Genomic DNA, 57,671 nt, shown 5'->3' on the forward strand with positions numbered 1-57,671 from the left:
AAGACCAACGGCGAGGGCGGTCGCGGGTTGGCGATCGCCGGCATTGCCGTCGGCGCGGCGGGGGGTAGGCGGGAGGCGGCGAATACCCCGACGGCGGGTCGTATGCCGGCGGAGCCTGGTACGGCGAGCCGTACGCGGGCGGTTGGTCGGCCGACCGCTCGGATGACGAATCGTCGCTTGACGGCGGCGTGGTCGGGTCGGGCGGCCAAGTCTGCGACTGCTCGATCGACGGCGCCTCGTAACCGGCGGACGTCGGCTCGGAGGCACCTCCATCGGATTCGGATGGTGCGTTTCGTGCTGCGTCCTCCCCGGGATTTGTCATGCTTGTCAACCTAGCGCAATTCTCGGGCACGATTGCGGCCATCGCGGCGTTGTCCCTTACGAGACAGCAACTTAACGATTCGCGGCAAAGAGGAGATAGAGGACCGATGACCAGCCCGTTTCAACCTGGAGCAAATCCCGGCGCAACGCCGGGTGGCCCAAATATGGGCCGCGGCCCCGCTGGTCTGCCCACGCCGCCGAAGGGGTGGCCCATCGGTTCGTATCCGACGTACGCCGAGGCGCAGCGCGCCGTGGACTACCTCTCAGACCAAGAATTTCCCGTCCAGCAGGTGACGATCGTCGGTGTCGACCTGATGCAGGTGGAGCGGGTCACCGGCCGGCTGTCGTGGCCCAAGGTGCTCGGCGGTGGTGTTCTGACGGGTGCGTGGCTGGGCCTGTTCATCGGCTTGATTCTCGGGTTCTTCAGCCCCAACCCGTGGGCAGCACTGGCCACCGGCCTGATCGCCGGTGTGTTCTTCGGCCTCATCACGTCCGCGATCCCATATGCGATGGCACGCGGCACAAGAGATTTCAGTTCTACGCTGCAACTCGTGGCGGGACGCTACGACGTGCTGTGCGATCCGCAGAACGCCGAACGCGGACGGGATCTGCTGGCGCGCTTGACCATCTGACGCCCACCCCTTTTCGGCGAGTGTGCGGGTCTGCAGACGACACACCGCGCACAAAGCGGATGTTGCGCACGCTCGCGATTGCGTAACGGTGCGCGCCGCGCGCCGCCGAGGTGTTGCAAACCATACACTTGTGGCAATACGGTTTGCGCGCGGGAGATTCCCGACATTCGGCGCGGACGGAGGCGGGTGGTGCGCTTCGCCAGCATGCGCGGCCCACGGCGGATGGGCGCCGCGGCGATCGCTGCGCTGACGGCGGCGTCAACGCTGACGGCGTGTGGTTCCGACAGCGGCGGCATCGTCATCAACTACTACACGCCTGCCAACGAGGCGCAGACGTTCACGGCCGTCGCCGAGCGGTGTAACGAACAACTCGGCGGCCGCTTCACCATTCAGCAGATCAGCCTGCCGAAGAGCGCTGACGACCAACGGCTCCAGCTCGCGCGGCGGCTGACCGGAAACGACAGAAGCCTCGACGTCATGGCGCTCGACGTGGTGTGGACCGCCGAGTTCGCCGAAGCCGGTTGGGCGTTGCCGCTCTCCGACGATCCGGCGGGTCAGGCCGAGGCCGACGCGAGGGCCAACACGCTGCCGGGCCCACTGGAAACCGCTACGTGGCAGGACAAGCTCTACGCCGCGCCGATCACCACCAACACCCAATTGCTCTGGTACCGAGCCGATCTGATACCGGAGCCACCATCGACTTGGGATGACATGGTGGCCGAGGCGACCCGGCTGCACGCCGCCGGTGGGCCGAGCTGGATTGCGGTACAAGGAAAGCAGTACGAAGGCTTGGTCGTCTGGTTCAACACCCTGCTGGAAAGCGCGGGCGGTCAGGTGCTTTCCGACGACGGCCAAACCGTCACGCTGACCGACACACCCGAACATCGCGCCGCCACCGTCAAGGCGCTGCAGATCATCAAGAGCGTCGCCACCGCACCCGGTGCGGACCCGTCGGTGACTCAGACCGACGAGACCACCGCACGGCTGGCGCTCGAACAGGGCAAAGCGGCGCTCGAGGTGAACTGGCCCTACGTGCTGCCGTCGCTGCTCGAGAACGCGATCAAGGGCGGGGTGACGTTCCTGCCGCTGGACAAAGACCCGTCGCTGGCCGGCAGCATCAGCGACGTCGGAACGTTCTCGCCCAGCGATGAACAGTTCGAGACCGCCTTCGAGGCGAGCAGGAAGGTCCTGGGATTCGCCTCGTATCCGGGCGTTCGGCCGGGTGAGGCGGCGAGGGTCACCATCGGCGGCCTCAACCTCGCCGTGGCGAAGACGACGCAACACAAGGCCGAGGCGTTCGAAGCCATTCGATGCCTGCGCGACATGGAGAACCAGCGGTACACCTCCGTCGAAGGTGGACTGCCCGCGGTGCGCACCTCGCTGTACAGCGATCCGGCATTCCAGGCGAAATACCCCCAGCACGAGCTGATCCGCCAACAACTCACCAACGCCGCGGTGCGTCCCGCCACGCCGCAGTACCAAGCGGTTTCCACCCGCATCTCCACGACGCTGGCTCCGATCACCGACATCGACCCCGAGCGCACCGCAGACGAACTCACAGAGCAGGTGCAGAAGGCCATCGACGGGAAGGGGCTGATCCCGTGACGGCGCCACCCGCGGCCGCGACCGCGCCGGCACCGAGCGCGACCGGCAGCGACGACACCCGCTCGGAACGCAAGTTGGCCTTCCTGCTCATCGCGCCCGCGGTCGTATTGATGCTCGCGGTGACGGGCTACCCGATCGCCTACGCGGTGTGGCTGAGCCTGCAGCGCAACAACATGGCCGCCCCCGACGACACCGAGTTCATCGGGCTGGAGAACTACGTCACCATCCTCACCGACCAGTACTGGTGGACAGCCTTTTTCGTCACGCTCGGCATCACCGTCGTCTCGGTGGCCATCGAATTCGTCCTCGGCATGGCGCTGGCGCTGGTGATGCACCGCACCATCTTCGGCAAGGGCGTCGTACGAACGGCGATCCTCATCCCGTACGGAATCGTCACGGTCGCCGCGTCATACAGCTGGTACTACGCGTGGACGCCGGGCACGGGGTACCTGGCGAACCTGCTGCCCGAGGGCAGTGCCCCGCTGACCGAACAGCTTCCGTCTCTGGCGATCGTGGTGCTGGCCGAGGTGTGGAAGACGACGCCGTTCATGGCGCTGCTGCTGTTGGCCGGATTGGCGCTGGTGCCACAGGATCTGCTCAACGCCGCCCAGGTCGATGGTGCGGGCGCCTGGAAACGGCTGACCAGGGTGATCCTGCCGCTGATCAAGCCGGCGATCCTGGTGGCGTTGCTGTTCCGCACCCTCGACGCGTTCCGGATCTTCGACAACATCTACATCCTCACCGGCGGGGCCAACAACACCGGTTCGGTGTCGATCCTGGGATACGACAACCTGTTCAAGGCATTCAACGTGGGTCTCGGCTCGGCGATCAGCGTGCTGATCTTCCTGTGCGTGGCGATCATCGCGTTCATCTACATCAAGATCTTCGGTGCCGCGGCGCCGGGGTCCGCCGAGGAGAATCGCTGATGGCTGAGCGCGTCGGTGCGTCACGGGTCACCGGTTGGACGATCGTCAACGTGCTGGTCATCGTCTACGCGCTCTTCCCGGTGCTGTGGATCCTGTCCCTGTCGCTCAAGCCGACGTCAAGTGTCAAGGACGGCAGGCTGATTCCCGCCGAGATCACCTTCGACAACTACAAGGCGATATTCCAGGGCAACATCTTCACCTCGGCGCTGATCAACTCGATCGGTATCGGCCTGATCACGACTGCCATCGCGGTGGTGATCGGTGGGATGGCCGCGTACGCGGTCGCGCGGCTGGACTTCCCGGGCAAGCGGCTGCTGATCGGCGTCGCCCTGCTGATCGCGATGTTCCCCCACATCTCGCTCGTCACACCGCTTTTCAACATCGAGCGCGCGGTCGGGCTGTTCGACACCTGGCCCGGACTCATCATCCCGTACATCACCTTCGCGCTGCCGCTGGCGATCTACACGCTCTCGGCGTTCTTCCGCGAGATCCCCTGGGATCTGGAGAAGGCGGCCAAGATGGACGGTGCGACGCCGGCGCAGGCGTTCCGCAAGGTGATCGCCCCGCTCGCCGCGCCCGGCATCGTCACCGCCGCGATCCTGGTGTTCATCTTCGCGTGGAACGACCTGTTGTTGGCGTTGTCGCTGACCGCAACCGAACGCGCCATCACCGCGCCGGTGGCGATCGCGAACTTCACCGGCAGTTCACAGTTCGAGGAACCGACCGGATCGATCGCGGCGGGTGCAATGGTCATCACCATCCCGATCATCATCTTTGTCCTCATCTTCCAACGACGGATCGTCGCCGGACTGACATCCGGTGCGGTGAAGGGGTAGTTCCATGGCCGAAATTGTGTTGGACCGGGTGACCAAGAGTTACCCCAACGGCGCGACGGCCGTCCACGAGTTGTCGATGACGATCGCCGACGGCGAATTCATCATCCTCGTCGGCCCGTCGGGATGCGGAAAGTCGACCACGCTCAACATGATCGCGGGCCTGGAAGACATCACCTCGGGCGAACTGCGCATCGGTGGCGAGCGCGTCAACGAGAAGGCGCCCAAGGACCGCGACATCGCGATGGTCTTCCAGTCGTATGCGCTGTACCCGCACATGAGCGTTCGGCAGAACATCGCCTTCCCGCTCACGCTGGCCAAGCGGAAGAAGGACGAGATCGCCCGCAAGGTCGACGAAGCCGCGAGAATCCTTGATCTGAGCGAACTTCTGGACCGCAAACCGGGACAGTTGTCGGGCGGTCAGCGGCAACGCGTGGCGATGGGCCGCGCGATCGTGCGTGATCCCAAGGCCTTCCTGATGGACGAGCCGCTGTCGAACCTCGACGCCAAGCTGCGTGTACAGATGCGCGCGGAGATCGCCCGCCTGCAGGACAGGCTCGGCACGACCACCGTCTACGTCACCCACGACCAGACCGAGGCCATGACGCTGGGCGACCGTGTGGTGGTGCTGCGCGCGGGGGTGGCCCAGCAGATCGGAACTCCCGAGGACCTCTACAACCGCCCGGCGAACCTGTTCGTCGCCGGCTTCATCGGCTCGCCGGCCATGAACTTCTTCTCCGCGACCATCACCGACGTCGGCGTGCGGCTGCCGTTCGGCGAGGTGACCCTCACTCAGGAGAATTACGACCTGCTGGCCCGGCGCAACGCACCGAAGAACGTGATCGTCGGAATCCGGCCCGAGCATTTCGAGGACGCCGCCGTGCTCGACGGGTATGCGCGCATTCGCGCACTGACCTTCGATGTGAAGGTGGACATGGTCGAGTCGCTGGGCGCCGACAAGTACCTCCACTTCAAAACCGAAGGCGCCGGCGCGCATTCAGCGCAGCTTGCCGAGCTGGCCGCGGAGTCAGGCGTCGGCGAAAACGAGTTCGTCGCAAGGGTTTCGGTCGATTCGACCGCCAAACAAGGCGACACGGTTCAGTTGGCGTTCGACACGTCAAAACTGGTCGTGTTCGATCCCGAGACGGGCAACAACCTCAGCCTGCCCGACGCCGATTCATCCGCGCCACCCGCGCCACCGGCCGAGTGATCGACGTCCCCGCGAAGGTCCGCACCCACCTGCGCGAGCACTTCGCCGCGCAGGGCATCGATTCCGAGCCCGACGAGGCCAGCGTCACATTCCTGGGCACCGAGACCATCGACGTGCTGCGGTTCGGGCCCGACGCCGACGGGGTCATGCACCATGTGTCGCTGGGCTGTTCGCGTCATCCGATGTTCGATCCGACCGAGATGGTGACCGACGTCGTACACGGTCCGCGTGCGGAGGTGATCGTCGCCTTGCGTGGGCCATCGCCGCGGGGGTTGCACCGGTCCATCGCGATTGTGGCCGCCGCGCCAGCGGTGGAAGGGCTCGTCCTGGCGCCCGATGCGTTGATCGACTTGGAGACACCGCTGTGGGAGTCCACACCGTTCACCGCGTTCCTGTTGAGCGACAGCGCGATCGGCGATGTGCCGTTGGCCGGCCCGCTGGAACCGGTGAAGGTGTTGGCCGCCACACCGATCACCGCCACCGAAGCCGCGTGGGTGCGCCTCAAGGGTGCCGACGCGATGCGCGAGGCGTGGCAACAGGACGGCGTCGACGTGCTCGACCCGGCGCGCCCGGCGGCCAAACCGAGCTGAGCTCCGCGCGAAATTGCGTTCCGGCAGCGAAATGTCGAGAGGCGCCTGCGGGAATGCGATTCGGGAGTTCAGAGCCAGTGGTTGCGCCGGAAGGCGCGAAACAGCAGACCGCAGATGACCACCATGAACAGCAGCACCGCGGGATAGCCCCAGGTCGCCGACAGCTCGGGCATGTGCTCGAAGTTCATACCGTAGATGCCGGCGATCGCCGTGGGCACCGCGGCGATCGCCACATAGGCCGAGATCTTGCGCATGTCGGTGTTCTGCTGCATGGCCACCTTGCCGACGGCCGCCTGCACGAGCGAGCTGAGCACCTCGTCGAAGCTGGCGATGCGATCGGACGCCTTGATGGCGTGGTCGAGCACATCGCCCATGTACCGCAGGATCTCGACGGAGATCAGGTCGCTGTGCTCGGAACCGAGACGTTGCAGGTCGGTGGCCAACGGGCCGACCGCACGGCGGAGTTCGACGATCTCGCGCTTGAGCAGATAGATGCACTCGATGTCGGTCCGGTTGGTCGGGGAGAAGACGTCCTCCTCCATCGCGTCGATGTCGGTTTCGATCGACTCGGTGACCTCGAGGTAGCCGTCGACGACGTGGTCGGCGATCGCGTGCATCACCGCATAGGGGCCGAGCTCCAGCAGGTGCGGCGAGGCCTCGAGGTGTTTGCGCACCCCGGCCAGCCCGCCGTGTTCACCGTGCCGGACGGTCACCACGAAGTCGGGTCCGACGAAGATCATGATCTCGCCGGTCTCGACGATCTCGCGCGCCTTCGCGATCGACTCGTGTTCGACGTAGGTGACAGTCTTGAGGACGAGGAACAAGGTGTCGTCGTAGCGTTCCAGCTTCGGCCGCTGGTGTGCGTGCACGGCGTCCTCGACGGCGAGCGCGTGCAGACCGAAAACATTCGCGACCGTCTGCATCTGGCGTTCGTCGGGTCCATGGAAGCCGATCCAGACGAAGGCGTTCCGGCCTTCGCCGCGCAGCTCTTCGACCTTGTTCTGGGCCGCGTCGTGGGTGAAGCTTCCGGGCAGTCGAGTGCCGTCGCAATAGACGCCGCAATCCACCGTCGCGTGTGCCACGGGCACGCGGACCGGGTCGGCGGCCACGCCGTCGCGGCTGTTCTTCACGGTCGCACGTCCGGGTTGTCGGCCCGGACTGAACGACGGCATCGGCGCAGCCTTCCTGAACGACGCACGCCCGGTTTCGGGCCGTGGTCGATGCTACGCGGCTGGGCGCGTCGGCTGCCTGCTAGTTTCGTTCCCGACGCAATCCGCCCGCGGTGCGGGCCACGTACATCTGTCCAAGGAGCATCTGACGTGAGCACAACTCCCCTCAAGGTCGCAGTCACCGGTGCCGCCGGCCAGATCGGCTACAGCTTGCTGTTCCGCCTCGCGAGCGGATCACTGCTCGGCCCCGACCGGCCGGTCGAGCTGCGGCTCCTCGAGATCGAGCCGGCGCTCAAGGCGCTCGAGGGTGTGGTGATGGAGCTCGACGACTGCGCGTTCCCGCTTCTTGCCGGCGTGGAGATCGGCGCCGACGCGAACAAGATCTTCGACGGCGCCAACCTGGCGCTGCTCGTCGGCGCCCGCCCCCGCGGCCCGGGCATGGAGCGCAGCGACCTGCTCGAGGCCAACGGCGCGATCTTCACCGCCCAGGGCAAGGCGCTCAACGAGGTGGCCGCCGACGACGTGCGCATCGGGGTGACCGGCAACCCGGCCAACACCAACGCGCTGATCGCGATGTCCAACGCTCCCGACATTCCGCGCGAGCGGTTCTCGGCGCTGACCCGCCTCGACCACAACCGGGCGATCAGCCAGCTGGCCCGCAAGACCGGCGCCAAGGTCACCGACATCAAGAAGATGACGATCTGGGGCAACCACTCGGCCACCCAGTACCCGGACATCTTCCACGCCGAGGTCGGCGGCAAGAACGCCGCCGAGGTGGTCAACGACCAGAACTGGATCGAGAACGACTTCATCCCGACCGTCGCCAAGCGCGGCGCGGCCATCATCGACGCCCGCGGTGCCTCCTCGGCGGCGTCGGCCGCCTCGGCGACCGTCGACGCCGCCCGGGATTGGCTGCTGGGCACCCCGGCTAACGACTGGGTGTCGATGGCGGTGTACTCCGACGGTTCCTACGGTGTGCCGGAGGGCCTGATCTCGTCGTTCCCGGTGACGACGAAGGACGGCAACTGGTCGATCGTGCAGGGGCTGGACATCGACGACTTCTCCCGCAGCCGCATCGACAAGACGACGGCCGAGCTCGCCGACGAGCGCAAAGCGGTCACGGACCTCGGCCTGATTTGAGCCGGCGGGCGATTAGGTTACCTACCAGTTCGTCGTTAACCTGGGCGCCGTGTCGCAAGCGGTAAGAGACCTTCCATTGACCGGATCCAATATCGTCCTCAGCGATGAGGAGATCTTCGCGGCCCACGTGGGCGGCAAGCTCTCGGTAGCGCTGAACGCGGCCCTCGACACCGAGCGGGCGTTGTCCGTCGCCTACACCCCGGGCGTGGCCCAGGTCAGCCGTGCCATCGCCGCCGACCACACGTTGGCCGCCCGCTACACGTGGGCGAGCCGCATGGTCGCGGTCGTCAGCGACGGCAGCGCGGTGCTGGGGCTGGGAGACATCGGACCGGCGGCGTCGCTGCCGGTGATGGAGGGCAAGAGCGCGCTGTTCAAGGCGTTCGCCGACTTGGACTCGATCCCGATCGTGCTCGACACCAAGGACACCGACGAGATTGTCGAGACCCTGGTGCGGCTGCGCCCGACATTCGGGGCCGTCAACCTCGAGGACATCTCGGCACCGCGGTGCTTCGAGATCGAGCGGCGCCTGGTCGAGGCGCTGGACTGCCCGGTCATGCACGACGATCAGCACGGCACTGCGATCGTCGTGCTGGCCGCCCTGCTGGGCGCGGCCAAGGTCGTCGACCGCGAGATCGGATCGCTGCGGGTCGTCGTCTCCGGCTGCGGTGCGGCCGGCATCGCGTGCGCGAAGATCCTGATGGCAGCCGGTGTCAGCGACATCACGCTGCTCGACTCGCAGGGCATCGTGCACAAGGGCCGGGAGAACCTCAACTCCTACAAGGCCGATATGGCCGAGTCGACCAATCCGCGCGGGCTGACCGGCGGCATCGCCGAGGCGCTCGACGGTGCCGACGTGTTCCTCGGGTTGTCCGCGGGCGTCGTGCCCGCCGACCTGATCGCCTCGATGGCGCCCAACTCGATCGTGTTCGCGCTGTCGAACCCGGATCCGGAGATCCATCCCGACGACGCCAGCAGGTACGCGGCCGTCGTCGCCACCGGGCGCAGCGACTTCCCGAACCAGATCAACAACGTGCTCGCGTTCCCGGGCGTGTTCCGCGGCGCGCTCGACGCGGGCGCGCGCCGCATCACCGAGCGGATGAAGGTGGCGGCCGCCGAGGCGATCTTCTCGGTGGTCGGCGACGACCTGGCCGCCGACCGCATCGTGCCCAGCGTGCTGGACCCCCGCGTCGCACCAGCCGTCGCGCAGGCGGTCGCCAGTGCCTCCCGCGACACGTCGGGCGGCTAGTCACCAGTGAGCCGGCGGCTGGCGCTGGCGCTCGTCGCGGTGATCGTGGCGGGCAGCGCGGCGTGCGGCGGGGACACCGAACGGCCGTCGATAGCCGTCGGCGCCACAGCCGATCCCGAGTCGACGTTGATCGCCCACCTCTACGCCGCGGCGCTGCGCTCGTACGGCAGCCCCGCCCACGTCAAGATCGAGGACGACCCGCTGACCGGGCTGGACTCCGGTGTCGTCCGCGTCGTCCCGGGATTCACCGGACGGTTGCTGCACAGGTTCAATCCCGAGTCGGCGGCACGCGCGCCGACGCAGGTGTATCGGGAGATGGTCTCCGCGCTGCCCGAGGGTGTCGCGGCGGGGGACTACACCACGTCGGCAGAGGACAAGCCGGCGCTCGCGGTGACCGAGACGACCGCCGAGAAGTGGGGCGGGCGCGACGTCACCGCCGCGGTGCGCAACTGCGACCGGCTGGCCATCGCCGCGGTCACCGATGCACCGCGTCCGGCGACGATCGGCACATGTGAACCCAAGGTGACCGAATTCCCCGACAGCCAAGCGGCTTTCGACGCCGTGCGCGCCGGCCGGTTTCCCGCCGCATGGACGACGACCGCGGCCCCGGGCGTCCCGCCCGAACTGCTGACGCTGTCGGATCGCACGTCGCTGATCCGCGCCGAGAACGTGGTGCCGCTGTCTCGCCGCAACGAGCTCAACGAGTCACAGGTGCTCGCGCTCAACGAGGTCGCCGGTGTGCTGGACACCGCGGCGCTGGCCGAGATGCGCGCCAAGGTCGCCGATGGCGCTGATCCAGGTCACGTGGCCGACGCGTTCCTGGCCGAACACCCCCTCGGCGACTCCTAGCGTCATCGCCGAAACTGAAGGTATTCGTCACGAAATCGCGGAACTTCGCACAAAGCTTCAGGTTCGGCGCGGGCGATCAGTGCGCGTTGGGCACCAGGCGCTTCATCACCGTCAGGAACAGTCGCTGATAGCCCGATCCGGTGAGCCGCACGATCGCGTCGAGGATCTTCGCGTCGGCCCCGACGAGCACCCGCGCCCGGTTCTTGCGGACGCCGTCGAGGATGATCTTCGCGGCCTCCTCGGGCGTGGTCCGCGTCAGCCTGGTGTCGAACGTCTTGGTCAGGCCTTCGCGGTCGACGCCCTCGGCGGCGGTCGAATTTCGCATGATCGCCGTCTTGATCCCGCCGGGGTGGATGGTGGTGACCTTGACCGGGTGGCCGGCGGCCTGCATCTCCTGGCGCAGCGCCTCGGTGAACCCGCGGACCGCGAACTTGGCCGAGTTGTATGCCGACTGGCCGGGAACCGAGAAGATGCCGAACAGGCTCGACACGTTGACGACGTGCCCGTCGCCCGAGGCGATCAGGTGCGGCAGGAACGCTTTCGTGCCGTTGACGACGCCCCAGAAGTCGACGTCCATCACCCGCTCGATGTCCTTGTACGGGGTCACCTCGACGTCGCCGACATACGCGATGCCGGCGTTGTTGTAAATCTGGTTGACCTTGCCGAAGTGCTCGACGACCGCGTCGGCGTACAGCTCGAAGGCCTCGCGCTCGGTGACGTCGAGGCGGTCGGTCTTCACCGGCGCGCCGATCGCCTTCAGCCGCTCCTCGGTGGCCGCCAGGCCCTCGGCGTCGACGTCGCTGATCGCCACACTCGCACCCGACTTGGCCAGCTCGATCGCCAGCGCCTGTCCGATACCCGACCCGGCACCGGTCACCACGGCGACTTTCCCGGCGAAGCCCTGCATAACCACTCCCTCGTGTTGTAGCCGTCAAGAGGTTAGCCGGAACCGCCGGTCCGCCCACTAACGGGTTGATCCCACGCACCGGGTGCGCGCAATCAACCGGTTAAAGGCCCTTCTCCAGATTGAATTGCCCGACTCCTCCTCGGGGCTCGTCCCTCGCCCCGCATCGTCGCCGCGCGCTCTCAGGCGAACGCCTCGCGCCGGTTGTCGTCTCCTCGGCGTCCGCCTTCGTGCCTCAGGCGAACGCCTCGCGCCGGTTGTCGTCTCCTCGGCGTCCGCCTTCGTGCCTCAGGCGAACGCCTCGTCGATGATCTCCTGCTGCTCGACGGCGTGCACCTTCGACGAGCCCGACGACGGCGCCGACATGGCCCGCCGCGAGACCCGCGTGATCCCGGTCAGCTTCTCCGGCAGGACCTCGGGCAACGTCAGCCCGAACGTCGGCCACGGACCCTGGTTCGCCGGTTCCTCCTGCACCCAGAAGTACTGCTCGACGTTGGGATAGCGGTCCAGTGTCTCGGCCAGCCGGCGCCGCGGCAGCGGAGCGAGCTGCTCGACGCGCACGATCGCCACGTCGTCGCGCTGATCCTTGTTCTTGCGGGCGGCCAACTCGTAGTAGAGCTTGCCGCTGCACAACAGCATCCGCTTGGCCTGACTGCGATCCCCGTCGCCGTCGGTGTAGGTCGGCTCCTCGAGCACCGAACGGAACTTCTGCTCGGTGAAGTCGCGAATGTCGCTGACGGCGGCCTTGTTTCGCAGCATCGATTTCGGCGTGAACACGATGAGCGGCCGGTGAATGCCGTCCAGGGCGTGACGCCGCAGCAGGTGGAAGTAGTTCGCCGGCGTGGACGGCATCGCGATCGTCATCGAGCCCTCGGCCCACAACAGCAGGAACCGCTCGATGCGTCCGGACGTGTGGTCGGGGCCCTGGCCCTCATGCCCGTGCGGCAGCAGCAGCACGACGTCCGAGCGCTGGCCCCACTTGGCCTCACCGGAGCTGATGAACTCGTCGATGATCGACTGTGCACCGTTGATGAAGTCGCCGAACTGCGCCTCCCACAACACCAGCGCATCAGGGTTGCCGACGGAGTAGCCGTACTCGAAGCCGACGGCCGCGAACTCCGACAGCGGGGAGTCGTAGACCATGAACCTGCCGCCGGTCGGGTTGCCGTCCTTGTCGACGGTCAACAGATCCAGCGGGGTGAACTCCTGACCCGTCTTGCGGTCGATGATCACCGAATGGCGCTGGGTGAACGTGCCGCGGCGGGTGTCCTGCCCCGACAGCCGCACGGTCTTGCCCTCGGCGATCAGCGAGCCGAGCGCGAGCAGCTCGGCGAACGCCCAGTCCACCTTGCCCTCGTAGGCCATCTCGCGGCGCTTCTCCAGCACCGGCTTGACCCGCGGGTGCACGTTGAAGCCCTCGGGCACCGACAGATGCGCATCGCCGATCCGCGCCAGCAGCGACTTGTCGACCGCGGTGTTCGTGCCGGCGGGCACCATCTGATCGGCTTCCACCGAGGCGCTCGGTTCGATCTCGTGTTTCTCGAGTTCGCGCACCTCGTTGAAGACCCGTTCCAGCTGGCCCTGATAGTCACGCAGCGCGTCCTCGGCCTCTTTCATCGAGATGTCGCCGCGGCCGATCAGCGCTTCGGTGTAGCTCTTGCGCACACCGCGTTTGACATCGATCGCGTCGTACATGCTCGGCTGCGTCATCGACGGGTCGTCACCTTCGTTGTGTCCGCGGCGGCGATAGCACAGCATGTCGATGACGACGTCCTTGTGGAACTTCTGCCGGAAGTCGACCGCGAGCCGGGCCACCCAGGCCGCGGCCTCGGGGTCGTCGCCGTTGACGTGGAAGATCGGCGCACCGACCATCTTGGCGACATCGGTGCAGTACTCCGAGGACTTGGCATCCGAAGGCGATGTGGTGAAACCGATCTGGTTGTTGACGATGATGTGGATCGTCCCGCCGACGCGGTATCCCCGCAGCAGCGCCAGGTTCAGCGTCTCTGCAACCACGCCCTGGCCGGCGAACGCCGCGTCACCGTGCAGCATCAGCGGCACGACGCTGAACGCCCCGGCGCCCTCACCGTCGCCGTCACCCTTGTCGATGATGTCCTGCTTGGCGCGCACCAGGCCCTCCAGGACCGGGTCGACGGCCTCGAGGTGCGACGGGTTGGCCACCAGCGAGACGTCGATGTCGTTGTCGCCGAACATCTGGATGAACTTGCCCGACGCGCCCAGGTGGTACTTCACATCGCCGGAGCCGTGCGCCTGAGACGGATTCAGATTTCCCTCGAACTCGGAGAAGATCTGCGAGTAGGGCTTGCCGACGATGTTGGCCAGCACGTTGAGCCGGCCGCGGTGCGGCATGGCAATCACGACCTCGTCGAGGGCGTGCTCGGCACACTGGTCGATCACCGCATCCATGGTCGGGATGACCGTCTCCGCGCCCTCCAGCGAAAAACGTTTCTGGCCAACGTATTTCGTCTGCAGGAACGTCTCGAACGCCTCGGCCGCGTTGAGCTTGCTCAGGATGTACTTCTGTTCGGCGACCGTCGGCTTCTCGTGCTTCTTCTCGATGCGCTCCTGCAGCCACTGCTGCTGCTCGGGCTCGAGGATGTGGGTGTACTCGACGCCGATGTGGCGGCAGTAGGAGTCGCGCAGCAGTCCGAGCACGTCGCGCAGCTTCTTCTCGTCCGCGCCGGCGAACCCGTTGACCTTGAACTCGCGGTCGAGGTCCCACAGCGTCAGCCCGTGGGTGAGGATGTCCAGGTCGGGGTGGCTGCGGAAGCGGTTCTTGTCCAGCCGCAGCGGATCGATGTCGGCCATCAGGTGGCCGCGGTTGCGGTAGTCCGAGATCAGCTCGATGACGCGGGCGTTCTTGTCCTCGACCGAGTCCGGGTTGTCGGTGCGCCAGCGCACCGGCTCGTAAGGGATGTGCAGTTCGCGGAAGATCTCGTCGAAGAAGTCGTCGTCGAGCAGCAGTTCGTGAATGGTGCGCAAAAAGTCGCCGGATTCGGCGCCCTGGATGATGCGGTGGTCGTAGGTCGACGTCAGCGTGACCAGCTTCCCGATGCCCAGTTGCGCGATGCGTTCCTCGCTGGCGCCCTGGAACTCGGCGGGGTACTCCATCGCGCCGACACCGAGGATCGTGCCCTGGCCGCGCATCAACCGCGGCACCGAGTGCACGGTGCCGATGGTGCCCGGATTGGTCAGCGAGATCGTCACACCGGAGAAGTCGTCCATGGTCAGCTTGCCGTCGCGGGCCCGCCGCACGATGTCCTCGTAGGCGGCCACGAACTGGCCGAAGCCCATCGTGTCGGCCTTCTTGATCGCGGCCACCACCAGTTGCCGGTCGCCGTCCTTGCGTTGCAGGTCGATGGCCAGGCCCAGGTTGGTGTGCGGCGGGGTGACCACGTTGGGTTTGCCGTCGATCTCGTCGAAGTACCGGTTCATACCCGGGAACTTCTTGACCGCCTGCACGAGCGCATACCCGATGAGGTGGGTGAACGAGATCTTCCCGCCGCGGGTCCGTTTGAGGTGGTTGTTGATGACGATGCGGTTGTCGATCATCAACTTGGCCGGGACCGCGCGAACACTGGTCGCGGTCGGCACCTCCAGCGACGCCGCCATGTTCTTCACGACGGCCGCGGCCGCGCCGCGCAGCACCTGAGTCTCGTCGTCGCCGCCAGAGTCCTCGGCGTCCTTGTCCTTGGTCTTGGCCTTGGCGGACGCCTTGTTCTCCGATTTCTTGGCCGACTCCTTGGGCGCCGACTCCTTCGCGGGCTCCTTGGGCTTGGCGGGAGCCTTGGCCGGTGCCGACGACTTCGACGCCTTGCCCTCCTTGGCCGAGGTCTCCTTGGCGGGCCGGGCGGCCCCGTTGCTGTCGGACCGCTCGGGCGCGGGCGCGGGGGCCGGCTCCGGCGGGCTCACCGGCCCGGCGGTGCGCTGGCCGTTCCCGCTGCGGCCCTGACTCTCTGAGGTCGGCTCAGGGGAGTAGTCGACAAGGAATTCATGCCAACTGGAATCTACCGACGAGGGATCCTCGCGGAACTTGCGATACATCTCCTCGACCAACCACTCGTTCTGTCCGAATGGTGAAGGTGAGCTCACGGTAGCTACTCGCCTCGATTCTTCGCTTCACGCGAGCACATCTGAACGCTCGCCAGGTTCTGTACGGATTACCCGCATTCCGCCGACTAAAGGCTAGCGCCGAAGCATCGGCCAGACCACGACAACGACCTTCCTGGGCACGCGCCGTCAGTCCTTGGGCGCGGGCAGCACGTGCAGCACCGTCGGCCACCGCGGTGGTGGGGTGCCGAACGCGCTGCGCGCGTTGCTGATGATTCGCTTGCCCATCAGGCGGTTGCCGACACCGCCGACGACCGCGCCGACGCCGACCGGCAACGTCTTGCCGAACGCGAGCGCGCCCCGCTTGAGGGTGTAGCGCTTCACGAAATACCTCAGCAGCCGCGAATTCAGTTGCGACAGCGCGGGCAGCGGCAGGGTGGCCGCCCCGTCGGCGACCCAGGCGCCCCGAGTGCGGCCCCTGCCCATCAGGTCGGCGATCGCACGCTTACTGTCCTCGCCGACCAACACGGCCAGCACCAACGCGCGACGCCGCTCCTGATGCTCGGCCGGAATCCCGTGCACCTCGGCCACGGCCAACACGTACAACGCCGTCGCCTCCAAGAAGACGACCGTCTCACCGGCCACCGACGCCATCGCGGTCAGCGTCCCGATACCGGGAAACGCCGCGGCCGATCCGACGGCGGCGCCGCTGGCCATCACCGCGCTCAGGTAGCGCTTCTCGAGTTTGGTGATCACATCGGCCGGCGTCGCGTGCGGGTCCTGTTCGCGCAGCCGGTCGACGTAGGCCTTGACCGCGGGAGCCTGCACGCGCGACCCGCGCTCGATGATGCGGGAGAGCGCCTTGGCGGCGACGCTCGGATCCTCGGCGGAGCCTTCGCTGACCGCCGGTGACTGGCTCTTGGCCTTCGACCGGGCACTCATGGGGCCTCCTGTCCGAACGACTCGTTTCAGGCTATCGCTTCGGCCAACGAACGACGGCGGCGGTGAGTGCCCCGGCCGTGATCGCGCTCACCTTCGGCCGGACCGGGAAGAAAATAATCAGAAGCGACGCTAACCATTCCCATGGCACCATCAACCGCTGTGGATCTGACGACTGCCCCGACTCCGTTCCAGGAGGGCACGACTCCGAGCCGCATCCGGATGATCGTCGTACTGGGTGTCATGGTGGCCTTGGGCCCGCTGACCATCGACATGTACCTGCCCGCGTTGCCGAGGATCGCCGAGGAGCTCGGAGTGTCCTCGTCGATCGCGCAGCTGACGTTGACCGGGACACTGGCCGGGCTGGCGCTCGGTCAGCTGGTCGTCGGGCCGCTCTCCGATTCGCTGGGCCGCCGCCGGCCGCTGATCGCCGGAATCGTGCTGCACATGGTCGCCTCGCTGATGTGCATGTTCGCCTCCAACATCGAGGTGCTCGGGTTGGCTCGGGCGCTACAGGGGATGGGTGCCGCAGCGGCCTCGGTGGTGGCGGTCGCGGTCGTCGGCGATCTGTTCACCGGGTCGGTGGCCGCCACGGTGATGTCACGGCTGATGCTGGTGCTCGGCGTCGCGCCCGTGCTGGCTCCCTCGCTGGGCGCCGCGGTTCTGCTGAAGGCCTCCTGGCACTGGGTGTTCGCCGCGCTGGTGCTGATGGCGGGGGTGTTGCTGGTGGTTGCGGCGACGGCCCTGCCCGAGACGCTGCCCGTCGCACACCGTCGCCCGCTGAAGGTGCGCGGCATCGCCGCGACGTACCTGGAGTTGCTGCGCGATACCAGGTTCGTCGTGTTGGTTCTGGTCGCGGCGCTGGGCATGTCGGGGCTGTTCGCCTACATCTCGGCCGCGCCGTTCGTCCTGCAGGGTCGCTACGGTCTGGATCAGCAGGCCTTCGCGCTGGTCTTCGCCGCCGGTGCGATCGCACTGATCGGGGCCACGCAGTTCAACGTCGTGCTACTGCGCCGGTTGCGGCCGCAGACCATCGTGTTGTGGGCCCTGACCGTGGCCTCGCTCGGCGGTGCGGTCTTCGTCGGGATCACGGTCGCCGACGTCGGCGGGGTGGCCGGATTCGTCGTCCCGGTATGGATCGTCCTGGCGGCCGTCGGCTTCGTCATACCGAACGCGCCGGCGCTGGCGTTGACCCGGCACCCCGACGCCGCGGGCACCGCGGCGGCTCTGCTCGGTGCCGCGCAGTTCGGTCTGGGTGCCGCGATCGCCCCGCTGGTCGGTGCGCTCGGCAACGACGAGTTCGCTCTGGCCGCGGTGATGACGGTGGGTATGGTGATCGCGTTGCTCGCGCTCATGGCCGTCGGTGTGGCGGCCGAACGCGCGGACGACTCCGAACGCGATGTCACCGCCGACGTCGTGCCCGAGCCGGCCTGACGCTTCGCAGCGCGTGGTCCCGCCTTGTCGGGATCGACCACGCTCCGTAGCGTCGGCAGCATCGCCGAGTGCTAGTCGACCCAGAATGTTGTCAACCCTCTTCACCAGGCAGAACGCCTCAACGAACCCGTGGCATGCGCTGTGGGCGATGATGGTCGGCTTCTTCATGATCCTGGTGGACGCGACGATCGTCGCCGTCGCCAACCCGTCGATCATGGCCAGGTTCGGCGCCAGCTACGACGCCGTCCTGTGGGTCACCAGCGCCTACCTGCTCGCGTACGCGGTGCCGTTGCTGGTCGCGGGCCGCCTCGGCGACCGGTTCGGCCCGAAGAACCTCTACCTTCTGGGCCTGACGGTGTTCACCGTCGCCTCGCTGTGGTGCGGGCTGTCCGACACGATCGGGATGCTGATCGCCGCGCGGGTCGTGCAGGGCGTGGGCGCGGCGCTGCTGACGCCGCAGACGCTGTCCACGGTCACCCGCATCTTCCCCGCCGAGCGGCGCGGCATGGCGATGAGCGTCTGGGGCGCGACGGCCGGCGTCGCGACGCTGGTCGGTCCGTTGGCCGGCGGGATCCTGGTCGACGCCCTCGGGTGGCAGTGGATCTTCTTCGTCAACGTCCCGATCGGCGTGGTGGGCGTGGCGTTGGCGCTGCGGCTGATACCCGAACTGCCGAGGCAGCGGCAGCGGCTCGACGTGCCGGGGGTGATCCTGTCGGCGGTCGGGCTGTTCCTCATCGTGTTCGCCCTGCAGGAGGGGCAGGCCAACAGATGGACCCACTGGGTCTGGGGTCTGATGGCGCTGGGCACCGGGGTGGTGGCCGCGTTCCTGTTCTGGCAGGCGGCCAACCGCAACGACCCGCTGCTGCCGCTCGAGATCTTCCGCGACCGCGACTTCTCGCTGTCGACGTTCGGTGTCGCGACGATCGGATTCGTCGTGACCGGAATGATCGTGCCGGTCATGTTCTACGCACAGGCGGTGTGCGGGTTGTCGCCGACGCAGTCGGCACTGCTCACCGCCCCGATGGCAATCGCCACCGGTGTGCTCGCGCCCGTCGTCGGACGGATCGTCGACCGGTGGCACCCACGCCCGGTGGTCGGGTTCGGGTTCTCCGTCCTGGCGATCGCGATGACCTGGCTGTCACTGGAGATGACGCCCGCCACTCCGATCTGGCGGCTGGTGTTGCCGCTGACCGCTACGGGGGTCGGCATGGCGTTCATCTGGTCACCGCTGGCCGCGACCGCGACCCGCAACCTGCCGCCGCGGTTGGCGGGGGCGGGTTCGGGTGTCTACAACACCACCCGCCAGGTCGGGGCGGTGCTGGGCAGCGCCAGCATGGCGGCGTTCATGGCGTGGCAGGTCAACTCCGAGATGCCGTCGTGGGCTTCCGATCCGGCCCAGGGGGGTGATGCGGGTGCGACGCAGTTGCCGTCGTTCCTGCACACGCCGTTCGCGGCCGCCATGTCGCAAGCGTTGCTGTTGCCGGCATTCGTCGCACTGTTCGGTGTGCTGGCCGCGATGTTCCTGCTCGGCTACCCGCGTCGCCCGCTCGAGCACACCGCCACCGTCGCACCCGACGACGACGAGCCGTTCGTCGACGACGATGACGACTACGTCGAGTACACCATCGACTGGAACGACGGCGCCGCTTCGTGGGTGCGTGCCGAGCGGGAGCCGGCGACCGAGCCGCTGTCCGCGCGTGAGGAGCGCCCCACCGAGCAGGCCGACGACTCGTGGCGCGCCATACTCGACCAACTGCTCGCCGACATTCCGCCGGTACCACCGGCCAAGCCTGCCAACGATCCGATCGGATTGTCGCACAACGGGTTACATGTCGACACCGGACGGTGGCTCACGTGGCTGGACTCACCGCGGCCCGATGACGGGGCCTATCCGCGCAGTGGGGGCCGCGACCACCCCGACCGCCCCGACCGCCACGAGCGGTCGAACCCGGGGCGGTTCCGTTCCAGTGGCAGGCATGCGCGCGACGACCACGACTGACGACGGAAGTTAGTCGAACAGCACCGCGGGATTGAGGTAGCCGGTCGGGTCGAAGGCCGCCTTCACTGTTCGCATGGCCGCGATGTCGGCGTCGGTGCGCGACATTCCCAGATACGGGCGCTTGCGGGTGCCCACGCCGTGCTCGCTGCTGACGTTGCCGCCCAGGCGGGCGATGAGGTCCATCATCGCTTCGTACAGGGCGCGTTCGGCGTGGCTGTCCAGCGTGCACCGCACGAGGTTCAGGTGCAGGTTGCCCTCGCCGACATGACCGAACAGCACCGGGATCGCCTCGGGCGCATGGTCGGCGACGAGCTGGGCGGCATCTGCGGCGAACTGCGCGATGGCCGAAAGCGGAAGTGAGACATCGAATTTCAACGGCGGGCCGTACACGCCGAGCACTTCGGCGACGGCCTCGCGCACCTGCCAGAGTCGCTGCTGTGCGGCGGTGTCGACGCTGACGGCGGGTTCGCCGCACAGGTCCGCGCCCTCGAATGCCTCGGCCAGCCGGTCGGTCTGGTCGGTGTCGCCCGCCAGTTCGATCAGCAGTTGCCAGGCACCGTCGACGGGCGCGGGCACCCCGGCGTGCTCGGCGGTCAACGCGCTGGCGCGCGCGTCGATCAACTCCAGCGCGGCGATACCGTCCAGGTCGCGGAAGGTCCGCCCGGCGGTCACGAGCGCATCGAGGCCGGCGAACCCGCAGATCGCGGTCACCCGGTGAGGCGGCGTGGGGTGCAGCCTGAGATCGAGCGCGGTGATGACGCCCAAAGTGCCTTCCGCGCCGACGAACAGCGACGCCAGGTCGTAGCCGGTGTTGTCCATCCGCACCCGGCTGTGCCGGTGCACGACCGAACCGTCGGGCAGCGCGACGTTCAAGCCGATCACCTGCTCGCCCATGTTGCCGTAGCGGACGGTGCGCAGTCCGCCGGCGTTCGTCGACGCCATGCCCCCGACGGTCGCGGTGTCGCGCGCGGCGAGGTCGACGCCGAACACCAGACCCGCCCCGCCGGCCGCCCGCTGCACTTCGGCCAGAGTGACCCCGGCGCCCACCGAGATTCGGCGTTCGGTGACGTCGACGTCACCGATGCCGCGCAGCCGCTCGGTGGACAGCAGCACGTCGTCGTGTTCGGGAACGGTGCCGGCCACCAGCGATGTCCGTCCACCCTGCACGGTGACGTACGCCTCGGCGTCGCGGCATGCCCGCAGCACCGAAGCGACCTCGTCGGCCGACCCCGGTCGCACCAGGGCGCTGGCCCGGCCCCGGTACCGCCCGGTGTGGTCGACGGCCCGGGCGGCGAGCACGTCGGGATCGGTGCTGACGTAGCCGTTCCCGACGATCTCGGTCAGTCGGTCGGTCAAGCTCGTCACGCGGGTTCCCCCAGCGACAGGAACGCGCCCAACTCGGTCAAGCGGTCCGGTGTGCCCGGCAGATACTCGGTCAGCGCCTGCGAACGGACGATCACGCTGAGGTATTTCGCGCGGCTGACCGCGACGTTGAGTCGATTCCTGTTGAGCAGAAACGATATTCCCCGCGGAACATCGTCGATGGAGGATGCCGTCATCGATATGAACACCACCGGCGCCTGCCTGCCCTGGAACTTGTCCACGGTGCCGACCGCGACGTCGGACAGCCCGGCCGCCTCGAAGTAGTCGCGCAACAGCAGAACCTGCGCGTTGTAGGGGGCGACGACCAGGACGTCATTCTGGGTCAATGCGCGGGTGCCGTGCTCGTCGGTCCAGTCGCTGCCGAGCAGCGTCAGCGTCGCCGCGACGATGGCTTGGGCCTCCTCGGGGCTGCTCGTGGAGTTGCCGTCGTGGGGGATGGACACCACGCGCACACCGGGATCCTGGCCGGCGAGGCGCCGCGCGGCGGGTCGGCCCTCCGCGGACTTCAGCTTGCCCTCATAGGACAGCCGGGACACCGGGGCGCACACCGCGGGATGCATCCGATGGGAGCGGTCGAGAAAATAGCCGAATTCTCCGGGCAGCGTGCGGTTTTCCTGCACCAGCCAGCCCAGTGCCGATGCGTCGACCGGCTCGGGATGGTGGCCCTGACTGACCTGCGGCAGCTGCTGCGGGTCGCCGAGCAGCATCAGGTTGTCGGCGGCCCTGGCCACGGCGATGGTGTTGGCCAGGCAGTATTGGCCCGCCTCCTCGATCACCAGCAGGTTCAGGCTGCGGGCCTCAACGCGCGTGTCGTTGGCGAAATCCCATGCGGTGCCGCCGATGACGCACCCGGCATGGTCGGCGATGAACGCCGCGTACTCGTCCTTGTCGATCGCCTGACAGCCGACGTCGTCGGGGCAGTCCTTCTTGGCGATGCGCTCTGCGTCCACCCCGGCCTTGACCAGGTCGCGAAAGAGGTTCTCCACCACCGCATGTGACTGCGCTACGACACCCACGCGCCACTGATGGTTGTTGACCAGGGCGGCGATGATCCGGGCGGCCGTGAACGTCTTACCGGTCCCGGGCGGGCCGTGCACCGCGAGATACGACGAGTCCAGGTCGAGCACCGCGGCGGTGATGTCGGCGGTGACATCGCCGGTGTGGGGCAGGGGCGCACCGCTGCGGGTGCGCGGTGGCCGGCGCAGTAGGATGTCGACCACCGCGGTGCGCGGCAGATCCGGTAACGCGGCGCCGACGTCGGCGGCCGCGGCGTCGATCGATTCGCGTAACTTCTTGGTCGGCACGATGTTTCGCGGCGTGAGCGCGAACGGTGTCTGGGTGAACGTGCCGGCAGGGGTCTCGCGTTCGCAGATCACCACCCGGGTGGGGACATTCGGGTCGTCGACCTCGATGACGTCGGCATTACCCGCGGCACGCCGGTCCGCGTTGTCGGCCATTCCCGCGGGTGAAGGCGGTTCATACAGTGCGAACACCTCTTTGCTGATGCCGCCGCCCTCCAGCGCCCCGGTCAGTTCCAGCCAGCGCTGCTGTTTGCGGGCGCGCGTCGACGGTAGATGCCAGTCCTTGACGACCGCCACGCCGTCGGTGTCGACCAGGAACACGTCGCTGGTGTCGCCCCATTCGTCGACGGGGCTGTTGAGCCGGTCGAAGTGCGCCCACCAGAACGGTTTGTCCTCGCGGCGGTGATATCCCCGCGCGGCGGCCATCAACGCCACGGCCGTCTGTTCCGGACTGCGCTGCGCCACACCGTCGCCGGCGAAGTCCATCAGCGTGCGGGCCAGGTGATCGCTGTCCTCGACCGCGATGCTCTGGGCGACGGGTTGCGGTCCGAGCGGCGGCACGCTGGACTCGATCGCGATCTTGATCAGCCAGTCGCGCAGCCGGTGTGTCGATCGGCAGTCGTAGCGGTTGTAGTCCTCGATCTTCTTGAGCATGTTGCCGGCTTCGTCGTGGCGACCTTCGGCCCGCAGTTCGCAGAACCGCGCGTACATCGTGATCGACTCCGTGGCGGTGGTGACGTCGCCGGTACGCAGCTCGGAGCCCATGTACAGCGGCTCGAGGGACTTCAGGCTGTAGTTCTCCGTACCCACCCGAATGCTCTTGCGCACCAACGGATACAGGTCGACCAGTACGCCGCTGCGCAGCAGGTCGTCGACCTCGTCCTCGCCGACACCGTAGCGGCCGGCCAGCCGGAGAAGCGCCGACTTCTCGTACGCCGCGTAGTGGTAGATGTGCATCTTCGGATACTTCTTGCGGCGCTGGCGCACCAGCTTGAGGAAGTCGACGAGGGCCCTGCGCTCGCTCGCGCGGTCGTGCGCCCACAGCGGGCGGAAACCGCCGCCCACCTCGAGCACGCCCCACATGTACTCCAAGCCCCACTCGTGCCCGTCGGCCGTCCACAGGGGGTCGCCTTCGAAGTCGAAGAACAGGTCACCCTTGTCGGGATCGGGTAGCAGCGTCAACGGCTGTGGGTCGACGATCTGGTACGGCGGCTTGCCATCAACCCGCGGGGCCAGCTGCAACCGGGCCTGGTCCCGAAGCGCGGTGAACGCCCGCGTCGAAAGCTCGGCTACCGGACCGTCATGTCGCGCGAGGTCGGCGACCGTGGTGATGCCCGCGTCGAGCAGACGTGCCCGCTGGCTCACCCGCATGTTCGCGACCAGCAGCAGGTCGTCGCCGGCCCGAACCTGGGCCTCGCATTCGGGACAGCGGAAACAGGCCCGCACGGATTCGTCGGCCCAGTCGACCGGTGCGCCCGAGGCGAAGTGGTCATCGAGCAACCGCTGCAGGTCGTCGCGCCGGGGCCGGTAGACCGGGAGCAGCTCGTCGATGCGGTAGCTCGCGGTGGCGCCGTCGCCGAGGATGAGCTCGACCTCATCGGCAACCGGAACGTCCGCGGCGGCGAGCGTTTCGGCGTAGGCGGCCAACTGCAGCAGCGCCTCGACTTTCACCGAGCGCGCGAGCTTGGTGTCGCGCAATCGATATCGCTCACCCTCGGCGTCGCGCTCCAAGATCAGGAAGTCGGCGAAGCCGACGAACCGGCCGTCGAACATCGCGGCTTGGTAGATCACTTCTGCGCGACGCTCGACAGCGCGGCGCGTCTGCTCGGCGGCGGCGGTCAGCCCGTCGATCGTGTACGGGGGCCTGCCGATGATCGCGACGTCGGTGCGGTCGCGCAGCAGATCGAGGTGCCGCTTCTCATGCTCGTCGCCGAGCTGGGCCGTCCTGGCCAACAGCTCGTCTTCGCTCGCGACCGCGGGGCCCCGCCCGAGCTTGGCGTCGAAGGCGCGCAGCAACGCGTACTCGCAGCGGGCGGCCGCTGCAAGGTCGGATGCGCTGTATACGACGCGGGTTTCGGCGCCGTCGGAGGCCACGAACACGCTGCCACTGTATGTGACCCGGGCGACACCTCCCCGCTCCGCCGAACGTGGGTTACCCGCACACTCGACGCGGGCCGCGCGTAACACGAGCCCACACTCGACGCGGCCCGCGCGTGACACTCGCCCACACTCGACGCGGCCCGCGCGTGACACTCCTTCGTCCCCAACGCCACGCGTATCCACAGGACCGCCGTTCGCCGGCCCGCATCGACCGTTTGCGAGAGACCACGTACCGACAGTGACCGCATGGATACGAATGCATCGCCGTTCATCGGCACTGAAGCGCTGGCCGCTGGAGTGGTGACAAGGCGGACGTTGGTCAGCCGCCACAACATGATCTATCGGAATGTCTACCTGCCGAAGGGTGCGACGTTGACACCTGACAGACGAGCGGCGGCCGCGTGGTTGTGGTCCGGCCGAAACGCCACCCTCGCCGGATCATCCGCCGCGGCCTTACATGGGTCTCGCTGGATCGACGAGGACCTGCCCGCCGAACTGATTCGCGTCGAGGCATGTGATGTCGACGGAATCGTCATCCATAGGGCGAAGCTGCGTGATGACGAAGTCGGCATCGTGCGCGGAATGCCGGTCACCACTCCGGCGCGGACAGCATTCGACCTCGGGCGGAGGAAAGGGCTCGAGAGGGCGATCATCGCGGTCGATGCGTTGGCGAACGTCACTGGTCTCAAGCCGGTCGACGTCGCCCGTCTCGCCGAAAACCATCGCGGCGCACGCAGTGTGGTGCAGTTGCGGCGGGTTGTGGAGCTGATGGACGGCGGCGCCGAGTCACCGCAGGAAACCCGCACACGCCTACTCCTGATCGCAGCCGGGTTTCCGAGGCCGCAGACACAGATTGTCGTCGCTGACGAGTATGACTCCTTCGTCGGCCGCGTCGACATGGGCTGGGAGGAATACAAGGTCGGCGTCGAATACGACGGTCCGCAACACTGGGACGATCCGATACAGCATGCACGCGACATCGACCGGCTGGCCGAACTGGCGGGTCAAGGCTGGCTGATCATCCGGATCAGTCGCGATCACTTGCGCTATCGCTCGCATATCTTTCTCGCTCGCGTACGGGACGCGATGCAGGAGAGAGGTTGGCCGCATTCGGACACGGTTCGGCTCAACGCGCAAATTGCTCGGCTATAGCCCGCCGAGTGTGGGCTCGATACACGTCGCCGCCGCGAAAGGTGTGCGGGTAACCCACGTTCGGCGGATCCGTCAGCCGCCGGTGTTGCCGATCAGCTCGACGCCGTTTCCGTTCCAGCGGAACCTGACCACACTTTCGAGGCCGGGCACGCCGTTCGAGTAGCGCAGCGCGACCGTGTCGCCCGTGCTCTCCGACGTGTCCACGCCGTTGAACCCGTAGGTGTCAGGTGCCCCGCTCGGAATGAAGTTGCCGAGGTGGAACATCACCGCCCGCGTGTTGGGGTTGGTGGCGTTGGTGTTGGCCTTGACGATCACGACCGACAGCTGCGCGCACTCGTTGTAGTTGCCTGCGATCGGCTCCGGATTCCAGCCCTGGTCGCTGCGGGGGTCGCGCGGCAGCTCGGCCACCGCCCTGGTGATCTCCGGGGCGGCGAGGTTGACCGCGCAGGGGTCGGCCGCCGGTGCACCGGACGCGGCGGCGGGGGGAGCGGCCGAGGGCGGCGGTGCGGCCGGCGCCGGTGCCGAAGCGGGCATGGCGTCGGGCGTCTTGGAGACGGTGGAGTCGCTGGCTCCGCACCCGACGGCGACCACCAGCACCGCCGAGAGCGCCGCCACCGAGCCGAGCAGGCCGTTGAGTCGAACCGTGCACATCACCTGAGCCACCCTTGCAAATCGCATCGACCAGGTCGCGCCGACACACCGCGTGGCGAATCGGGCTGCTCACTGGCACTAGACTCGACGCCGATGACCTCCGCCGAGTCGGATGCGAGCCCCGACGGCTCGACCGGCGACCTGACCTTCGACGACCTGCAGATTCACCCTTCGGTGCTGCGGGCCGTCGTCGACGTCGGCTACGAGACGCCCTCGGCGATCCAGGCCGCCACCATCCCGGCCATGATGGCGGGTTCCGACGTGGTGGGTCTGGCCCAGACCGGCACCGGCAAGACCGCCGCGTTCGCGATCCCGATCCTGTCGAAGATCGACACCGCCAGCCGGGCGACCCAGGCGCTGGTCCTGGCGCCGACACGCGAATTGGCGCTGCAGGTGGCCGAGGCGTTCGGCCGCTACGGCGCCCACTTGCCGGAGGTCAACGTGCTGCCGATCTACGGCGGCTCCTCCTACGGTCCGCAGCTGGCCGGACTCAAACGCGGGGCCCAGGTCGTCGTCGGCACACCGGGCCGGGTGATCGACCACCTCGAGAAGGGCCGCCTGGACCTGTCGCGGCTCGACTACCTCGTACTCGACGAGGCCGACGAGATGCTGCAGATGGGCTTCGCCGAGGACGTCGAGCGCATCCTGGCCGACACCCCCGAGTTCAAGCAGGTCGCGTTGTTCTCGGCGACCATGCCGCCGGCGATCCGCAAGATCACCAAGAAATACCTGCACGATCCGGTCGAGGTCACGGTCAAGGCGAAAACCGCCACCGCCGAGAACATTTCGCAGCGCTACATCCAGGTGTCGGGCCACCGCAAGATGGATGCGCTGACGCGTGTGCTCGAGGTGGAAGAGGGCGACGCGATGATCGTGTTCGTCCGCACCAAACAAGCCACCGAAGAGGTCGCCGAGCGACTCAAGGCCAGAGGCTTCGCCGCGGCGGCGATCAACGGAGACATCCCGCAGGCCCAGCGCGAGCGCACCATCGCCGCATTGAAGGACGGCAGAATCGACATCCTGATCGCGACGGATGTCGCCGCACGCGGACTGGACGTCGAACGCATCTCCCACGTCCTGAACTACGACATCCCCAACGACACCGAGTCCTATGTGCACCGCATCGGTCGCACGGGCCGGGCGGGCCGGTCCGGGTCGGCGTTGCTGTTCGTCACCCCGCGCGAGCGTCACCTGCTCAAGGCCATCGAGAAGGCCACCCGGTCCAAGCTGGTCGAGGCGGAACTGCCCACGGTCGAGGACGTCAACGCCCAGCGGGTAGCGAAGTTCCGCGACTCGATCACCGAAGCGCTCAGCGCCCCGGGCGTCGACGTCTTCCGCAACATCATCGAGGACTACGAACGCGAGCACGACGTGCCGATCGCCGACATCGCGGCGGCGCTGGCCACCCAGGCGCACGGCGGTGACGAGTTCTTCATGGTCGAACCGCCACCGGAGAAACGGCGCGAACGTGACGAGCGTCCCCGCCGCGACAAGCCCGACCGCAAACCACGCGAAGGCCTGGCCACCTACCGCATCTCGGTGGGCAAGCGGCACAAAGTCGGGCCCGGTCACATCGTCGGCGCCATCGCCAACGAAGGTGGTCTGCACCGCAGCGACTTCGGCCACATCACCATCCGCCCGGATTTCTCGTTGGTGGAGCTGCCCGCCGATCTGCCCAGGAAGACACTCAAAGCCCTTGAGAACACCCGTATCTCGGGGGTGAAGATCAACCTGCAGCCCGACCGACGGCCGGACAAGGGCCGGCACAAGCAGAGATGACGCTGTCGCGCGGCTTGGACGCGCAGGGCGGATTGGAATCCGTCAGCAGGGCCGAACGAGTCTCCTCGCTCACCGGTATCCGCGCCGTCGCCGCCCTGTTGGTGATGTTGACCCACGCCGCCTACACGACGGGCAAGTACCCGCAGGGCTATGTCGGTCTGGTGTACTCCCGCGCCGAGATCGGCGTGCCGATCTTCTTCGTGCTCAGCGGGTTTCTGTTGTTCTCGCCGTGGGTGAAGGCCGCGTACGCGGGGTCCTCCCCGCCGTCGACGCGCCGTTATGCCTGGCGCCGGGTGCGACGGATCATGCCGGCTTACGTGGTCACCGTGCTGGCGGCCTACCTCGTCTACCACTTCCGCACCGCGGGCCCGAACCCCGGGCACACCTGGGAGGGGTTGCTGCGCAACCTGACTCACACCCAGATCTACACCGACAACTACCTGTACTCGTATCTGCATCAAGGCCTCACCCAGATGTGGAGCCTGGCGGTGGAGGTCGCGTTCTACGCGGTGCTGCCGCTGCTCGCGTGGCTGCTACTGGTGGTTTTGTGTCGACGACGGTGGCGTCCGGGCCTGCTGATCGGCGGACTGTCCGCCCTGGCGCTGATCACACCCGCATGGCTGGTCCTCGTGCACACCACCGATTTCCTGCCCGACGGCGCGCGGCTGTGGCTGCCGTCGTACCTCGCCTGGTTCATCGGCGGGATGCTACTGGCGGCGCTGCAACCGCTGGGGGTCCGGGCCTACGGCCTGGCGTGCATACCGCTGGCGGTGGCGTGCTATTTCATCGCATCCACACCCATCGCCGGGGAACCGACCACCTCGCCCGCCGAGTTGCGCGAGGCGTTGGTGAAGGCGTTCTTCTACGCGGTGATCGCGACGCTGGCGGTGGCGCCGCTGGCGCTGGGGGATCGCGGCATCTACGCGCGTGTGCTGTCAAGCCGGCCGATGGTGTTTCTCGGCGAAATCTCCTACGAAATCTTCCTGATCCACCTGATCACGATGGAACTGGCGATGGTCGAGGTGCTGCACTATCCGATCTACACCGGTTCGATCGCCATGCTGTTCCTCGTCACCTTCGTGATGACGGTCCCGCTGGCGTGGCTGCTGCACCGGTTCACCCGCGTGCGATCGTGAGGCCATCAACCCGTTAAGCACCGCGCAGGCTTAGGGTAGCCTAACCGCAACAGCGACACGGAGGGCTAGTTATGTCGGACAAGAAGCCAACGCGCGGTTTTCAAGGCGCGGTGCTCAAGCTGCTGCGCGCCGGCGACTATCGGCTGACCGTGACGGGTAAGCGGGAGATCAGCCCGCACTACCTGCGGCTGAGCTTCGACGCCGGGGGCATGCTCGAAGGCTCGCCGCTGCACCCGACGATGTGGATCCGCATGTGGTTCGCCGACGGCGAGAAGCTGCACCAGCGCGGCTACACCCTGGTCGACCCGAACCCCGCGGCCGACACCGTCGACATCGAGTTCGCCCTGCACGACGGCATCGCCTCGCATTGGGCGGAGAACGCCCAGCCCGGCGACACAATCGAGGTCACGGTGCTCGGCAGCAACTTCACGCTGCCCGAACCACCGCCGGCCGGCTACGTGATCGTCGGCGACACCGCGTCGCTGCCCGCCATCAACTCGTTGCTGACCGCGATCGGCGACGCCCCGGCGCGGGTGTTCCTGGAGGCGGCGCACGACGACGACCGCCAGCTGCCGGTCGCCCGCAGCACCGACGTGATGTGGGTGGACCGCAAGAACGCCGGCGAGGCACTGGTGGAAGCGGTGGCCGCGGCGGCGTTCGAGGCCCCCGACCACTTCGGATGGGTCGCCTGCGACAACCGCACCACCCGCGCGGTGGCCAAGGTCTTCCGCGAGGGGTACAAGATCTCGAAGAAGTCGATCAAGGCCCAGGCTTACTGGGTGGCCTGACGTCTCCGGACGCTACTGGGTGGCCTGACGACTGGGCAGCACTATCGGTACGACGAACTCCTCGAGCATCGACCGTTCGTCGTCCTCATCGTGACCGGGGAACAGCATCAGCGAGGTCATCACCCGTACCAGCCACCGCGCGCGGTGCGCGACCAGTTCCGGGTCGTCGGGACCGAGCGAGATGACGAACGCCTCGGTCAGCGCCTTGATCACCTCGGACTCCTCGGCCATCTCCGCGCCGATCGGTCGCTGGGTCGTGGCGAACCACGAAGACAGGGCCGGGCTTTCGCGCACGTTGCGCAGTGAGGCCAGCATCCCCTCGATCAACCGCTCACGCGGATCGGTCAGCGCGTTGATCTGTTCGGTCATCTCGCGGTACAGCCGGTAGCTTTCCCGGTGGACGTACGCGGTGTAGAGCGCCTCGCGGTTCTCGAAGTAGCGGTACAGCGTGGCGCGAGAACATCCTGCCGCAGAAGCGATCTCGTTCATGCCGACGGTGGCGGCCTCTTTCTGGGCGAACAGTTCGCCCGCGGCGTCGAGGATGCGGTCCGCGGCCACTTCGGTGCGCCGCGCGGCCAACCAGTCGCCGGCCATCAGGCGACTACCTCGAACGGGACGGACAGCGGTCGCCGCACATAACTGCCGCCGGCCCAGACGATTCCGCTCTCGTCGACCTCGAAGTCGGGTATGCGCGTCAGCAGTTCGGTCAGCGCGACGCGGGACTGCATCCGCGCGGCCGCCGCACCCAGGCAGTGGTGCGCGCCGTGGCTGAACGTCAGGATGTTGCGCGGTCTGCGTGTCACGTCGAGTTCGGATGCATCGTCCCCGAATTGGCGTTCGTCGCGGTTGGCCGAGGCGTACAGCAACAACACCCGCCTGCCTTCCGGGATCGTGGTGTCGGCCACCGTCACGTCGCGGGTGACGGTGCGGGCCAGCCCCTGCACCGGTGAGGTCATGCGCAGGAACTCGTCGACGGAATCCGGTATCAGGTCCGGGTTTTCGACGAGAAGGCGGCGTTGGTCGGGTCGCTGGTGGAGCAGCTGCACCGAGCCGCCCAGCATGCCGGTGGTGGTGTCGTTGCCGCCGGTGACCATCGTGAAGGTGAAGGCGAGGATCGAGAGCACACCGGCGATGTCGCCGTCGGCCCCCACACCCGCGGCCACCAGATGCGACACGGTGTCGTCCTCTGGTTCAACGCGCCGGCGTTCGATGAGATCGGTGAAGTAGGCCATCATCTCGCCGAGGTTGTCGCCGAGCGTGTCCAGCGCACCGCCGAGCCCACCGTCGGCGGTGTTGGCGGCCACGATCGCGTCGGTCCAGCCGTCGAACTTGCCGCGGTCGGCCTCCGGTACGCCGAGGTAGTGCGCGACCACCATGGACGGCAGCGGTTTGAACAATTCGGCGACGATGTCCCCGCCGCCGTTGGCGCGCAACCGCTCGATCCGCTCGACGACGTAGTCGCGGACTTTGGGTTCGACCGCCTCGACCTGCCGCGGCGTGAAGCCTCGCGCCACCAGCTTGCGGAACTCGGTGTGTACGGGCGGGTCCTGCATGACCATCGGCGGATTGTCGGCCAGGCCGATCAGTTCGAGCTCGCCGTAGTTGACGGTGAGCCCCTGAGCCGAGGAGAACGTCTCGTGATCACGCGCGGCGGCCCAGATGTCGGCATGCCGCGACATGACGTAGTAGTCGTGATCGGGCCGCTCGCGCGGCACCACGTGATGTACGGGATCATGGTTACGCAGCGCTCGGTACATCGGCCACGGATCGGCCCACGTGTCGGCGTCGGCGAGTTGGAATCGAACCGGCGTGTCATGAGACAGGGTAGCCGTCACGTCTCATTCGTACGACACTATGCGCGAACCTGTCAATAGTATCGACCGCGAAACCGACGGATTGGTCGCGGATCGCGCTGATCAGCAGCCATTACGTCGGTCCCGACGCACATCAGATTCCCGCGCCCGGGTTGAGGATGTTGTCCGGATCGAGCGCCTGCTTGATCCGCCGGTTGAGTTCCATCGCCTCCGGGCCGATCTGACCGGCCAGCCACGGCCGCTTGAGCCTGCCGACCCCGTGTTCGCCGGTGATCGTGCCGCCCAGGCTCACGGCAAGGTCCATGATCTCGCCGAACGCTCGGTGCGCGCGTTCGGTCATCGCCGGGTCGGTGGGGTCGTAGACGATCAGCGGGTGCGTGTTGCCGTCGCCCGCATGCGCGATCACCGAGATCAACAAGTCGTGGTTGTCCGCGATCTTGGCCACGCCGCCGACCAGATCGGCCAACGCGGGCAACGGAACTCCGACGTCCTCGAGCAGCAGGGAGCCCTTCAACTCGACGGCCGGAATGCAGAACCGCCGGGCGGCGACGAAGGCCTCGCCCTCCTCGGGGTCCGATGTCGAAAAGACTTCCTTGGCACCGTGTTCGGTGAAGACGTCGGCCATGAAGCGGGCGTCCTCGGCGCCGGACGGACCCCGGTCGTCGGAGGCGGCCACCAGCATCGCGGCGGCGTCACGATCGAGGCCCATCTTCAGTTTGTCCTCGACGGCGTTGATGGCGGCCGCGTCCATGAATTCCAGCATCGAGGGCCGGATCCTGGCCGTGATCGCGACGACGGCCGCCGCGGCCGCCTCCACGGAGCCGAATGCCGCGACCACCGTGCACGCCGCCGACTGCGCCGGCAGCAGCTTCAGCGTCACCTCGGTCACCACGCCGAGCGTGCCCTCGCTGCCGACGAACAACTTGGTCAGCGGGAGCCCGGCGACGTCCTTGAGCCGTGGACCACCGAGCCGCACCGCCGTGCCGTCGGCGAGCACCACCTGCAGTCCGAGCACGTAATCCGTTGTGACGCCGTACTTCACACAGCACAGACCACCGGCATTGGTGGCGACATTGCCGCCGATACTGCAGATCTCGAACGACGAGGGGTCCGGCGGGTACCACAGCCCGAATTCGGCGACCGCCTTCTTGACCTCCGCGTTGAGAAGACCGGGCTGGACGACGGCGGTGCGGGTCACCGGGTCGACGGCGATGTCGCGCATCTTCTCGGTCGTCAGCACGATGGCACCGTCGACGGCCGATGCGCCGCCCGACAAGCCGGTGCCCATACCGCGCGGCACCACCGCGATCTTGTTGGCGGTCGCCCAGCGCAGGACGGCCTGCACGTCTTCGGTGCTGCGCGGCCGCACCACCGCAAGCGGTGTTCCCGCGTTCGGGTCGAACGCCCGGTCCTGCCGGTAGGACCCCAGGATGTCTGGATCGGTGACGACGGCTCCCTCGGGCAGCGCGTCGACCAGATCAACCAGGGGCGAGTTCACAGCGCCATGGTACGAGCCCGCGCCGGGGACAGGCCCGCACCATGGACAGGTCCACGGCCGCTCGAAAACACGCGCAGGTAGCGAAACTGCGGGATATAGTTCCGCCGTGATCAGCGGGGATCCGCTGACGGGACGTGACGGCGAACTGGTGACCATTCGCCGCGCACTCGGGGGCAGCGACACATCCGGCGTGGTGATCGTCGGGGCCGCCGGGGTGGGCAAGACCCGGCTCGCACGTGAGGTGCTTCGGCTCGCCGAACGCGGCGGGCAGCGAACGAACTGGATCGTCGGCACCGAATCCGCGAAGGCGCTGCCGCTGGGTGCGTTCACCGCGGCCATCGACGACGCCGTCGCCGATCCGCTGCCCAACGTGCGTCAGCTGATCAATTCCCTTGTCGCCCAACAACGTCGCGGCCGTACCCTGATCGGTGTCGACGACGCGCATCTGCTCGACGGGCTGTCGGCGCACGTGGTGCACCAGCTCGCGCAGACCCGGGCGGCCCGCCTGGTCGTCACCGTCCGTTCGGGCGCCGACGAACCCGATGCGATCACCGCGCTGTGGAAGGACGGGCTTCTCGTCCGCCTCGACCTTTCGCCGCTATCCGTCGACGCGGCCCGCGGCATGATCGAGCAGAGCCTGGGCGGGGTCGTCGACGCCCGTAGCGCTCAGCGGTTCTGGAAGCTGACCGGCGGCAACGCCCTCTTCCTGAGCCAGTTGGTCAAAGACCAGATCGACGCCGGCCGGATACGGCAGACGGCGGGGGTATGGATGTGGGACGGCGATGTCGCGGTGTCGCAGAGCATCAGCGACATGGTCGGGCGCCAACTGCGCGAACTCACCCCCGATGTCGCCCTCGTCGTCGACACACTCTCGCAATGCGAACCACTACCGGTCGGCACCCTGTGCGACGTCGTGAACCGAGAGGCGCTCGAGACGGCCGAGCGGATGCGGCTGGTGACCGTCGAGCGAAGCGGAGCAGATCTGGTGGCCCGCCTGGCCCATCCGCTGTTCGGGGAAATGCGGCGCGCGGCCGCGGGCGAGATGTACCTGTCGAGGATCCGTGGCAGGTTGGCCACCCGGCTCGCCCAAAACCGCGAGCCCGACGTGCAGGCGACCGTGCGGCGGGCCCTGCTCGCGCTCGAATCAGACCTGGCACCGGATCCCGACGTCTTCCTGACGGCGGCGCGCGGCGCGATGACACTGCTCGACCTCGAACTCGCCGACCGGTTCGCGACCGCGGCGGCCGACGCCGGTGCCGCCGAGGCGCCCGGCTTGCGCGCGTTGAACCTCTTCCTGCTCGGCCGCGGTGACCAGGCCGAGGATGTGCTGAGTCGGATGGCCGGCCAAGGCGCGGCAAGCGCACACCGGTGGTCGATTGTGAGGGCGACCAACCTGATCTGGATGCTGGGCCGTATCGACGACGCGTCTGCGGTGCTGGCCGGGCTGGCCGCGGGGCCCGAGTCGACGGCCGAGCAGTTCGCGCGTATGGCCGCCGAGGCGTGCGTCGATGCCGCGTCGGCGCGATGTGACGCCGCAGACCAAAAGGCCACGGCGGCACTGGAGTCGGGGCTGCTGACCGACTTCGACGCGATGTTGGCCGCGGTGGCGCTGACGATGGCGCTGGGGGCGCTCGGCCGGGCCGACGAACTGACCGCCGTCGCGGAGTCGGCGATGAATCGGGCGATGACGTCGTTTCAGGCGTCACACATGCGGTTCTGGTTCGCCAGCGTGTACGCCCGCGCCTGCCGGCTGACCGGGCACATCGGCGAATGTGAGGCGATGGCGCGGCGAGTGGCCGACTCGGCCAAAGAGATGCCGAGCCTGGCCTACGCCAATCTGGCGTCGCTGTTGGGACACGCCGAACTCATGCGGGGTAACGCCCGCGCTGCGGTGACGCTGCTGCGCGAGGCGTCGGCCGGTGCGCAAAGGCACGGTGTGACAAGCGGTTTGCGGCCGGCGACCTGTTTCGGCCTGGCGGAGGCGCACGCGAAACTCGGTGAAGGGCAGGCGGCCGAGGACGCGATCGCCGAGGCGCGGGCGAGTGTGCCGTCCGGCTACGTGTTCATGCAGACGGCGTTGAGCATCGCCACCGGATGGTCGTTGGTGGCCAACGGATGCGTCACCGACGCCATCGCCACCGTGCGATCGGCAGCGTCCCATGCCCGCACGCGTCGTCAGCCCACTCACGAGCTGGCGTGCCATCAGGCGGCGGCGCAGTGGGGCGACACATCGTGCGCCGCGCGCGCACGCGAACTCGCCGACGAACTCCGGCTGCCGTTGGCCGATGCGGTTGCGCGCCATGCGGAAGCGCTTGCCGCCGACGACGGCGAAGAGTTGCTCGCGGTCGCCAACGCCTACCGCGCCATCGGCGACCGTGCCGCCGCGGCCGACGCCGCCGCACAGGCGGCGGTCGCATTCACCCGCGGCCAGTACCGCAAGCGGGGCCTGTATGCAGCGGCCGTGGCCAAGGAACTCAGCGATGCGTGCGGGGGACTGTGCACACCGGCCCTGAGGGTCCCGGCCGGTCAACCGTTGACCGGCCGTCAACGCGAGATCGTCGAGTTCGTGGTGGCTGGATTGTCCAACCGCGAGATCGCCGACCGGCTGGTGATGTCGGTGCGCAGCGTCGAGGGCCACATCTATCGCGCGTGCCAACGGGTGGGGGCGAGTTCCCGTGACGAACTCGCGGCGATCGCCAGGCAGGGTCCCGCCCGCTAAACCGTTGGCGGGCGGTCGAGTTCGCGGAGTGCGGGCAGGAACACGGCGATGACGCCCAGCAGCAGCATCGGCAGCGCGAGCGCCAGGAACGTCACATGCAAACCTGCCGAGTCGGCCAGCGGCCCGGCGATGATCAGCCCCAGCGGACCCGCCGCGTAGGCGAGCGATCCCATCACGCCCACCACCCGGCCCCGCAGGTGCTGCGGCGCCCTCGTCTGCATGACGTAGTTGTAGATCGGTTGGATCGGCCCGTAGAACAGGCCGACGATCGCCGAGAGCACCAGGATCAGCGGTAGCGGCGGCAGGAAAGCGATGATCGTCATCGCGACTCCGAGCGTCAGCACCGCGGTCAACATCGTCACCCTCCGGTTGATGTACTTCGACGACACCGCATAACCGAGCGCTCCCACCAAGCCGCCGATGCTCAACGCCATCAGCACCCAACCGAGTTGCACGGGTTCGTCGCGGTCGGTGAAGTACTTGGGGAACAGGACCGACTCCATCGGCATGTAGAGCCCGGTCACCACCAGGTCGACGACCGCCAGCGTGCGCAGGACCCTGTTGTGCCAGACGAACCTCAGCCCCTCCACGACGCCCGCCCACACCCCCTCGGGCAACGACGTGCGGTCCGGCGTTCCGGCTCCTTCCAGCCGCAGCAGCGCGATCGCGACTATCGAGACCACGAACGCCGACGCGGTGACCCACATGGTGTTGATGCCGCCTAGCGTGGCGATCAGCAGGCCGCCGATGCCCGGTCCGACGATGTAGGCGAGGTTGAACACCGCCTCGTAGACGCTGTTGGCGCGGTCCAGTGTCCACCCGGCCCGAGCCGCCGCCTCGGGCAGCATCGTCTCGCGAGCGGTCATTCCCGCCGGGTCGAAGAAGGCGCCCAGCGCGGCCAATGTGGCCAGCACCGCGACGTTGACGGCCTCCAGTCCGAACGTCAGCGCCAGCACCGGCACGGCGGCCACCGACAGCGCGGACAACGCGTCGGAGATCATCGAGACCAGCCGCCGGCCCAGATAGTCGACCGCGGCCCCCGCGATCAGCGTCGCCACCAGCAGCGGCAGCGAACCCGCCATCGCCACGATCGAGGCATCGAGCGCAGAACCGTTGCGCTGCAACACCAGCCATGGGAACGCGACGAGCGATATGCCGTTGCCGGCACCGGCCGTGAGCGCGGCGAAGAAAATCAGCAGCAGGGGACCGCGCCGGCTATTCATCATGAGTTATCGCGGCAGAATCTAACAGCGCGCAGGCCCGTTCGGCATCGGAATTTCTCACCGTGCACAGTGGAGCTGTGCAACTCCTGCCTCACCCGCGGACCGGTGTGCGGTTCGAGTCGCCGGTTCCTCCCGGCTCCGGCTGGCCGGGTGACCCCGCCACACCCCAGACCGCCGTCGCGACGACCGCCGCGCACGTCGTCTCGATGGCGGCGGCGACGCAGTCGCTCACCGAGCTCGACGCCGAGGTGTCGGTGTGCCGGGCCTGTCCCCGTCTGGTCGAGTGGCGGGAGGAGGCCGCCGTCGTCAAGCGCAGGTCGTTCGCCGACGAGCCGTACTGGGGCCGTCCGGCTCCCGGCTGGGGATCATCGCGGCCGAAGGTGTTCGTCGTCGGCCTCGCACCCGCGGCCCACGGCGCCAACCGCACCGGCAGGATCTTCACCGGCGACCGGTCGGGCGATTTCCTGTTCGCCGCGCTGCACCGGGTGGGCCTGGCGAACCAGGCGCTGTGCGTCGACGCGGCAGACGGGTTGGCGCTCAACGGAACGCGCGTGGCCGCCGCCGTGCGCTGCGCACCGCCGGCCAATGCGCCGACACCCGCCGAACGGGCCACCTGCGCTCCGTGGCTGGACGCCGAATGGCGGTTGACGGCGGCGCACGTGCGCGTGGTGGTCGCGCTCGGCGGGTTCGCCTGGCGGGCGGCGCTGCAGATGCTGCGCACGGGGGGTGTTCCGGTGCCGGTGCCCGCGCCGAAGTTCGGCCACGGTGCCACCGCCGAGATGGGCGGCGTCACCCTGGTGGGCTGCTATCACCCCAGCCAGCAGAACACGTTCACCGGCAAGCTGACCCCGCAGATGTTCGACGACGTTTTCCGCACCGCTAAGGCGCTAGCGTCCGTCGGATAGTCGCGAACTGCGCGACGGCCAAGTTTTGCAGGGCCGACGCCGAGAAGTCGGCATAGTGCGCGATGGTCCACTCGTCGAACACCTGCAGGATCGCGAAGACCAGCTCGGCCTGCAACGGCTCCGGCAGGTCGGTGCGCACGGCCCCGCAACGGCGACCGACGCGCAGCACCTCGTGCACCCACTCCCGGACGGCGCCGAGCGTCGTGGCGACGGCGGTTTTCACCGGATCGGGGGCCTGCAGGTAGAACATCCGTCCCAGCAGCAGGAAACTGTGTTCGCGCTGCGAAACCGATATCAGGTTCGCGAAATATCGTTCGACTTTCGACCAGAATTCGGTTCCCGCGAAATGTTCGGGCGCGACGACGTCAATCTCGGCCGCGACCTCGGCGATCAATTCCTGCAGGACGAATTCGTAGAGTTCCGCCTTCGACGACAGTATGTAATAGAACGAGCTCTTGCTCATCGCGCACTGCTCGATGATCCGGTTGAGCGAGGCGTGTTCATAACCGGCAGAACCGAATTCGAGGGCAGCCGTCTCCACCAGCCGACGGCGCTTCTCCGCAGGCATGCGGGCGATCCTTGCCGAGGTCACGCCTCACGGTAGCAGCTGTGGACCACCCGGTCCACACAATGGTAGCGTGAAGAACATGTTGAGTCCGACAAGCCTTGAAAAGCAATACGAACGGGCGGCCGCGGACGAAATGCGAATTCTGGTTGTCGGCGCCGGCATCGCCGGGGTCACGGCTGCGCAGCTACTGCGCGGCGACGGTCGCCATCCGGTCCTGATCGAGCGCGCCGAAAGTGCACCCGCGCAGGGCTACATGCTCGCGTTGATGCCCATGGTCGACGCGGCACTCGACGACCTCGCGGTGCGTGACGCGTACCGCGCGGCGAGCGTGCCGCTCAAGCGGTACGCCGTGCGGGGCCACACCGGCCGCTTGTTGCGGACGGACTCGACCGTCGACCTGATGTCGCGCTACGGCGACTACCGCGGCATTGCCCGCGGACCGCTTATCGACGTGCTCGCCGGTGCGGGTTGCCCGGTGACCTACGACGCGGTGGTCACCGACCTGGCCGAGACGTCGTCCGGCGTCGACGTCCGCGTGCGGAGCCACGGCGCCGATCACCGCATGCACTTCGATCTCGTCGTGATCGCCGACGGAATGCATTCGAAGACACGCGGTTTCGTGCTCGACGGGCAACCGGTGGAATGGGTGGACACCGGCTGGGGCGGCTGGGTGGTGTGGGCGCCCGACGAAGGCGACCCCGACCTCGGTGAGGAGCTGTGGGGCGCCGGCGGCATGGTCGCGATGTATCCGGTGGCCGATGCGCTCGGCGTGTTCCTCGGCGGGCCGCGAGAGGACACCGCGGCGGGTCCCGCACCCTTCGTCACATCGATGCGCCGTGACCTGAAGACCGTCGACCCCCGCCTGGACCGCGCGATGGCCGCCGTGGCCACCGACCCGGATCCGTACTACTGGTCGCTGACCGACTGCCGCGCGCCGCGCTGGACCACCGGGCGCACCGTCCTGCTCGGTGACGCGGCGGCCGGGTTCCTGCCGACCGCGGGAGTGGGGGCGGGCATGGCGATGGAGTCGGCGTGGGTGCTCAGCCGCATGCTCCGCCACGCGCCCCGCATCGCACTCGGTGAGCTGCTGCGTGCCTACGAACACGCCCAGCGTCCCCGCGTGGAGGCGGCCCAGGACAACTCGCGGCAACTCGCGAAGGTGATGTTCCGCCGCAGCCGGACACTGGCCGTCGCCCGTGAGCTCGCGATGCGCGTGATGAGCGTCGAACGCGCTCTGCGTCCCATCCAGCGCCTCCTGCAACAGCAACCCAACCCCGAAGCGCTGGTAGACGGGGTACGGGGAACGTCCATGCGCTCGAATGCGTTGTGAGGACCATGCGTCTCTCAGTCCTCGATCTCGTGCCGGTGCGCACCGACCAGTCGACCTCCGACGCGCTGGCAGCGTCGACGCGGCTCGCGCAGACCGCCGACCGCCTCGGCTACACCCGCTTGTGGGTCGCCGAGCACCACAACATGCCCTCGGTGGCGGCGACCAGCCCGCCGGTGCTCATCGCGCACCTGGCCGCACACACCGAACACCTGCGGGTGGGGTCCGGCGGTGTGATGCTGCCGAACCACGCACCCCTGGCCGTCGCCGAGCAGTTCGCACTGCTGGAGGCGGCCCATCCGGGACGCATCGACCTCGGCATCGGCCGCGCGCCGGGCTCGGACCCGGTGACGTCGATGGCGCTGCGCGGCGCCGCCGGTCGCGACGATCGTGACATCGACGCCTTCCCCGACTATCTCGACGACGTCGTCGCGCTGATGAGCGCGCGCGGGGTGCGCGTGCCGATCCCGAACCAGCACTACGTCCTCAAGGCCACCCCCGCCGCGGTGACCGAACCGAAGCTGTGGCTGCTGGGGTCCTCGATGTACTCGGCACACCTGGCCGCCGCGAAGGGGTTACCGTACGTGTTCGCCCACCACTTCTCCGGCCAGGGCACCGCCGAGGCCCTCGAGGTCTACCGCTCGGAGTTCCGGCCCAGCGACCTGGCGCCCGAACCGGTCACCTTCCTCACGGTCAACGCGGTGGTCGCCGAAACACGCGATGAGGCAGAGGCTTTGGCATTGCCCAACCTGCAGATGATGGCGCGGCTGCGCACCGGTCAGCCGTTGGGCCCGCTGGATCTCGTCGAGGACGCCCAACAGCAGCAGCTCGCACCGCAGGCGCAGCGCATCGCCGAAGCCGCCTTCGGGCGAGCCGTCGTCGGTGATCCGACCGAAGCGGCCGAACAGGTGCGCGCGTTGGCCGACCGGTTCGGCGTCGACGAGGTCATGATCAACCCGGTGGCCTCGGCCCGCCGCGGCACCGATCCGGCGACCGCGCCGGCCCGCGACAAGACACTGGAACTGCTGGCCAAGGAGTTGTTCTAGGCCGGGGTCAACCTGACCACCGGGATCGGACGCGACGTCCGCTTCTGGTAGCCGATGTAGCGGTCTTTGTTGCCCCGCATGTCGTTGACGATCTTCCACAGCCGCGGGAAGTCGGGATCGTCGTGGGTGACGGGGGTCGCCGTGACCTTGATGCGCTTGGGTCCGACGTTGATCTCGACGTTCGGGTCGGCTTTGAGGTTGTGATACCACCCGGGTGCTTTCGGCTCGCCGCCCTTGGACGCGACCACCAGGTAGTCATCCCCGTCTCGGGTGTAGGCGAGCGAATTGGATCGCTGCAGACCGGTTTTCGCGCCGACCGTGTGCAGGATCAGCATCGGCGGTGCGCCCGGAATGGTGTGGCCGATGCGGCCGTTGGTGCCCTTGTAGAGCTTGTCGTGCAGCAACAGCATCGGGTAACCGATGTACTTCTCGTACCAGGGCATGCTCATGGGGCTCAGTCTTGCGCAGCCGAGTCGAGTTCCGCCAGGGCTTCGCGCAGCAGCCGTCCCGACTCCTCCCGGTCCGGGTCGCGGCGAAGGAGCATGTTCTTGGCGAACGAGAGCTTGTCGCCCCCCTGTCGCGGCAGCACGTGCAGATGGATGTGGAACACCGTCTGAAACGCGGCCTTGCCGTCGTTGATCACCACATTGTTGCCGTCGGCGTGAAGTCCGGACCGGCGCGCGGCGCGCGCGATCCGCTGACCCGCCCGCGCCAGGGTGGCGACTGTCTCCGGGGGCGTGTCGGTCAGGTCGACGGTGTGTCGCTTCGGGATCACCAGGGTGTGGCCGCGGCTGAACGGGCGGATGTCGAGGATGGCGAGAACGTCGTCGTCTTCGTAGATGCGGATGGCCGGGGCCTCGCCGGCGACGATGGCGCAGAACACACAGGACATGTTCGCCACGGTAGCGGTTCTCCCACCCGGGCTTGTCTTCGCGGGCAGGCCGGCGTCCGTGTTCTACGCCGCGGCCCCTGAAAGGGACTCGCGCCAGATGGCGAGCTTGTCGGCGAATCGCATCGTCTGGGCGGGACTCGTCGACGGCAGTCGCCGGTAACGCAGATCGTTGGAGACTTCGACGAGTCGCGTGAAGTTCTTCTCCGCTGCCGCGCCGTTGAACAGAACCAGTTCGATGCCGTCGTGCTGATCGAAGAAGCCCTGAAAATCGTTCGGCACCATGCTCTCCGGCTTCACCGCGGAGTCGAGGCTGCCCTCACGCCGGCACGAGCGCAGGACGTCCCAGACGGCAAACCCACGAGCCGTCAACCCGGCGCATCGCTGCTCGTACGGCGCGTCCGCAGCGAACCCGAAGACTTCGGCCATGATGTGCCAGAAAGCATTGCGTGGGTTGCCGTAGTACTGCTGGGCGGCGAGCGACATGACGCTGGGCATATTGCCCAGGATCAAGGTGTGCGCACCGTCGCCGGCGATCGGCGGCAATCCGTACAGCACCGGCGAACCCATCCTTCGACTATCGCATGCGGTATACGTTGAGCCGGTGGCCGAGGAGTTCGACGTCGAAGGGTCCGGTCTGCTCGACGGACTCGAAGGTGACCAGCGCGCCGAGCGCGCCGAGCTGATCGCCTGGCTGGTGAGCAAGGGCATCGACGTCGAGGTGATCCGAAATGCCTTCCTGCCGATGCTCCTCGGCGCGCGTCAGGCCCTCGGCGACGATGGCGTCTACGTCTCCGCCCGGGAGACCAGCGAGACGACCGGCATCGATCTCGAACTGCTGCAGCGTATTCAGCGTGCGATGGGACTGCCCGCCGTCGATGACCCCGATGCGAAGGTCCACCTGCGTGCCGACGCCGAAGCCGCGGCGTACGCGCAGCGTTTCATCGAGATCGGAATCCTGCCGGACCAGATCATCCAGATCACCCGCGTGCTCGCAGAGGGACTGTCGAAGGCCGCCGAGGTGATGCGATACGCCGGGCTCGCTACGGTGCTCGACCCGGGCGCAACGGAACTCGTCATCGCCGAGAACGCCGAGGCCCTGGTGCGTATCGCCGATCCGCTGCTCGGCCCGATGATTCAGGACATGCTGCGGTTGCAGCTGCGCCACCTGATGGAGACCGAGGCGATCACCGCCTCCGAACGCGCGAAGGGCCAACGGCTACCGGGTGCCCGGCTCGTGACGATCTTGTTCGCCGACCTCGTCGGTTTCACCCGGCTCGGCGAGGCGGTGCCGCCGGAGGATCTGGAACGACTCGCCCATCGGCTTTTCGATCTCGCACACGAGGCGTCGGTCCCGCCGGTGCGGTTCGTCAAGACGATCGGAGACGAGGTGATGCTCGTCAGCCAGGAACCGGTGCCTCTGCTCGAGGCGGCACTGACCCTCGTCGAGCAGACCGCCGACGACGAGGACCTCCCGCGGCTGCGCGTCGGCTTGGCGACGGGAATGGCCGTGAGCCGCACCGGTGACTGGTTCGGGGGAGCGGTGAACCTCGCGAGCCGCGTCACCGGCGCCGCGCGGCCGGGAACGGTTCTCGTCTCGGAGTCCACGCGCGATGCCATCGGTGACGATGAGCGGTTCTCGTTCTCGTTCGCGGGGGCACGGCACCTCAAGGGCATCAAATCCGACGTGAAGCTGTTCCGGGTACGACGAGCGGGCTGACCTGCCGGCCGGGCGAACAATTGTTCGGCTCTGTCCCGCCGGCCCAGAAAACCATCCAAAGCAGCGAAGGCCCGTGAGACGACCGCCCGCATTTCGAAACGGCCGCCGGTGTGGGTGATCTACGATCCAGGCATGAGCCGGGTCGCAAAAGCCGTGCTGGTCACGCTGTTCGTCGCATCGTCCGGTCTGCTGGGCGCGGGAGCGGTGAACGCGCAGCCGCCGCAGCCAGCATGCGGGTACACGCTGTCGCCACCGCAGGTCGTCAACACCGGTGGCGTGAGCAAGGTCAGCGCGACGGTCTCGTTCATCGCGTGCGGTGCGCCGTTCCAGCCGGCGTACAGCGTCGCGTGCGTCCACCGCGCCGGTCACGACTCTCAGGGGCAGTGCACGCAGGCGCGCGGGCCGGGCGCCGCGCAGGTGTTCTTCGAGCCGTACCAGCCGGGCGCGCAGTACATCGCGAGCGGACGCGGCTGCGGCAAGGTCTTTGCGGACGCACTCGAACCGAACTGCGACATGCTCGGCCCGATCAACGTCACGCTGTAGCGGCGAACCGGCGCAGCCGAAGGCTGTTGCTCACGACGAACACCGAACTGAATGCCATCGCCGCACCGGCGATCATCGGGTTCAACAACCCGGCCGCCGCCAACGGCAACGCTGCGACGTTGTAGGCGAACGCCCAGAACAGGTTTCCCTTGATCGTTGCCAGCGTCCTGCGCGACAGGCGGATCGCGTCGGGTACCGCGTTCAGGTCGTCGCGCACCAACGTCAGATCGCTGGCCTCGATCGCGACGTCGGTGCCGCTGCCCATCGCGAGTCCCAGGTCGGCCTGAGCCAGCGCCGCGGCGTCGTTGACGCCGTCGCCGACCATCGCGACCACCTTGCCCTCTGCCTGCAGGCGCTGCACCGCGTCCACCTTGTCCTGCGGCAGTACTTCGGCGACGACCTCGTCGATGCCCACCTCGGCGGCGATGGTGCGGGCCGCGGCCTCGTTGTCGCCGGTCACCATGATCGGTTTCAGGCCCAGCGCACGAAGCCGCGAGATCGCTTGGGGTGACGTCGGTTTGACCGCATCGGCCACCACCAACACCCCGCGGGCCGCGCCGTCCCATCCGGCGACGACAGCGGTGCGCCCTTGTGACTGCGCCTGTCGGACCGTGGCTTTCAAGGATTCGGGAAGCTGGTGCGACGACAGCAGCCGTTGCCGTCCGACGGTCACGTCGCGGCCCCCGATCCGCCCGCGCACCCCGAGGCCGCGCAGGTTGGTGAAGTCTTCAACCGACGGCAGCTCACCGAGCTTGTCCCGGGCGCCCCTCACGATCGCCCTCGCGATCGGATGCTCGGAACCGTCCTCGACCGCGCCCGCCATCCGCAGCACGTCGTCGGACTGTTCACCGTCTGCGGCCACGACATCGATCAACGTCATCCTGCCGGTGGTGATGGTCCCCGTCTTGTCCAACACGATGGTGTCGACGCGGCGGGTCGACTCCAACACCTCCGGCCCCTTGATCAAGATGCCCAGCTGCGCGCCGCGTCCGGTGCCGACCATCAGCGCGGTCGGCGTCGCCAGCCCCAGCGCGCACGGGCACGCGATGATCAGCACCGCCACCGCGGCGGTGAAAGCGGTCGCGACCGATCCGCCGGTGCCCAACCAGAAGCCCAGAGTCGCAACCGACAAGGCGATCACGATCGGCACGAAAACACCCGAGATCCTGTCGGCCAGCCGCTGCGCGTCCGCCTTCCCGCTCTGGGCGTCCTCGACCAGTCGCGCCATCTGGGCGAGCTGCGTGTCGGTCCCAATCCGCTTGGCCCGCACTACCAGTCGGCCGTCGACGTTGACCGTCGCACCCACGACCTCGTCACCGGGCCCGACGTCCACCGGAACCGCCTCGCCGGTGAGCATCGACGCATCCACCGCCGAGGCACCCTCGATGACCACACCGTCGGCGGCGATCTTCTCACCGGGCCGCACCACGAATTCGTCGCCGACACCGAGCTGGTCGATCGGGATCCGTTGTTCGCCGGTCTTTCTGCGGACCACGACGTCCTTGGCGCCCAGCTCCAACAGTGCGCGCAACGCCGCGCCGGCGCGCCGCTTGGAGCGCGCTTCGAAATACCGCCCGGCCAGGATGAACGTCGTGACCCCCGCAGCGACCTCGAAGTACACGCTGCCCGAACCGTCGGTGCGTGAGAGCGTCAGCTCGAAGCCGTGCGTCATCCCCGGGGTGCCTGCGGTGCCCCAGAACAGCGCGTAGACCGACCATCCCAGCGCGGCGAGCGTGCCCATCGAGATCAGCGTGTCCATGGTGGCGCTGCCGTGGCGCAGGTTCGCCCACGCCGCACGGTGGAACGGCCACGCCCCCCACACCACGACCGGCGCCGTCAACGTCAGCGAGAGCCACTGCCAATTCGTGAACTGCAGGGCGGGGATCATCGCCATCGCGATCACCGGAACACTCAGGGCGAGTGAGACCAGCAGCCGGTGCCGCAGCGCGGCGGTCGGATCCTCTTCGACGACGGTCACCTGATCGGTGGCCAGGTGTGCTTGGTAGCCGGCGTCTTCGACGGTGGCCACCAACGCCTCCGGTGTCACGTCTGCGCTGTACTCGACGCGCGCCTTCTCGGTGGCGAAGTTGACGGTGGCCGTCACACCGTCGATCTTGTTGAGCTTGCGCTCGATTCGGTTCGCGCACGACGCGCAGGTCATACCGTCGATCGACAGCTCGATCGTGTCAGTGGCCATGGCCGGCCTCCCCGTGACCGTCCGCGGTGACGTCCGGCTGTGCGGACGGATCGATCGACACGGTGAATTCGGCCGTGTGCACGACGTCGCGGTGCTGGAAATCCAGGAACAGGCGATACTGCCCCGCGCTGGGGAACGTGGTGTGGAACTCGATGGCCGGCCCCGGCGCTGTACTGGCGTCGCCGGGCCCACCCATCGGGTGCACATGCAGGTATGCGAGGTCGGCGGCCCGCAGCGCGACGAGGTGACCGTAGGCGCCCAGGTACGGCTGCAGATCGTCGACCGGGTCGCCGTTGCGGTGGACCGTCAGCGTAAGTGTCGATGCCTCACCGGCTTTCGGGGTTCCGCTGAGCGTGACGGTGTATTCGCCGACAGTCGACGACGTGTCGACCGCCGGCAGTGGCGCGGGGGAGTACGGGCCTGCGACGTGCACGTTGGCGCCGAGGGTGAGCGCGGGACCGCCGGTGGGCACGAAATCGGCGAAGACGCGGTAGTCGCCTGCGCGACTGAAATCGACGGGAGTGCGCCACGTGCCGCGGTCATCGAGTACGGGGTGAAGGTGCTGGAAGGCGGACAGGTCGTTGCGAATTACGATCAGGTGCAACAGCTTCTCGTGAGTTTCGTCGAACTGCTTCACCGGAGTGCCGCGTCGGTCGAGGATCCTGAACTCCAGTGGCGAGGTTCGGTTCGCCGGGGGGAGCGATTGGGCCACGTCGAGCGTGTAGCCGCTCGCGGTCACCTGTAAGCCACCGGGGGCCTCGGCGGATTGCGCACGATCGTCGTGCGCGGCGGAGTGCTGCTCTGACGCGGCATCATTCTCGGGACCGAACGAGCGGCCGACCCACATCGATGCGGCGAACACCACCGCGAGTGCGGCGATGAACGCGGCGACGCGAGGGGCGGTTCTCATCAGCTCGCCAGCTGGTAGCCGGCCTCTTCCACGGCGGTCCTGATGGCGCCGGCGTCGACGGGTGCGACACTGTCGATGGTCACCGCTCCGCTGGCGACGTCCACGTCGACCGATTTAACACCCGGGACCTCCCCGAGTTCCTCGCGCACCGATGCGGCGCAGTGTTCGCAGGTCATGCCGGTCACGGTGATGGTGGTGGTAGCCATGACGCCAGCGTACCTGATACCCCCTAGGGGTATCTACCGGGTGTGCTGCCCGACTGCTGCTCGACGACCATGGCAGCATCGGCGCACATGCGAGTTCTCGCCCAACGGGTCACTTCCGCGTCCGTCACCGTGGATGGCGAGGTCGTCGGGGCGATCCGGCCCGACGGCCAGGGCCTGCTCGCGCTGGTCGGCGTGACGCACGACGACGACGCGGTCACGGCTCGGCGAATGGCCGAAAAGCTCTGGCAGCTGCGGATTCTCGACGACGAGAAGTCCGCGTCGGACGTCGGCGCCCCGATCCTGGTGGTCAGCCAGTTCACCCTGTACGCGAACACCGCCAAGGGCCGGCGGCCGGCGTGGAACGCGGCCGCGCCGCGCGCGACCGCCGAGCCATTGGTCAGCGCGTTCGCCGATGCGCTGAGCGACCTGGGGGCGTCGGTGGCGACCGGCGTCTTCGGCGCGCACATGCAGGTTGCGCTGGTCAACGACGGCCCGGTGACGGTGCTGCTCGAGCTGTGACTATGCGGTGGCCACCGGCGGTGCGCCCTCCGAGGGCTGCACGATCACGAACCCCTGCCCGTGGAACGCGACCTGAATCGCCTCGCCGGAGCCGCGGCCGATCAGCGCGCCGGCCTTGAAGCTGGTCTTGAGCTGAGTCTGCAGATTCGCCGACCAGGCCACCACCGCGTTGGTGTCGGCGAACGTCGGCGCCTCGGCGGCGTTGAGCACGACCGGCGGACCGTCGGTTGTCAGCGCCACCCAACCGGTTCCGCGCAGCGTGGTGTTGAACAGGCCGCCGGTCGCGATGCTGCCGCCCCGCACGCGCTCGATGTTCCAGTTCAGGTTCGACGAGAACGCCAGCACGTTCTTCCCGCTGATCGACAACCCGGAGTTGGTCAGCTGCAGCAGATGCACGTCGTAGCCGCGCTCGGCGAGAAAGACATCGCCCTGCCCCTGACAGCGCATCAGCGGCAGACCCTCGCCGGTCAGCGCCTTCTTGATGAACTTGGAGGCGCCGCCGCCCTCGAACGCGAAGTCGACGTTGCCCTGGTAGGCCACCATGGAGCCCTGCCGCGCCATGAACGGCTCCCCGAGGCGCACCCGCAACATCTTGGTGTTCTGGTTGGCGATGGCCTTGGCCTCTTTCTCGCTGAACCGGCCGTCCACCAGATCGCCGCTGATGCCTCCGAAGCCGTCGCCGGCCGGCTGCCCGACCGCCATCGCCTGTCCGCCGGCACCGTGCTGTGGCGGAGGTTGGGGCGCCGGGGGAGGTCCGCCGAGCGGCGCTGTGCCGACCCGACCCTGATGCGACACCTGGTCGGTCCAGTTGTACCCGTCCCACCAGCGGTACTCGTAGCGACCTTCGGGATCGGGTCGCCAGCTTCCGTTGTTCGGTGCTGTCATGGCCTACAAAGTAATCGGACGGCCCCGGTGCGGTGAGGCACTTTCGCACTGATCCATCCCGCCCGGAACCGCTCGGCGGCTGGCATTCTTGTGCCATGGCAAAGGAAATCGACCGGGTGCGGGCGCAGAGCGCCTTCGCGGTCCTCAAGCAGCATCCGGGCATGGTGCTCTTCGTCGCCTCGCCTGCTCTCATCGCGGTCGGCCTGGTGTGGTGGTTGGTCAGCCCGACCCTGGCCGTGCTGCTGTTGATCGCTGCCATCGTCGGCGGCGGCGCCGTTCTCCTGCGCAAGCGGGGCTGACCCTTCCGACCTGTTATCGGCGGTGACCTGGAGCGTTCGCTGTCGGCGAACGGACGCCAGTTAGACCTGTAACGGTGTAAGCATGTAATCATGCGACACAATATTCATGGCCGACGCCGCCAGGGCGGCTGGCAACAGGCTCAGCAGCCCGACGCGGGCGACGCCGCCGACTGGTTCGCCGGCCGGCTTCCCGAGGAGTGGTTCGCCGAAGACCCGACGGTGGTCGTCGACCGCGAGGAGATCACCGTCATCGGTCGCCTCGCAGACCCCGACGGCGGCGAGAGCGAAGCACGCGCATCCGGACGGGCCGCGCGCTTCCGTGAGGAAACCCGGGCCGAACGCATGCGCATCGCCGACGAGGCGCAGGCGCGCTACGGCCGCAAGGTCGCCTGGGGCATCGACATCGGGACGCCGGGCGCCGACAACCATGAGCGAATCATGTTCACCAATTTGGCCGTTCCGGTGATGACGCGACTGCGCCAACCCGAACGTCAGGTGCTCGACACGCTGGTCGACGCGGGTGTGGCACGGTCACGCTCGGATGCACTGGTGTGGTCGGTGCGGCTGGTCGGCGAACACGCCGAGGAGTGGCTGGGCAAGCTGCGCGAGGCGATGCGCAACGTCGACGAACTGCGCGCCGAGGGACCGAACCTCTAGCTCGTCGCGTCGGCCTCCTCAACGCGGCTCGTGCCTCGCCGCTTGATCGTCGCCCGACGAAATCAGCTCCACGCCAACGTATTGCGAACTCAACGCCGAGGTCTGGGACAGCGGGTCCACCGGTGCGCCCTCGACCAGCAGGTTGCGGTTCACGCCGTAGGAGATCGGATTGCTGGCCCCGCGTGGGTCGAAAACGCGTGAGCCCCAACCGTGATCGATGATGACCACCCCTTCACGCGGTCGGTCGTCCACCACCGCCGTCAACTCGACCGCGCCGACGGGGGAGAAGACCCTGACGAGGTCGCCGTCGCTCACCCCGAGGTCGGCCGCGTCCTTCGGGTGAATGATCACGTCGTTGCCCTTACCGGCGGGATGCAGTCCGGGTAACTCGTTGAGCCAGGAGTTCATCGAGTGCCGGTGCCTGCGGTTGGCCAGCTGGAACGGATAGCCGACCGGTGCGGCGGGAAGCGGGTCGGCGAGCAGCTCGCGGGCCCGCGCGACGAACTCGGGCGGCGCGGCGTGCACCTTCTTGTCGTCGGTCCTCAACGCGTCCCGGAAATGCCCGAATTCGCGGGGGCCCAACACCCAGCCGTGCGGGTGCGATATGACGTCTCGCCATTTGATCTTGCGCCCGTTGACCTTTCGTGAGGTCGCCACGACCAGGCGGTCGATCCAGTGCGGGCCGAACTCCAAGGCAGGCTTACGGGCCATGCGCGCCGCGGCACGGGTCGCCTTGATGAATCCGTTGAGGCCCTTGGCGCGAAACAGCGGTCTGCGCATCGCGATCGCGAGGTCGGTGAAGATGCGCCACTCCTGCCGCACACCCGGCGGCGGCTCGACGGCCTTGGCGCCGTACTGCAGATACGGCTCGTCGTGCATGTTGCTGGTGAACGCGAGCAGGTCGTTGCGCTCGAGCCAATGCGCCGCCGGCAGCAGCCAGTGCGCATGGCGGTGACTCTCCCGCTGGACGAAGTCGATCGCGACGAGCAGGTCCAGATCGGCCAGCGCGCGGTCCAGCTTGTCGCCGTCGGGGCCGGAGACCACGGGGTTGCCGCAGTTGATCAACAGCGCGCGGATCTGACCGTGGCCCGGTGTGGTGATCTCGTCGGGCAGCTCGCTGAGTGCGTGTGCGCCGGCGACCATTTCGCGGCCCAGCAGCCGACTGTAGTGTGGCTTGGCCCTGACCATCGCCGACATCCGGATGGCGTCGACGTAGCCGGGTTCAAAGCGGCGTCCACCGGGACGGTCCATGCGTCCGGTGATCACGTTGAGCACATGCCCCAGCCATTCGGCGACGGTGCCCGCCATGTGCAGCGACACCCCGGTGCGGGTCACCACCATGGCCCCGCGCGCCGCGGCGAAATCGCGGGCCACCCGCTCGATCTGGTCACGGGGAACGTCGCAGCGGGCGGCGAGATCATCGAGATCGGCGTCGGCGACCAGCGCACGGAGGTCGTCGACGCCGGTGGCCAGCTCCGCGCAGTCCTGCCGATGTTCGAGACGCTCGTCGAGGATGACCTTCACCATCGCCAACAGCAGCGCCCAGTCCTGTCCGGGGCGCACCGCGAGGTGCAGGTCGGCCTTCTCGGCGGATTCGGTGCGCAGCGGGTCGACCACCACGATCGTCGCGCCCTGTTGTTGACGTGCCATCGCGCGTCGCCACCCGCCGGGCACGCTCTCGAGCCAATTCCATGCGCTCACAGCGGGGTTGGTGCCGACCAGCAAGAAGTAGTCGCAGTTGTCGACATCGGACACCGGCACCATCAGGATCGAGCCGTACATCGCGTCCGCAACGACGTGCATCGCGTTCTGGTCCACCGAGCCCACCGCGTAGCGATTCTGGGTGCCGAGCGCGTCCAGCCAGCCGTTCATGAAGATGACGTTGGAGGAGGAGAAGCCCGCCGGGTTGCCGTAGTAGACGCCGACCGCGTCGGGTCCGCCCGCCTCGATTGCGGCGTTCATCCTGGCCGCGATGTCGGCGATGGCCTCGTCCCAGGTGGCTTCGACATAGGAATCCCCGACGCGGCGCATCGGTTGCAGGATCCGGCGCGGGTGCTCGATGAGTCGGTGCGCGGTGCGACCCTTGGCGCAGAAGTCCCGCCAGCTGTGCGGGTTCTGCTTGTCGGCGGCGATCTTGGTGACGCGGTTGTCGTCCACCGTCACCTCCAGCCCGCAGGAGGCCAGGCAGATCCGGCAGAACGTATACACCGTTTCGCTCATCACCCCGAGCGTACGACGCTCAGGCCTGCGTCATGGACCAATAAGCGCCATGCTTAGCGAGCAACTCGGCGTGGGTACCGCGTTCGACGATCTGACCCGCGTCCATCACCACGATGAGGTCGGCGTCACGGATGGTCGACAGCCGGTGGGCGATGATGAAACTCGTTCGGTCGCGCCGCAATTCGGCCATCGCCTGCTGGATCAGAAGCTCGGTGCGGGTGTCGACCGAACTGGTCGCCTCGTCGAGGATCAGCAGGCCGGGCCGGGCCAGCACCGCGCGCGCGATCGTGATGAGCTGCTTTTCGCCGGCGCTGATCGAGGCGCCGTCGTCGGTGACGTGGGTCTGATAGCCGTTGGGGAGCATGTGCACGAACCGGTCGACGTAGGCGGCTTTGGCCGCCGCGATCACCTCGTCCTCGGAGGCGTTGGGTCTGCCGTAGGCGATGTTCTCGAAGATGGTGCCGGCGAACAGCCAGGTGTCCTGAAGCACCATCCCGATGCGGGACCGCAGCGATTCCCTGCTGACCGTCGAGATGTCCACACCGTCAACCAGGATCCGGCCGGAGTCGACGTCGTAGAACCGCATCAGCAGGTTCACCAGCGTCGTCTTGCCCGCGCCCGTCGGCCCGACGATCGCCACCATGCTGCCGGGTTCGGCGATCAGCGACAGGTTCCGGATCACCGGTGTGTCGGGGTGGTAGCCGAACGTGACGTCCGCGAACTCCACCCGACCGGCCGGCCCGCCCGTTCCCGGCGCTGCGACCGGCAGCCGATCCGCGGGATCGGGCGCCTCCTCGTCGGCGTCGAGCAGGTCGAAAACCCGCTCCGCACTGGCCACACCGGACTGCAGCGTGTTGTACATTCCCGCGACCTGCGTCAGCGGCTGGTTGAACTGGCGGACGTACTGGATGAACGCCTGGATGCTGCCGAGCGTGATCTGGCCGGTGGCCACCTGCAAGCCCCCCACAACGGCGACCGCGACATAGCTCAGGTTTCCGATGAACGTGGTGGCCGGCCCGACGAGACCGGAGAAGAACTGGGCGCCGAAGGCGGCGTCGTAGACGCCCTCGTTGCACTCGCGGAACCGCTTCTGAGCCGCGGCGCGATGACCGAAGGTCTTGACGATGGTGAAGCCGCTGTAGGTCTCCTCGATGTGGGCGTTGAGCCTGCCGGTGTTCGCCCACTGCGCGACGAACAGGCGTTGCGACCGGCGCGCGATGACCCGGGTCGCCCACAGCGACAGCGGCACCGTCACCACGGTCAGCAGCGTGAGAAGCGGTGAGATGGTCAGCATCATCACCAGCACCGACAGCACCGTCAGCACGGACGTCAACAGCTGGCTGATCGTCATCGACAACGAGCCCTGGATGTTGTCGACATCGTTGGTGACCCGGCTGAGCACCTCGCCGCGCTGACGAGAATCGAAGTAGGACAGCGGCATTCGGTGCAGCTTGTCCTCGACGTCCGAGCGTAGTCTCACCATGGTCCGCTGCACCGCGACGTTGAGGAGCAGGGCCTGCAACCAGACCATCAGCGCAGCGACGAGATACAGGCCCAACGCGAGCAGCAGTGTGCGCCCGACGGCCCCGAAGTCCACACCCTGGCCGGGGACCACGTTCATCCCCGACAGCAGATCGGCGAACGTGCCGTCACCGCGCGCGCGGGCCGCGTCGATGGCCTGCTCCTTGGTGATCCCCGCGGGCAGCTGACGGCCGACCACGCCGTTGAACAGAAGATCGGTGGCGTGTCCCAGGATTCGCGGCCCGATGACACTGATCGCGATGCCCGCGACGCCCAGGAGTATCACGCATGCGGTCAGACCCCGCTGCGGTGTCAGCCGTTTGACCAAGCGGATCGCGGAGCCGGTGAAGTCGCGTGAGCGCTGCGTGGGCGCCTGCTGCATGCCGCGGATGGGGCGGGCCATCGGGCCGCTCACTGGGCGTCCCCGACGATGGCGAGCGACTGCGATTCGGCGAATTCGGCGTACTGCGGGCAGTCCGTCAGCAGGGTTTCATGAGTGCCGATGCCGACGATCCGGCCGTCGTCGATCACCACGATCTGATCTGCCTGGGTGACGGTGGAGATGCGCTGGGCGACAACGATGACCGTCGCTTCTGCCGATGCCTCGCGCAGCGCCGAGCGCACGCGGGCGTCGGTGTGCACGTCGAGTGCGGAGAACGCGTCGTCAAACAGATAAACGGCGGGCCGGCGGATCACCGCGCGGGCGATGGCCAACCGCTGCCGTTGTCCACCAGAGAAATTGGCGCCACCCTGCGTGACCTTCATGGCCAGGCCGTCGGGATGCGCGCGCACGAAGTCGTCGGCCGCGGCCACCCGCAGCGCGGCCCACATCTCGTCGTCATCCGCGTCGGCCTTGCCGTACCGCAGGTTGTCGGCGACGGTGCCCGAGAACAGGTATCCGCGCTGCGGCACCAGGCCGAGCGCCGACCACAGCTGCTCGGGGTCGTAGTCGCGCACGTCGACCCCGTCGAGGTACACCGATCCGCTCGTCGCGTCGTACATCCGGCAGATCAGCGACACCAGCGTCGACTTGCCCGACCCGGTGGAGCCGACCACCGCCGTCGTCGTACCCGGTCGTGCCAGCAGCGAAATATCCTGCAGCACAGGTCGTTCAGCGCCGGGATAACAGAACGTCGCGGCGTCCAACCGGACCTCACCCCGAATTCTCGACGGCCGCACCGGGTGTTCGGGGCTGACGATCTGCGGTGCGACGGACAGCACCTCCGAGATCCGCTCGGCGCACACCGACGCCCGCGGGATGATGACGAGAATGAACGTCGCCAGCAGGACGGCCATCAGGATCTGCATGAAGTAGGCCAGGAACGCGATCAGCGAGCCCACCTGCATCTGTCCGGCGTCGATGCGCAGCCCACCGAACCAGATCAACGCGACGCTCGAGACGTTGATCACCAGCGTCGTGGTGGGCAGCATCAGCGCCTGCCACCGTCCGGCTTCGAGCGCGGTGTCGGCCAGCGCGTGGTTGGCTTCGGCGAACCGGTTGCGTTCGAACGGTTCCCGCGCAAAGGCGCGGATCACGCGCAGGCCGGCGAGTTGGTCGCGCATCACCCGGTTGATGCCGTCGACCAGTCGCTGCATCCGCCGGAAGATCGGAAGCAGATGTCGCACGATCCAGTAATTGGACAGGGCCAGGATCGGCACGCTCACCAGCAGCAGCCAGGACAGCCCGGCGTCCTGGTGCAGCGCCATGACGATCCCGCCGATCGACATGATCGGCGCGGTGACCAGCATCGTGCAGGTCAGTTGGACCAGCAGCTGAATCTGTTGCACGTCGTTGGTGGTGCGGGTGAGCAGTGACGCCGCGCCGAACCGTGCGGTGTCCTCGGCCGAGAACCCGGTCACGTGGTCGAACATCGCCGCGCGCAGATCGCGGCCGACACCCATGCCCGCCCTTGATCCGAAGTAGACCGCCCCGACCGCGCACACCACCTGCAGCGCGGTGACCGCGAGCATCACACCGCCGAGTTCGACGATCCGGCGCAGATTCCCGACCGCGACGCCGTCGTCGATGATCGCCGCATTGACGGTCGGCAGGTACAGCGAGGCGAGCGTGCTGACCAACTGCAGCGTGGCGACGGTGACGAGCAACGCCCGATATGGCCGCGCGTACTGTCGCAGCAGCGCCCATAACATTCCGTTACTGTCGCACATCCGATATATGGGCAGGTCAACCGGCATGTCGGTGGTTGACCTCACAAGCTGCCGCTACAGTGCATGGCGTGACTCACAGCACGCGCGTGACCCGCTGCCTGGCCCTCGCGGCCGCGGTGGTCATCCCGCTGTCCGCATGCTCGGATTCCGAACCCGCCGGCCCGCAAGTGCCTGAGGACACCCCAGCTCCCGCGGAGAACGTCTCGCACGGCCCGTTCTTCGCCCAGTGCGGTGGTATCAGCGACCAGGAGGTCATCAAGCAGACCCGGGTTCCGGGGCTGATCAACACCGCCAAGACCTCCGTGGGGTGCCAGTGGCTGGCCGGTGGCAGCATCCTCGGCCCGCACTTCTCGTTCACCTGGTTCCGCGGCAGCCCGATCGGGCGTGAGCGCAAAACCATGGAACTGTCCCGCACCGCGGTCGAGGACATCAGCATCGAAGGCCACGACGGGTTCATCGGGTACAGCGAGGACCCGATCAACGGCGTCAACCTGTGCGAGATCGGCATCCAATTCGACGATGACTTCATCGAGTGGTCGATCAGCTACGCCAGCAAGCCGTTCCCGGATCCGTGCGAGGTGGCCAAGGAACTGACCCGCCAATCGATTGTGAACTCCGAATGAGAACCGCGTCCGCTCGTCGGCTGATCGCGGGCACCTTCGCCGCGCTCGCTTCGTTGTCCGTGCTCACCGGTTGCACCCAGACGGTGGAAGGCACGGCGGCCAAGTCGGGGTCCGGTGGGGGACCGCGCAACGAAGACTCCGAGCGGCAGTACCCGAACCTCCTCAAGGAGTGCGAGGTGCTGACCGAGGACATCCTCGCCGAGACCGTGGGCGCCGACCCGCTCGACATCCAGAGCACGTTCGTCGGCGCCGTGTGCCGCTGGCAGGCGGCCAACCCGGGTGGCCTCATCGACATCACCAGGTTCTGGTTCGAGCAGGGCGATCTGGACCACGAGCGCGAGGTGGCCCAGCGGTTGGACTATCGGATCGAGGACCGCAGGGTCGCCGGGATCCAGTCCATCGTGATGCGGCCGAACGATCCGAACGGGGCGTGCGGTGTGGCCAGCGACGCGGCCGGTGTGGTCGGCTGGTGGGTCAACCCGCAGTCGCCGGGGATGGACGCCTGCGGTATGGCGATCAAGCTGATGGAGCTGACGCTGGCCACCCGCGCCTGACCGCTAGCGCGCGACGTGGAAGTCCACCAGCGCGGCGCCGTCGAGCGCGACGTCGGCCCACGTCTGCCGCGTGCGCAGCACCGCGATGGACGATGTCGGGAACTTCAGCGAGATCTGTTCGGCCGCAGCGACGTTGGTGCCGTCGGCGGTGGCCAGGCCGAGCGCGACCCCCGACATCGCCGGTTCGTGGCCGATCACCAGCAGGGTTCCCACCTCGAAGTCGAAGTGTGATTGCACGCGGTTGATCTCGTCGATCACCGTGCCCGCAGTCGCGTCGTAGAGGCGGTCGCGGTACTGGACCGGCGCGGCGACGCGGGTGCGCGCGAGCGTCTCGCGGGTGCGGGTGGCGGTGGAACACAGCACGGCGTCGACGGCGGGCACGTTGGCGCGCAGCCAGTCACCGGCCAACCCGGCTTCGCGCACGCCTCTGGGCGCCAGCGGACGGTCGTGATCTGCGACCCCTGGCGGATAGTCCGACTTGGCGTGCCGGAGCAACAGCAG

General features: G+C 67.8%; 49 protein-coding genes (1 of these 49 running past the window's edge). 26 read left to right on the forward strand and 23 right to left on the reverse strand.

Translation table 11 applies throughout. The annotated features are described in order from the left end of the window. Positions 1 to 428 precede the first annotated feature (428 nt). From AU072_RS09185 to AU072_RS09210, 6 genes are all read left to right on the forward strand, one after another. Positions 429 to 953, forward strand: a complete 525-nt coding sequence (locus AU072_RS09185; RefSeq protein ID WP_064413503.1) for a general stress protein — start codon at positions 429 to 431, stop codon at positions 951 to 953. A gap of 204 nt (positions 954 to 1,157) precedes the next feature. After that, complete coding sequence (locus tag AU072_RS09190) at positions 1,158 to 2,558, forward strand: ABC transporter substrate-binding protein (RefSeq protein WP_064413590.1); 1,401 nt, start codon at positions 1,158 to 1,160, stop codon at positions 2,556 to 2,558. Further along, a complete protein-coding gene (locus AU072_RS09195; protein ID WP_064413504.1) occupies positions 2,555 to 3,484 on the forward strand; it encodes a carbohydrate ABC transporter permease in 930 nt (309 codons plus the stop codon). Before AU072_RS09190 ends, AU072_RS09195 begins: the two co-directional genes overlap by 4 nt. Continuing rightward, positions 3,484 to 4,320: a carbohydrate ABC transporter permease gene (locus AU072_RS09200; RefSeq protein ID WP_064413505.1), complete on the forward strand. Its 837-nt coding sequence runs from the start codon at positions 3,484 to 3,486 to the stop codon at positions 4,318 to 4,320. The genes AU072_RS09195 and AU072_RS09200 overlap by 1 nt, the downstream gene beginning before the upstream one ends. A gap of 4 nt (positions 4,321 to 4,324) precedes the next feature. Then, positions 4,325 to 5,527, forward strand: a complete 1,203-nt coding sequence (locus AU072_RS09205) for an ABC transporter ATP-binding protein (RefSeq protein WP_064413506.1) — start codon at positions 4,325 to 4,327, stop codon at positions 5,525 to 5,527. Beyond that, a complete protein-coding gene (locus AU072_RS09210) occupies positions 5,524 to 6,117 on the forward strand; it encodes a suppressor of fused domain protein (RefSeq protein WP_064413507.1) in 594 nt (197 codons plus the stop codon). The genes AU072_RS09205 and AU072_RS09210 overlap by 4 nt, the downstream gene beginning before the upstream one ends. Positions 6,118 to 6,185: 68 nt before the next feature. Here the strand turns inward: AU072_RS09210 and corA are convergent, their stop codons facing one another. Next, positions 6,186 to 7,289 (reverse strand): magnesium/cobalt transporter CorA, encoded by a 1,104-nt coding sequence (corA, locus tag AU072_RS09215; protein ID WP_064413508.1) that lies wholly within the window; start codon positions 7,287 to 7,289, stop codon positions 6,186 to 6,188. 147 nt (positions 7,290 to 7,436) lie between these two features. Between corA and AU072_RS09220 the strand changes: the two genes are divergently transcribed. From AU072_RS09220 to AU072_RS09230, 3 genes are read left to right on the forward strand one after another with little or no spacing between them, the layout of a single operon-like run. After that, entirely contained in the window at positions 7,437 to 8,426 is a 990-nt protein-coding gene (locus AU072_RS09220; RefSeq protein ID WP_064413509.1) for a malate dehydrogenase, read from the forward strand. Between the two features lie 49 nt (positions 8,427 to 8,475). Then, the gene (locus AU072_RS09225; protein ID WP_082680746.1) at positions 8,476 to 9,672 is read left to right on the forward strand and encodes an NAD(P)-dependent malic enzyme; all 1,197 of its coding nucleotides are present in this window, start codon (positions 8,476 to 8,478) and stop codon (positions 9,670 to 9,672) included. Positions 9,673 to 9,678: 6 nt separating this feature from the next. Further along, positions 9,679 to 10,521: a glycine betaine ABC transporter substrate-binding protein gene (locus AU072_RS09230; protein WP_064413511.1), complete on the forward strand. Its 843-nt coding sequence runs from the start codon at positions 9,679 to 9,681 to the stop codon at positions 10,519 to 10,521. 76 nt (positions 10,522 to 10,597) lie between these two features. On the opposite strand, the gene AU072_RS09235 is transcribed toward AU072_RS09230, so the two are convergent. The 3 genes from AU072_RS09235 to AU072_RS09245 all read right to left on the reverse strand — a co-directional run bounded on the left by AU072_RS09235 (position 10,598) and on the right by AU072_RS09245 (position 16,438). After that, positions 10,598 to 11,428: an SDR family NAD(P)-dependent oxidoreductase gene (locus AU072_RS09235; protein WP_064413512.1), complete on the reverse strand. Its 831-nt coding sequence runs from the start codon at positions 11,426 to 11,428 to the stop codon at positions 10,598 to 10,600. Between the two features lie 285 nt (positions 11,429 to 11,713). Next, positions 11,714 to 15,490, reverse strand: coding sequence for a multifunctional oxoglutarate decarboxylase/oxoglutarate dehydrogenase thiamine pyrophosphate-binding subunit/dihydrolipoyllysine-residue succinyltransferase subunit (locus tag AU072_RS09240; protein ID WP_235629836.1), 3,777 nt, complete (start codon positions 15,488 to 15,490; stop codon positions 11,714 to 11,716). A 195-nt stretch (positions 15,491 to 15,685) separates the two neighbouring features. After that, positions 15,686 to 16,438, reverse strand: coding sequence for a hypothetical protein (locus AU072_RS09245; RefSeq protein WP_064413514.1), 753 nt, complete (start codon positions 16,436 to 16,438; stop codon positions 15,686 to 15,688). 141 nt (positions 16,439 to 16,579) lie between these two features. Here AU072_RS09245 and AU072_RS09250 point away from each other — a divergent pair, with 141 nt between their 5' ends. After that, positions 16,580 to 17,869 (forward strand): multidrug effflux MFS transporter, encoded by a 1,290-nt coding sequence (locus tag AU072_RS09250; protein ID WP_064413515.1) that lies wholly within the window; start codon positions 16,580 to 16,582, stop codon positions 17,867 to 17,869. Positions 17,870 to 17,954: 85 nt separating this feature from the next. Continuing rightward, positions 17,955 to 19,868 carry an MFS transporter gene (locus AU072_RS09255; protein WP_064413516.1) on the forward strand — a complete coding sequence of 638 codons (1,914 nt, stop codon included), beginning with the start codon at positions 17,955 to 17,957 and terminating at the stop codon, positions 19,866 to 19,868. Positions 19,869 to 19,877: 9 nt separating this feature from the next. Here AU072_RS09255 and AU072_RS09260 read toward each other — a convergent pair whose 3' ends face one another. Together AU072_RS09260 and AU072_RS09265 are read right to left on the reverse strand one after the other, a co-directional pair. After that, on the reverse strand, positions 19,878 to 21,233 hold the full coding sequence (locus tag AU072_RS09260) for an FAD-binding oxidoreductase (RefSeq protein WP_064413517.1): 1,356 nt from the start codon (positions 21,231 to 21,233) through the stop codon (positions 19,878 to 19,880). Continuing rightward, positions 21,230 to 24,652: a TM0106 family RecB-like putative nuclease gene (locus AU072_RS09265; RefSeq protein WP_064413518.1), complete on the reverse strand. Its 3,423-nt coding sequence runs from the start codon at positions 24,650 to 24,652 to the stop codon at positions 21,230 to 21,232. Before AU072_RS09265 ends, AU072_RS09260 begins: the two co-directional genes overlap by 4 nt. A 246-nt stretch (positions 24,653 to 24,898) precedes the next feature. On the opposite strand from AU072_RS09265, the gene AU072_RS09270 reads away from it, so the two are divergent. Further along, the gene (locus AU072_RS09270; RefSeq protein ID WP_064413519.1) at positions 24,899 to 25,804 is read left to right on the forward strand and encodes a type IV toxin-antitoxin system AbiEi family antitoxin; all 906 of its coding nucleotides are present in this window, start codon (positions 24,899 to 24,901) and stop codon (positions 25,802 to 25,804) included. A 72-nt stretch (positions 25,805 to 25,876) separates the two neighbouring features. On the opposite strand, the gene AU072_RS09275 is transcribed toward AU072_RS09270, so the two are convergent. Beyond that, the gene (locus AU072_RS09275) at positions 25,877 to 26,455 is read right to left on the reverse strand and encodes an LppP/LprE family lipoprotein (protein WP_064413591.1); all 579 of its coding nucleotides are present in this window, start codon (positions 26,453 to 26,455) and stop codon (positions 25,877 to 25,879) included. Between the two features lie 93 nt (positions 26,456 to 26,548). Between AU072_RS09275 and AU072_RS09280 the strand changes: the two genes are divergently transcribed. The 3 genes from AU072_RS09280 to AU072_RS09290 all read left to right on the forward strand — a co-directional run bounded on the left by AU072_RS09280 (position 26,549) and on the right by AU072_RS09290 (position 30,158). Next, positions 26,549 to 28,234 (forward strand): DEAD/DEAH box helicase, encoded by a 1,686-nt coding sequence (locus AU072_RS09280; protein WP_064413520.1) that lies wholly within the window; start codon positions 26,549 to 26,551, stop codon positions 28,232 to 28,234. After that, positions 28,231 to 29,370 carry an acyltransferase family protein gene (locus AU072_RS09285; protein WP_064413521.1) on the forward strand — a complete coding sequence of 380 codons (1,140 nt, stop codon included), beginning with the start codon at positions 28,231 to 28,233 and terminating at the stop codon, positions 29,368 to 29,370. Before AU072_RS09280 ends, AU072_RS09285 begins: the two co-directional genes overlap by 4 nt. 71 nt (positions 29,371 to 29,441) lie before the next feature. Beyond that, positions 29,442 to 30,158: a siderophore-interacting protein gene (locus AU072_RS09290; RefSeq protein WP_064413522.1), complete on the forward strand. Its 717-nt coding sequence runs from the start codon at positions 29,442 to 29,444 to the stop codon at positions 30,156 to 30,158. A 12-nt stretch (positions 30,159 to 30,170) separates the two neighbouring features. Here the strand turns inward: AU072_RS09290 and AU072_RS09295 are convergent, their stop codons facing one another. The 3 genes from AU072_RS09295 to AU072_RS09305 all read right to left on the reverse strand — a co-directional run bounded on the left by AU072_RS09295 (position 30,171) and on the right by AU072_RS09305 (position 33,470). Next, on the reverse strand, positions 30,171 to 30,752 hold the full coding sequence (locus AU072_RS09295; protein WP_064413523.1) for a TetR/AcrR family transcriptional regulator: 582 nt from the start codon (positions 30,750 to 30,752) through the stop codon (positions 30,171 to 30,173). Next, the gene (locus AU072_RS09300; protein ID WP_064413524.1) at positions 30,752 to 31,993 is read right to left on the reverse strand and encodes a cytochrome P450; all 1,242 of its coding nucleotides are present in this window, start codon (positions 31,991 to 31,993) and stop codon (positions 30,752 to 30,754) included. The genes AU072_RS09295 and AU072_RS09300 overlap by 1 nt, the downstream gene beginning before the upstream one ends. Before the next feature lie 112 nt (positions 31,994 to 32,105). After that, entirely contained in the window at positions 32,106 to 33,470 is a 1,365-nt protein-coding gene (locus AU072_RS09305) for an FAD-binding oxidoreductase (RefSeq protein ID WP_064413525.1), read from the reverse strand. Positions 33,471 to 33,576: 106 nt separating this feature from the next. Between AU072_RS09305 and AU072_RS09310 the strand changes: the two genes are divergently transcribed. After that, positions 33,577 to 36,189 carry a helix-turn-helix transcriptional regulator gene (locus tag AU072_RS09310; RefSeq protein WP_064413526.1) on the forward strand — a complete coding sequence of 871 codons (2,613 nt, stop codon included), beginning with the start codon at positions 33,577 to 33,579 and terminating at the stop codon, positions 36,187 to 36,189. Here AU072_RS09310 and AU072_RS09315 read toward each other — a convergent pair. Next, positions 36,186 to 37,415: a multidrug efflux MFS transporter Tap gene (locus tag AU072_RS09315; protein ID WP_064413527.1), complete on the reverse strand. Its 1,230-nt coding sequence runs from the start codon at positions 37,413 to 37,415 to the stop codon at positions 36,186 to 36,188. The genes AU072_RS09310 and AU072_RS09315 overlap by 4 nt on opposite strands. A gap of 59 nt (positions 37,416 to 37,474) precedes the next feature. On the opposite strand from AU072_RS09315, the gene AU072_RS09320 reads away from it, so the two are divergent. Next, positions 37,475 to 38,317: a uracil-DNA glycosylase gene (locus AU072_RS09320; RefSeq protein WP_064413528.1), complete on the forward strand. Its 843-nt coding sequence runs from the start codon at positions 37,475 to 37,477 to the stop codon at positions 38,315 to 38,317. On the opposite strand, the gene AU072_RS09325 is transcribed toward AU072_RS09320, so the two are convergent. Beyond that, entirely contained in the window at positions 38,292 to 38,885 is a 594-nt protein-coding gene (locus AU072_RS09325; protein ID WP_064413529.1) for a TetR/AcrR family transcriptional regulator, read from the reverse strand. The genes AU072_RS09320 and AU072_RS09325 overlap by 26 nt on opposite strands. 79 nt (positions 38,886 to 38,964) lie before the next feature. On the opposite strand from AU072_RS09325, the gene AU072_RS09330 reads away from it, so the two are divergent. Both AU072_RS09330 and AU072_RS09335 read left to right on the forward strand, forming a co-directional pair. Next, positions 38,965 to 40,215: an FAD-dependent oxidoreductase gene (locus AU072_RS09330; protein ID WP_064413592.1), complete on the forward strand. Its 1,251-nt coding sequence runs from the start codon at positions 38,965 to 38,967 to the stop codon at positions 40,213 to 40,215. Positions 40,216 to 40,220: 5 nt separating this feature from the next. Continuing rightward, a complete protein-coding gene (locus AU072_RS09335) occupies positions 40,221 to 41,258 on the forward strand; it encodes an LLM class flavin-dependent oxidoreductase (RefSeq protein WP_064413530.1) in 1,038 nt (345 codons plus the stop codon). On the opposite strand, the gene AU072_RS09340 is transcribed toward AU072_RS09335, so the two are convergent. The 3 genes from AU072_RS09340 to AU072_RS09350 all read right to left on the reverse strand — a co-directional run bounded on the left by AU072_RS09340 (position 41,255) and on the right by AU072_RS09350 (position 42,717). After that, a complete protein-coding gene (locus AU072_RS09340) occupies positions 41,255 to 41,701 on the reverse strand; it encodes a nitroreductase family deazaflavin-dependent oxidoreductase (protein WP_082680748.1) in 447 nt (148 codons plus the stop codon). The two genes, AU072_RS09335 and AU072_RS09340, sit on opposite strands and share 4 nt — an antisense overlap. 11 nt (positions 41,702 to 41,712) lie before the next feature. Continuing rightward, positions 41,713 to 42,150, reverse strand: a complete 438-nt coding sequence (locus tag AU072_RS09345; RefSeq protein ID WP_064413532.1) for an HIT family protein — start codon at positions 42,148 to 42,150, stop codon at positions 41,713 to 41,715. Between the two features lie 63 nt (positions 42,151 to 42,213). Next, positions 42,214 to 42,717 (reverse strand): DNA-deoxyinosine glycosylase, encoded by a 504-nt coding sequence (locus AU072_RS09350; protein ID WP_064413533.1) that lies wholly within the window; start codon positions 42,715 to 42,717, stop codon positions 42,214 to 42,216. A gap of 34 nt (positions 42,718 to 42,751) precedes the next feature. Between AU072_RS09350 and AU072_RS09355 the strand changes: the two genes are divergently transcribed. Next, positions 42,752 to 43,867, forward strand: a complete 1,116-nt coding sequence (locus AU072_RS09355; RefSeq protein ID WP_064413593.1) for an adenylate/guanylate cyclase domain-containing protein — start codon at positions 42,752 to 42,754, stop codon at positions 43,865 to 43,867. Positions 43,868 to 43,999: 132 nt separating this feature from the next. Beyond that, complete coding sequence (locus AU072_RS09360; protein WP_064413594.1) at positions 44,000 to 44,410, forward strand: hypothetical protein; 411 nt, start codon at positions 44,000 to 44,002, stop codon at positions 44,408 to 44,410. Here AU072_RS09360 and AU072_RS09365 read toward each other — a convergent pair. The 3 genes from AU072_RS09365 to AU072_RS09375 are packed head-to-tail and all read right to left on the reverse strand — an operon-like array spanning position 44,400 to position 47,723. Further along, positions 44,400 to 46,607 (reverse strand): heavy metal translocating P-type ATPase, encoded by a 2,208-nt coding sequence (locus tag AU072_RS09365; protein WP_064413534.1) that lies wholly within the window; start codon positions 46,605 to 46,607, stop codon positions 44,400 to 44,402. The genes AU072_RS09360 and AU072_RS09365 overlap by 11 nt on opposite strands. After that, positions 46,597 to 47,517, reverse strand: a complete 921-nt coding sequence (locus AU072_RS09370; RefSeq protein WP_064413535.1) for a DUF8832 domain-containing protein — start codon at positions 47,515 to 47,517, stop codon at positions 46,597 to 46,599. The genes AU072_RS09365 and AU072_RS09370 overlap by 11 nt, the downstream gene beginning before the upstream one ends. Then, complete coding sequence (locus AU072_RS09375; RefSeq protein WP_064413536.1) at positions 47,517 to 47,723, reverse strand: heavy-metal-associated domain-containing protein; 207 nt, start codon at positions 47,721 to 47,723, stop codon at positions 47,517 to 47,519. Before AU072_RS09375 ends, AU072_RS09370 begins: the two co-directional genes overlap by 1 nt. 87 nt (positions 47,724 to 47,810) lie before the next feature. Here AU072_RS09375 and dtd point away from each other — a divergent pair, with 87 nt between their 5' ends. Continuing rightward, on the forward strand, positions 47,811 to 48,242 hold the full coding sequence (dtd, locus tag AU072_RS09380) for a D-aminoacyl-tRNA deacylase (RefSeq protein ID WP_064413537.1): 432 nt from the start codon (positions 47,811 to 47,813) through the stop codon (positions 48,240 to 48,242). Here dtd and AU072_RS09385 read toward each other — a convergent pair whose 3' ends face one another. Beyond that, entirely contained in the window at positions 48,243 to 49,127 is an 885-nt protein-coding gene (locus AU072_RS09385; RefSeq protein WP_064413538.1) for an AIM24 family protein, read from the reverse strand. Positions 49,128 to 49,222: 95 nt separating this feature from the next. Here AU072_RS09385 and AU072_RS09390 point away from each other — a divergent pair, with 95 nt between their 5' ends. Both AU072_RS09390 and AU072_RS09395 read left to right on the forward strand, forming a co-directional pair. Next, positions 49,223 to 49,426, forward strand: coding sequence for a hypothetical protein (locus AU072_RS09390; RefSeq protein ID WP_064347029.1), 204 nt, complete (start codon positions 49,223 to 49,225; stop codon positions 49,424 to 49,426). 90 nt (positions 49,427 to 49,516) lie between these two features. Further along, positions 49,517 to 50,083, forward strand: coding sequence for an ATP-binding transcription factor AbmR (locus tag AU072_RS09395; protein ID WP_064413539.1), 567 nt, complete (start codon positions 49,517 to 49,519; stop codon positions 50,081 to 50,083). A gap of 18 nt (positions 50,084 to 50,101) precedes the next feature. Here the strand turns inward: AU072_RS09395 and AU072_RS09400 are convergent, their stop codons facing one another. The 3 genes from AU072_RS09400 to AU072_RS09410 are packed head-to-tail and all read right to left on the reverse strand — an operon-like array spanning position 50,102 to position 55,975. After that, entirely contained in the window at positions 50,102 to 52,303 is a 2,202-nt protein-coding gene (locus AU072_RS09400; RefSeq protein WP_064413595.1) for a molybdopterin-containing oxidoreductase family protein, read from the reverse strand. Between the two features lie 19 nt (positions 52,304 to 52,322). After that, positions 52,323 to 54,227, reverse strand: a complete 1,905-nt coding sequence (locus AU072_RS09405) for an ABC transporter ATP-binding protein (protein WP_064413540.1) — start codon at positions 54,225 to 54,227, stop codon at positions 52,323 to 52,325. 8 nt (positions 54,228 to 54,235) lie between these two features. After that, positions 54,236 to 55,975 carry an ABC transporter ATP-binding protein gene (locus tag AU072_RS09410; protein WP_064413541.1) on the reverse strand — a complete coding sequence of 580 codons (1,740 nt, stop codon included), beginning with the start codon at positions 55,973 to 55,975 and terminating at the stop codon, positions 54,236 to 54,238. Positions 55,976 to 56,052: 77 nt separating this feature from the next. On the opposite strand from AU072_RS09410, the gene AU072_RS09415 reads away from it, so the two are divergent. Continuing rightward, positions 56,053 to 56,616 carry a DUF3558 domain-containing protein gene (locus AU072_RS09415; RefSeq protein ID WP_064413542.1) on the forward strand — a complete coding sequence of 188 codons (564 nt, stop codon included), beginning with the start codon at positions 56,053 to 56,055 and terminating at the stop codon, positions 56,614 to 56,616. Then, positions 56,613 to 57,170: a DUF3558 domain-containing protein gene (locus tag AU072_RS09420; protein WP_064413543.1), complete on the forward strand. Its 558-nt coding sequence runs from the start codon at positions 56,613 to 56,615 to the stop codon at positions 57,168 to 57,170. The genes AU072_RS09415 and AU072_RS09420 overlap by 4 nt, the downstream gene beginning before the upstream one ends. A gap of 3 nt (positions 57,171 to 57,173) precedes the next feature. Here AU072_RS09420 and AU072_RS09425 read toward each other — a convergent pair whose 3' ends face one another. Further along, on the reverse strand, positions 57,174 to 57,671 hold the 3' portion of the coding sequence (locus tag AU072_RS09425) for a SixA phosphatase family protein (RefSeq protein WP_064413544.1). Its footprint extends 12 nt past the window's final position; the window shows 498 of its 510 coding nt (coding positions 13–510); the start codon falls outside the window, past its right edge; it ends in the stop codon at positions 57,174 to 57,176.

The sequence above is a fragment of the Mycolicibacterium novocastrense genome, assembly GCF_001499835.1.
Lineage (GTDB): Bacteria > Actinomycetota > Actinomycetes > Mycobacteriales > Mycobacteriaceae > Mycobacterium > Mycobacterium novocastrense.

Coding starts and splice junctions, on each gene's coding strand:
- AU072_RS09185 (WP_064413503.1), top strand. CDS start 429: ATGACCAGCCCGTTTCAACCTGGAGCAAATCCCGGCGCAACGCCGGGT.
- AU072_RS09190 (WP_064413590.1), top strand. CDS start 1,158: ATGCGCGGCCCACGGCGGATGGGCGCCGCGGCGATCGCTGCGCTGACG.
- AU072_RS09200 (WP_064413505.1), top strand. CDS start 3,484: ATGGCTGAGCGCGTCGGTGCGTCACGGGTCACCGGTTGGACGATCGTC.
- AU072_RS09205 (WP_064413506.1), top strand. CDS start 4,325: ATGGCCGAAATTGTGTTGGACCGGGTGACCAAGAGTTACCCCAACGGC.
- corA (WP_064413508.1), bottom strand. CDS start 7,289: ATGCCGTCGTTCAGTCCGGGCCGACAACCCGGACGTGCGACCGTGAAG.
- AU072_RS09235 (WP_064413512.1), bottom strand. CDS start 11,428: ATGCAGGGCTTCGCCGGGAAAGTCGCCGTGGTGACCGGTGCCGGGTCG.
- AU072_RS09240 (WP_235629836.1), bottom strand. CDS start 15,490: ATGTATCGCAAGTTCCGCGAGGATCCCTCGTCGGTAGATTCCAGTTGG.
- AU072_RS09245 (WP_064413514.1), bottom strand. CDS start 16,438: ATGAGTGCCCGGTCGAAGGCCAAGAGCCAGTCACCGGCGGTCAGCGAA.
- AU072_RS09250 (WP_064413515.1), top strand. CDS start 16,580: ATGGCACCATCAACCGCTGTGGATCTGACGACTGCCCCGACTCCGTTC.
- AU072_RS09255 (WP_064413516.1), top strand. CDS start 17,955: ATGTTGTCAACCCTCTTCACCAGGCAGAACGCCTCAACGAACCCGTGG.
- AU072_RS09270 (WP_064413519.1), top strand. CDS start 24,899: ATGGATACGAATGCATCGCCGTTCATCGGCACTGAAGCGCTGGCCGCT.
- AU072_RS09275 (WP_064413591.1), bottom strand. CDS start 26,455: ATGTGCACGGTTCGACTCAACGGCCTGCTCGGCTCGGTGGCGGCGCTC.
- AU072_RS09280 (WP_064413520.1), top strand. CDS start 26,549: ATGACCTCCGCCGAGTCGGATGCGAGCCCCGACGGCTCGACCGGCGAC.
- AU072_RS09285 (WP_064413521.1), top strand. CDS start 28,231: ATGACGCTGTCGCGCGGCTTGGACGCGCAGGGCGGATTGGAATCCGTC.
- AU072_RS09290 (WP_064413522.1), top strand. CDS start 29,442: ATGTCGGACAAGAAGCCAACGCGCGGTTTTCAAGGCGCGGTGCTCAAG.
- AU072_RS09295 (WP_064413523.1), bottom strand. CDS start 30,752: ATGGCCGGCGACTGGTTGGCCGCGCGGCGCACCGAAGTGGCCGCGGAC.
- AU072_RS09315 (WP_064413527.1), bottom strand. CDS start 37,415: ATGATGAATAGCCGGCGCGGTCCCCTGCTGCTGATTTTCTTCGCCGCG.
- AU072_RS09325 (WP_064413529.1), bottom strand. CDS start 38,885: ATGCCTGCGGAGAAGCGCCGTCGGCTGGTGGAGACGGCTGCCCTCGAA.
- AU072_RS09330 (WP_064413592.1), top strand. CDS start 38,965: ATGTTGAGTCCGACAAGCCTTGAAAAGCAATACGAACGGGCGGCCGCG.
- AU072_RS09335 (WP_064413530.1), top strand. CDS start 40,221: ATGCGTCTCTCAGTCCTCGATCTCGTGCCGGTGCGCACCGACCAGTCG.
- AU072_RS09340 (WP_082680748.1), bottom strand. CDS start 41,701: ATGCCCTGGTACGAGAAGTACATCGGTTACCCGATGCTGTTGCTGCAC.
- AU072_RS09345 (WP_064413532.1), bottom strand. CDS start 42,150: ATGTCCTGTGTGTTCTGCGCCATCGTCGCCGGCGAGGCCCCGGCCATC.
- AU072_RS09350 (WP_064413533.1), bottom strand. CDS start 42,717: ATGGGTTCGCCGGTGCTGTACGGATTGCCGCCGATCGCCGGCGACGGT.
- AU072_RS09360 (WP_064413594.1), top strand. CDS start 44,000: ATGAGCCGGGTCGCAAAAGCCGTGCTGGTCACGCTGTTCGTCGCATCG.
- AU072_RS09365 (WP_064413534.1), bottom strand. CDS start 46,607: ATGGCCACTGACACGATCGAGCTGTCGATCGACGGTATGACCTGCGCG.
- AU072_RS09370 (WP_064413535.1), bottom strand. CDS start 47,517: ATGAGAACCGCCCCTCGCGTCGCCGCGTTCATCGCCGCACTCGCGGTG.
- AU072_RS09375 (WP_064413536.1), bottom strand. CDS start 47,723: ATGGCTACCACCACCATCACCGTGACCGGCATGACCTGCGAACACTGC.
- dtd (WP_064413537.1), top strand. CDS start 47,811: ATGCGAGTTCTCGCCCAACGGGTCACTTCCGCGTCCGTCACCGTGGAT.
- AU072_RS09385 (WP_064413538.1), bottom strand. CDS start 49,127: ATGACAGCACCGAACAACGGAAGCTGGCGACCCGATCCCGAAGGTCGC.
- AU072_RS09390 (WP_064347029.1), top strand. CDS start 49,223: ATGGCAAAGGAAATCGACCGGGTGCGGGCGCAGAGCGCCTTCGCGGTC.
- AU072_RS09395 (WP_064413539.1), top strand. CDS start 49,517: ATGCGACACAATATTCATGGCCGACGCCGCCAGGGCGGCTGGCAACAG.
- AU072_RS09400 (WP_064413595.1), bottom strand. CDS start 52,303: ATGAGCGAAACGGTGTATACGTTCTGCCGGATCTGCCTGGCCTCCTGC.
- AU072_RS09405 (WP_064413540.1), bottom strand. CDS start 54,227: ATGGCCCGCCCCATCCGCGGCATGCAGCAGGCGCCCACGCAGCGCTCA.
- AU072_RS09410 (WP_064413541.1), bottom strand. CDS start 55,975: ATGTTATGGGCGCTGCTGCGACAGTACGCGCGGCCATATCGGGCGTTG.
- AU072_RS09420 (WP_064413543.1), top strand. CDS start 56,613: ATGAGAACCGCGTCCGCTCGTCGGCTGATCGCGGGCACCTTCGCCGCG.